Source organism: Erythrobacteraceae bacterium WH01K, from assembly GCA_027941995.1.
GTDB lineage: Bacteria > Pseudomonadota > Alphaproteobacteria > Sphingomonadales > Sphingomonadaceae > CAJXSN01.
In genome coordinates this window covers 2572761-2630431 of record CP115966.1, presented here as the reverse complement: position 1 = coordinate 2630431, position 57671 = coordinate 2572761, and the positions used below count along the sequence as shown (strand labels likewise).

Here is a 57671-nt window from a genome sequence, read left to right as displayed (position 1 = left end):
ACGCTGCAGATGCTGTTCGAGTTCCAGACTCAGGTCGCGCGGCTGTACGGGTGCGCGGTGGCGAATGCATCCATGTATGACGGCTCGACCGCGTGCTGGGAAGCGGTCGCGATGGCAGGCCGCGTGACGAAGCGCAGCCGGGCCGTGCTGTCGGGCGCTCTGCATCCGCATTATGCCGAGGTCGTGAAGACCATGGCGAAGTTCACCGGCGACACCATCGCCGATGCGAAACCGTCCATCCAGGCAGAGCCGGACCTCGACGGCCTGATTGCGCGGATCGACGACGACACGTCCTGCGTGGTGGTCCAATATCCCGACATCCTTGGCCGCATCACCGACCTGACGCCGGTCGCGGAAGCCGCGCATGCGAAGGGCGCGCTGCTGATCGCCGTGAACACCGAACCGGTGGCACTGGGCGCGATAACGCCTCCCGGCGAAATGGGCGCGGATATCGTCGTGGGCGAGGGACAGTCCATCGGCGTCGGCCTGCAATTCGGCGGACCGTATCTCGGCCTGTTCGCGGTGCGCGATCCCAAGCATGTACGTCAGATGCCGGGGCGCCTGTGCGGGGAAACGACCGATGCGGAGGGCAAGCGCGGTTTCGTCCTGACGCTTTCCACCCGCGAGCAGCATATCCGGCGCGAAAAGGCGACGAGCAATATCTGCACCAATAGCGGGCTCTGCGCGCTGGCCTTCACCGTCCACATGACGCTGCTGGGCGAGAAGGGCCTGCGCACGCTGGCGGCGGAAAACCACCGGCTCGCCTGCGTGGCGGCGGAGCGGCTGGCTAAGATTCCCGGCGTTTCCGTTCTCAACACCGCGTTCTTCAACGAATTTACCGTCACGCTGGGCCGCGACGCACGCACGGTGGTGCGCAACCTTGCGAAGCAGGACGTGCTGGCGGGCGTGTCGCTCGGACGCCTGTTCCCCAATGTTTCGGACCTGTCGGAAGGCCTGCTGGTCGCCGTGACCGAAACGACCACGGAGGAGGATATCGACATCCTCTGCTCCGCGCTCACAACCGAACTCACGCAGGGAGAGCCGGCATGAACGCCCCGAACAAGTCCGGCTGGAAGCCTGAAATGACCGTCGGTGCAGCCGAAGGGCCGGAAACGGTCACAGGCAACCGTGCGCTGATGCTGGAAGAGCCGCTGATCTTCGAAATCGGCAGCAGCGAGACGACCGGGGTCGATTTCGCCTTTCCTGCCCCCTTGCCGCTGGCCGGGGTCGAAGCTCCGCCCGAAAGCGCGGCGAAAACGCAGGCCGCCAGCCGTCTCGGCGGGCTGGAGCGTTCCGGCGCGATCGGCCTGCCCGGGCTGACGGAGCCGGAAACGGTGCGCCACTATACTCGCCTCAGCCGCCAGAACTATGCCATCGACCTCGGCCTGTTCCCGCTCGGCAGTTGCACGATGAAGCACAATCCGCGCCTGAACGAGAAGGTCGCGCGGATGCCCGGCTTTGCCGATGTTCACCCGCTGCAACCGGTGGATACCGTGCGCGGCGCGCTGGAAGTGGTCAACGAACTGGCCTTCTGGCTGATCGAGCTGACCGGCATGGCCGGCGTCGCGATGAGCCCCAAGGCCGGTGCGCATGGCGAACTGTGCGGCATATTGTGCATCCGCGCCGCGCTGGAAGCGCGCGGCGATGCGCGCGAGGTCATCCTCGTCCCCGAAAGCGCGCATGGCACCAACCCTGCCACCGCCGCCTTTGCCGGATACCGGGTGGAAGACATTCCCGCGACCGAAGACGGGCGGGTGAACCTGGAAGCGCTCAAGGAACGGCTGGGGCCGGACGTTGCGGGCGTGATGATCACCAATCCCAACACCTGCGGCCTGTTCGAACGCGACATGAAGGCGATTTCCGACGCGGTCCACGAGGCCGGCGGTTTCGTCTATTGCGACGGCGCGAACTTCAACGCCATCGTCGGCAAGGTGCGTCCCGGCGATCTCGGCGTCGATGCCATGCACATCAATCTGCACAAGACCTTCTCCACCCCGCATGGCGGCGGCGGCCCGGGCTCCGGCCCGGTGGTGCTGTCCGATGCGCTCGCGCCTTACGGGCCGCTGCCCTACACGGCGCGCACCGCAGACGGGATGGTACACCTCGTCGAGGAAGAGGACGCGGACGCCTTTTCCGAAGAGCATTTCGGCGGACGGATGGACAGCTTCGGGCGGATGACCGCCTTCCACGGGCAGATGGGCATGTTCACCCGCGCACTCGCTTACATCCTGAGCCACGGGGCCGACGGTCTCAAGCAGGTGGCCGAGGACGCGGTGCTGAACGCGAACTACGTCCTGCGCAGCCTCGAAGACTTGCTGCACGCGCCCTACGCCAAGAGCGGGCCGTGCATGCACGAGGCCCTGTTCGGTGACAGGGATTTCGGCGAAGGGCTGTCGACGCTGGATCTGGCGAAGGGGCTGATCGACGAGGGCTACCACCCGATGACGGTCTATTTCCCGCTGGTGGTGCATGGCGCGATGCTGGTCGAACCGACGGAGACCGAGAGCAAGGCGTCGCTCGACCAGTTCATCACCGCCTTCCGCTCCGTGGCGGAGCGGGCCAAGGCGGGCGACCAGGGCCTGAAGCAGGCCCCCTATTACGCACCGCGTCGTCGCCTGGACGAGACGCAGGCGGCGCGCAAACCGGTGCTGGCCTGGAAAGAGCCGGAGCCGGAGGGCGGTGAGCCTGCCATGCCCGAACAGGGCGGCCGCTAGCCGGCCCCGATCAGGCGGGCCGGACTATTCGACGGGCCGGGGCGGCGCCTTCGCGGCATCCTCCGGCCTGATCCTGATATCGAGGCGGCTGAGGATCGAGACCCAGAACCCGATCACGGCAAGCGCGCTCGCGCCCAGAACGCACAGCGCGGCGCCTTTCAGGCCCTGCCAGCCCATCGCCATTTCCAGCAGCGCGAAGGCGAGGCCCATCGGCAGGGCCCGGCACAGGAAGGCCGTGCCCGCACGCCCGGCGCTGACCAGCAGCGATTCCAGGCTCGCCCCGACCAGTTCCACCGCGCCGCCAATGGCGAGGATGACCATCGCCCAGTAGACGACGCGGAACTCCTCGCCCGCGATCAGGACCAGCGCCTCGCGCCCGAACAGCAGGGCGACGCCAACGGCCAGCACACCGCCGATGAGCGCGGCATTGGCAATCCGGCGGGCGATGGCGACCGCGTCTTCCTTTGCATGGACAAGCTCCGGATAGACGGCCTTTATGATCGTCTGGGCCAGCTGGACCAGCGCCTGTCCGAGCTGGCTTGCAATGCGGAACCCGCCCGCTGCCGCTTCCCCGCCGATCGCCCCGACCAGCAGGATCATGACCTGCTTGCCCGCGACCAGCAGGCTGCCCGACAGGTTGGTGGACAGGACGAACCGCCAGGCGTCGGGATGCGCGGCGGGAATGCGGCGCAGCGATATTTCCGAGGTCTCGATCCGTTCGCTGCGCGCGGCGACAATCCACAGCGCCGCAGCGACCACGATTTCCGATGCGGCGAAGGCGAGAACGAAGCCCGTCACCGTCGGCATGAAGAGGAAGGCGAGCACGGCCCCGATGGCCCGGACAACGGGCTGCGTTGCCTCTGCCGCAGTTGCCCTTCCATACTGGAAGCGCAGGCGCAGCAGCCCTGTCGGCGTGGAGCGCAAGGCGAACAGCGAGACGAGGCAATAGCCGAAAGCCAGCCACAGCAGGTCCGCCGGCAGCGGCAGCCACAGCGGCGCAGACGCGACGAGGATCGCGGCCAGCAGCGCGCCCGTCACCAGCGAAAGCAGGTCCAGCGCGATGGCGAAGCCGGTCGCCTTCGCCGGACCTTCGCCCTCCGCCCCCCAGCGCACGACGAATTGCCATGTCTGGAAATTGGCAATGCCGGTGACGATCTGCCCCAGCGCGATGATGATCGCGAAATAACCGAACCCGTCGAGGCCCAGCGTGCGCGTCGCCAGCGGAATGTAGACGAGGCTGAGCGCGGCATTGACGCCGCGCCCGCCCAGCAGCCAGCCCATGTTCCTGACGATACGTTGCATGAAGTGCGGCCGGTCTCGCGCGGTTTGCGGTGAAGGCGGCACTTAGACGGTAGACGCCGCCTTGGCAAAACTTGTGAGCGCTTGGTCAGTGCGCCAAAGGGATCGACATGAGGATCGTCTTCAGCAGGAAGGGCTTCGACAGCGCGAGCGGCGGGGGGCCATCGCCCATCATCGAGGGACGTCCGGTCAGTCTGCCGATACCAGCCAGCCGGTATTCCCGCACGACCTATGGCGAGCTGGGACTTGGCGATGCCGCCGAAGCCGCCAGTCGCGGCGTGCTGGGCGCGGGCGATCCTTGCCATCACGATCCGATGTTCACGGGCGAGGGGATGTGCCTGTTCGGACAGTGCGGCGCCGCGCAGACGCATCTCGCCAACAGGGGCGTCGGTGTGGGTGATGTGTTCCTGTTCTTCGGACTGTTCCGCGAGGGAAGCGGCAATCCGCATCACCGCATTTTCGGCTATCAGCGGATCGAGGACATCGTCGACCTGAGCACATGCGACGAAGCGAGGCGTGGCGAACTGGCGGCGCTGGGCCATCCGCACGCGCTGGGGATGCATGCGAAGAATGATCGTATCTACGTTGGTGAAGGACGGACGGCCCAAAGGGCGTCGGACGCATTGCGGCTCACCGTTACCGAAGGTCCGCCCAGCCTGTGGAACCGGCCCGGTTGGCTGAAGAAGGGCGGGCTCAGCTATCACGACCGCGCCGACCGCTGGCTACGCGGCGGTCGCCTGCGTTCGGTCGCGCGGGGTCAGGAATTCGTGGCCGATGTCGGTCGTCGCAGGGCGCCGCGCGAGTGGCTGGAAACCGTGATCGACGAGATCAATAGGTCTTGATGATCGCGCTGAAATCCAGTCCGCCGTTACCCGCCCCGGCAAAGTCCTCGTAGAGCGAGGCAGCACGGGCACCGAGCGGCACGGCGGCGTCCGCCTTGTCGGCCGCCTCCATCGCGAGGCGCAAATCCTTGAGCATGAGGCCGGTCGCGAACCCGCCCTTGTAATCGTTGTCCGCCGGGCTTTCGACGCCGACGCCGGGGAGGGGGGTGTAGGCGTTAAGCGACCAGTTGTAGCCGCTCGATTGCGAAGAAATCTCGTAGAATTTCTGCGGATCGAGCCCCAGCTTCTGGGCCATCTTCATCGCTTCGGCCGTGCCGATCATGTGGATGGCGAGCAGCATGTTGTTGCAGATCTTCGCGGTCTGGCCCGCGCCTGCCTCGCCTGCATGGATCACGGCCTTGCCCATGCCTTCCAGAATCGGCTTGGCGCGCTCGAACGCGCTGTCCGTTCCGCCGACCATGAAGGTCAGCGTGCCGCCATTCGCAGCAGCAATACCGCCGGAAACGGGCGCGTCGACCATTTCGAACCCTGCGCCGACGGAAATCGCTTCCACTTCCTTTGCCGTGGTCACGTCGATGGTCGAACAATCGAGGAAGATCGCGCCCTTCGGTGTGGCGGCAATGACCTGGTCCCAATAGACGCTGCGAACGATTTCGCCATTGGGAAGCATGGTGACGACCGCTTCCGCACTGTCGCAGGCGCTTTCCACCGTATCGTGCGCCTCGCAGCCTGCGGCTGCGGCAGCTGCGCGTGCATCCCCGCTGAGGTCGAAGGCGTTTACGTGATGCCCCGCCTTCACGAGGTTCGCGGCCATCCCACCGCCCATGTTGCCGAGGCCGATAAAGGCGATTTTCATTCTACTCTCCGTTCAAATTATGAGTAGCCACAGTCCGAAGAACAAGCAGAGCGGCCCTGTCACAGCGAGGGCCATCAATTCTGACCAAGCACGAAAAGTTACGGCACGACGCGCGATCTTTCCGCGTCCAAACGACACACGACGCCGTTTTGAGAAGTTACCTTCGCCTTCGCGATAGTCTTTTAATTCCAACCAAGCGAGATAGCTTCCAATCGCTCCAACAATAATCAAAAGGAGTGGTTCTATCACCGACCCTTCCACTGCCCTTCACGCTTCTCGATAAACGCCGCCATGCCCTCCTTCTTGTCCTCGCTCGCGGTGAGGATCTGGAACAGGCGGCGTTCCTGTGTCAGGCCCTGATCGAGCGTCATTTCGAAGGCGCTGTTGACCATTTCCTTGTTCGCGATTGCAGCCATCGGCGGCATCGAAGCGATGGTCGCGGCGGTTTTCTTCGCCTCGGCCATCAGGTCTGCGTGGGGCACGACGCGGGCGACGAGGTTGCTGCGCTCGGCTTCTTCGGCATCCATCATCCGGCCGGTGAGGCACATTTCCATCGCCTTCGATTTGCCGACCGCGCGGGTCAGGCGCTGGCTGCCCCCCATGCCCGGTGCGACGCCCAGCTTGATCTCCGGCTGGCCGAACTTGGCATTGTCGCTGGCGATGATGAAATCGGCCATCATGGCGAGCTCGCACCCGCCGCCAAGGGCAAAGCCGTTGACCGCGGCGATCCACGGCTTGCGCGTGGTCTTGACGATTTCGCTCGTCCATTTGGAAAAGAAATCGTCCAGGTAGAAATCGGCTGCCGCCTTGTCCGACATTTCCTTGATGTCGGCGCCCGCGGCAAAGGCCTTGTCCCCGCTGCCGGTCAGGATCGCGCAGAGCTGGCTGTCGTCGGCCTGGTAGGCGGCGAACGCCTGGATCAGCTCGTCCAGCACCACGCTGGACAGCGCGTTCAGCGCCTTCGGCCGGTTCAGCGTGATTATCGTCACCGCGCCGTCGGTTTCGGTCAGGATGGTTTCGTAGTCGCTCATAGCGGTTTCCATTCTTCGTCTGCGGGCAGGGGGGCGAAGATGCTGTCGATCAGTTCCTCGCTCACATCCTGCGGAGTGGGAGGGTCCCATTTCGGGTCGTTCGTCTTGTCCACGATCACGGCGCGCACGCCCTCGGCAAAATCGGGGCGCACCAGCACGCGGCTGGCGATGCGGTATTCCATCGCCATGTTCTCGGCGAAGCTGTCCAGCTTTTCGGATTCAGCGAGTTGGCGCAGCGCGACCTTGCAGGTCTGCGGGCTCTTCGTGCCCAGCGTGTCGCGCTCCTTCGCCGCCCAGGTGTCGCCATCGTCCGCCGCCGCTTCCAGGCTGGCAAGGATGTCCTCGTAGCGGTCGGATGCGAAATGCTTGCGGATGAGGTCGGCATTGGCTTCGATACGGGCCTTAGGCGGGGTGCCGACGGGTTCGGACAAGATGCCGGAAATCCGGTCGGGCTTTTCCACGATGCGGGCCTTCAGTTCCTCCAGCATCTCGCTCGGCACGTAATGCGTCGCGATCCCCGCCCACAGGCACTCGCTCCCGTCGAGCCGCGCGCCCGTCAGCGCGAGGAACTGGCCAAGCCGCCCGCCAAGGCGCGACAAGTGCCAGCCGCCGCCGACATCGGGGAACAGGCCGATGCCCGTTTCCGGCATGGCAAAGCGGGTGTTCTCCGTCGCCACGCGGTATTTCGCAGGCATGGCGATGCCCACGCCGCCGCCCATGGTGATGCCGTCCATGAAAGCGACGATGGGCTTGGGATAGACGAACATCTGGTGGTTCAGTTGGTATTCGTCGTGGAAGAACTGGCGCCCCGCCACGCCGCCATCTTCCAGCGCGCTCTTGCGCAGCAGGTTGATGTCGCCGCCGGCGCAGAAACCGCGCCCCTCCGCATGGTCGAGGATGATGGCCTCTACGCTGTCGTCGTTCTCCCACTCCGTCAGCGCCGCGCTCATCGCGTGGCACATGTCGAGGGTGAGCGCATGGAGCGCACTGGGCCGGTTGAGGCTGATGTGGCCGACGCGGCCGTGTTTGTGGATGTTGATGTCTTGGGTCATGGTTTCGTGCCTTTACTGGCGCAGGAGGTCGCGGCCCACGATCATCCGCATGACCTGGTTCGTGCCTTCCAGGATCGAATGCACACGCAGGTCGCGCCAGAAGCGTTCGATCGGGTAGTCCTTCAGATAGCCGTAGCCGCCGAACAATTGCAGCGCGTCGTTCACGACCTTGCTGCCATTGTCGGTCGCCAGCCGCTTCGCCATGGCGGAGAAGCGCGACTTGTCGGGAGCGCCATCCGTCACCTTCGCCGCCGCGAGATAGAGCAGGGCGCGGGCGCTTTCGAGGTCGGTCGCCATGTCGGCCAGCATGAACTGGGTGTTCTGGAAGTCGGCGATAGGCTGGTCGAACTGCTGGCGATCCTTGGTATAGGCCACCGCCTCGTCGAGACACCGCTGCGCTCCGCCAAGCGAACACGCCCCGATGTTCAGCCGCCCTCCGTCCAGACCCATCATGGCGAAACGAAAACCCTCGCCCTCGTCACCGACGCGGTTGGCGACCGGCACGCGCGCATCCTCGAAGATGACCTGCGCGGTGGGGCTGGCGTTCCAGCCCAGCTTTTTCTCCGGCGCGCCGAAGCTGACGCCGGGCGTATCCTTGTCGATGACGAGGCAGGTAATGCCCTTCGTCTTGTGGTCGGAGGTGCGGACCATGGTTACGTAGACATCGTTGACCCCGCCGCCCGAAATGAACTGCTTCGTGCCGTTGAGGACGTAATGGTCGCCATCCAGCACGGCCTGTGTCTTCAGGCCTGCCGCGTCGGACCCGCTGCCCGGTTCGGTCAGGCAATAGCTGGCGATCTTCTCCATGGAGATCAGGTCCGGCAGATACCGGTCCTTTACGTCCTGCGACCCGAACTGGTCGATCATCCAGCTCGCCATGTTATGGATCGAGATGAAGGCGCTGGTGGTCGGGCAGCCATAGGCCATCGCTTCCATGATCAGCGCCGCTTCCAGCCGGCCGAGGCCGATGCCGCCGCTTTCCTCCGACACGTAGATCGCGCCGAAGCCCAGTTCAGCGGTGGACTGGATCACGTCGCGCGGGAAATGGCTTTTCTCGTCCCATTCCCCGGCATGCGGCGTGATATTGTCGGCGGTGAACCGGCGGGCCATATCCTGGATGGCAAGCTGGTCTTCGGTAAGCTGGAATTGTCCTGTCATGGCATGATCCCTAGCCGTGCTGGCGGCGCGTTTCGATAGTTATCTTGGCCGTCCGCTTCACTCACAACGCTTGCGATAGTCGAAGGGCTCCGGCGCGCCCACCGGATCGCTGACAATCAACCGCATAGCGGTGGAATCCATTTCCAGCTTCAGCGTTGCCTCCCAGGTTTCTCCTTCTCCGGACATGGCGAGGGAAACGATCAGATCGCCATTCGTCCGCCGTTCTATGCCGGTCACCTGGCCCACGGATTCGTAGAACACGATCCGGTCGCCGGAGATTTCCAGGCGAAGGTCGGAGGCTGGATTGCAGGACCCGTGAACGTAATCCCATACTCCGTGATAGTCGGCCGGAATCGTGGTCGGCGTGGCACCTGAGCCAGTGATACCGCGCGCACCGGCATCCGCTTCTGCATCTTCTTCCAGCGCGGCTTCGTCCGGACCGGTTGTTTCGTGCGCATCGCTGTCTTCCAGCAATTCCGGGAGCGGCGTTGCCCCATCCTCGATACCGCCATCCGGTTCCACCGGCATCATCGTTTCCGCCGGTTCCGGCGATTCGGAGGCGGTGCAGGCGGAAAGGGCGAGGGCAAAACCAGCGAGAGGGAGAAATGCGCGCATGGCCGTCACCCCATCGTCGGAATGACGAAGGCGTTTTCGTGGCCGCCATCCGCCGTGCCGTCGGGCCAGCGCTGGGTCACCTTCTTGTTCTTGGTCCAGAACTTCAGGCCTTCCATGCCGTACTGGTCGATATCCCCGAAGCCAGAGCGCTTCCAGCCGCCGAAGCTGTGATAGCTGACCGGGACCGGGATCGGCACGTTGATGCCGACCATGCCGACATTGACCCGGCTCGCAAACTCGCGCGCGGCATGGCCGTTGCGGGTGAAGATGGCGACGCCATTGCCGTATTGATGCTCGCTCGGCAGGCGCAGGGCATCCTCGAAATCCTTTGCGCGCACGATCTGGAGCACGGGGCCGAAGATTTCTTCCCGGTAGCTTTCCATGTCCGGCGTGACGCGGTCGAGCAGGGTCGGGCCGACGAAGAAGCCGTCCTCATGCCCCTGAAGGCTGAAGCCGCGCCCGTCGAGAACGACTTCGGCGCCTTCCTTCTCGGCCGTGTCGATCCAGCTTTCGATGCGCGCCTTGTGCTCCGGCGTGACGACGGGGCCGTAATGCGCGTCCGCATCGGTGGCGACGCCGACCCGCAGGGCGTTGATTGCCGGGATCAGCTTCTCGCGCAGGCGGTCGGCGGTGTCCTCGCCCACCGGCACGACAACCGGCAGCGCCATGCAGCGTTCGCCGGCAGAGCCGAAAGCAGCGCCGGCCAGATCGTTCACAACCTGGTCGAGATCGGCGTCGGGCATCACGATCCCGTGGTTCTTGGCCCCGCCAAAGGCTTGCACACGCTTCGCATTCGCCGCGCCGCGTTCGTAGATATACTGCGCGATGTCCGACGATCCGACGAAGCTGACGGCCGGGATGTCGGGGTGGTCGAGGATGGCATCGACCATCTCCTTGTCCCCATGGACGACCTGCAGCAGGCCTTGCGGCGCCCCCGCTTCCAGGAACAGCTCTGCCAGCCGCACAGGCACGCTGGGGTCGCGCTCCGAAGGCTTCAGAATGAAGGCATTGCCTGCCGCAATCGCCATGCCGAACATCCACATCGGGATCATGGCGGGGAAGTTGAACGGCGTGATGCCTGCGCCGATGCCCAGCGGCTGCCGCATGGAATAGACGTCGATGCCGGGGCCGGCGCCTTGCGTGTATTCGCCCTTCAGCGCCTGCGGGATGCCGCAGGCGAATTCGATGACTTCCAGCCCGCGCTGCACGTCGCCATGCGAATCCTCGACGACCTTGCCGTGCTCGCTGGAAAGCAGTTCGGCGAGTTCCTGCTTGTTCTCCTCGACCAAGCGCTTGAACTCGAACATCACGCGGGCGCGTTTCTGCGGATTGGTCGCGGCCCAGCCGGGCTGCACTTCCTTCGCTTTCGCAACGGCAGCGTCCAGCGTGGAGGCATTGCCGAGCACGACCTCGGCCTGAACTTCGCCAGTGGAGGGGTTCCAGACCTTGTGGGTGCGGCCCGTGGCGGCGGGGGAGCCCCCGGCAATCAGGTGGTCGATCTGGCGCATGATAGTCTCTCCGGTTTTCGATTTGCCGTGTATCTAGACCCCCGCCGCGCTCACACAAGCCGGGCGGCCAAGATAAGTCGGTATGACGAGGGCCGAGGCGCGACCAACCGCGCCCGGTCCCGCCAGCCGCCGCTGAGCGTGCGACCGGTGTTTATATTGACCGGGCCCCGTCCATCGGCCACAGGCATCGCCCGGCGAACGCGCGGGTGTAGCTCAATGGTAGAGCAGCAGCTTCCCAAGCTGACGACGAGGGTTCGATTCCCTTCACCCGCTCCAGCGCTGCCTTCCCAAAACCGCTGCTCGGCAACACTGGAGAGCTTTTGCGCTTCGTTAGGCCTAGAACAGCCAGTCACGCACGAGAGAGGCGAGTTGGGATTGCGAATGCCGGCCGGTAGAGCGCAGGGCGCTCTTGATCTGGTTGCGGACCGTATGGACCGAATGGCCCGTTTCGCTGGCAATTCTTAACGCGCTCTTGTCGGTGGCGAGCGCGCAGGCGACCTCCAATTCCTTGTCCGTCAGCGGCAAAGGGTGGTCCGCCGGCACCGGCAATTCGCGCGCTGCCTTGAGAGGGCCCGTGGTGAGGGCCAGCATACGGCAGGCCCCGGGCGCGTGCGGGAAATGGACGTAACGGACCAGGAAGCTGGAACGTTCTGCCGTCCAGGCGAGCACGTCACGGCACGAAATCTGAGCTTCTGCCCCTGCCGAGCCGAACGACGCATGGGCAGGACAACCGTTTTCGATAACGGTGCCTATGGCCTGCAACGTTCCCGCCTCGAAACGCCCGGCGATTCCTTCCAGTACGCCGTCCGACAGAAGGGCTCTGACCCTGCCGGGGAAGACGATGCCTAAAGCGGAAAACAATTCCTCGCAATTCGTCACGTGGCTGTCCTGTCATCCAAAAAGAAGAAGGCGGGACTCCGAAAGGGAATCCCGCCTTCTCGTCTCGTCGGCCGTGGTCAGAAGCCGATCGTTACGCCCGCATTGACGCTCGTGACATCGACATTGCTGCCGGTCGCATAGCTGGCGCGCAGGAAGGCGCCCGAGTTTACACCGATATCCGCGAACAGTCCGGCGCCGATGGTGAAGTATCCATCCGGATCGACACCCTGAAGGCGGAAGCTGTTGGCCGGAGCCCCGAGATAGGCGACATCGCGGAACGAGGCGTTGTCGTCATCGAAGCTGTAAGCCAGCGTGACTTCGGGACGCAGCGTCGCAAGGCCGGTTTCGAACCTTGTTCCTGCCCGCAGGCCCAGCGTCGGGGTGAAAACCGTCTCATCAGCGTCCTGGACCACCAGGTTGACTGCGCCGGCACCGTCTTCGGTAAATCCGTCGAAATCGAACTGGCGGAATGTCAGCTGGCCAAACGGAGCCACCCAGCCATTGCCGAAGTCGACCATGTATTCGGCCCGCAAATCGCCGCGCAGCTCGGTGCTGTCGAATTCGGAGAATGCGGTCCGGGACAGGGTCGGCATGACCCGCGAGGCGTTCCAGTCACTCCAGCCATAGACCACATCCGCGCTGATGGCGAAGTTGCCGAAGCCCTGGCGCAGATAGGCACCAAGCATCCAGGTATCGGCTTCTGCCATCAGCAGGTTGCTGTCGGCATTGGCGCTGATCCGGCCATAGCCGACACCGGCGCCGATTTCACCGTTGCCGGTGGCGATACCGAAGCCTACGGACCCGCCGTAATTATCGGCTTCGATGTCGCGCGATCCGACAGCGCTGTCGCCTTCCAGGTCGACGAAGTCGCCCGACGGGGCAAGCCACACATTGAAGCCGCTTGCGCCATCCGGCACGCGCCGGCTGCTGATTGCATCGACGAACGGAGCCGTCGTTTCCAGCGTGGCGAGCGAACCGTAGAATTCGCCGGACGCCAGTTCGTTCAGAGCCGTGCCGACCTGGTCCATCGTCAGCAGCGTATCGAAACCGACGAAGATATTGGCGAGATCCTGTGCCAGCACGAACCGGTCTCCGGCAATGCCGATACCGCCCGCAGTTCCGGACTGGATCGTGGTCACCACGTCGTCGAACGACGCGCTGAGGGCCGAGCCTGCAGCGATTGCGTTCTGGTTGTTACCGGCTGTTTCGAACCCGGCACGGTCTGCGCTTGCAAACACGATGGTCCGCCCGTCTTCCGAACGGGTATCGAGATCGAAGCTTACGAAGTTCGAACTGGAGTTGACGTCGACGCCTGCGCTGGTCGTAACCGTACCGGACACGCTTGCGATATCTACCGTCTGGCCATTGGTGAACAGGCCGCCCGTCGGGCTGACCAGTTCCACCGTGCCGGCCAGGTCCATGTCGCCGTCGACCGTCAGGAAGCCCATGCCGAGTTCGGTGAAGGCCTGCCCGAAGGCATTTTCCGGTGTGGTGAACAGTCCGGATGCCAAACCGATGGACTGGACTGCCAGCGGGTTGGTGGAAACGCTGATGCTGGAGAATGCCGGGTCGACGACCCGTACCAGGGTAGGCATCACACCGACCGAGAGCGTACCGCTGCCGGTCTGCACGAAATCGCCGTTCTGGTAGACTTCGACACCGTCGATTGCGTTCACCGAGGCATTCGTGCCGAACAGCGGGGCGGGAAGGTCGATCCTGTTGCCCAGGACCAGCCCGGCAGAATTGACGATATCGCCGCGAATGCCGAACACGGCACCGGTTCCGGCCGTGGCCAGCTGGATTTCCCCGCCGTCGATGGCGAAGGTTCCGAGGTCCAGCGTGTAATCGGCCAGGGTGTTGGTGTTGGTCATCGGCGCAAAGGGTGCACCTGTGATCAGGAACACACCGTCACCGGTCTTGGTCAGGGTGTCGACGCCCAGTACGCGCGCTCCACCTGCATAGGCAGAAAGGTCGCCTGCAGCAGCAATACCCGGATCGGCATCGCCGAACGCCGTTTCAAGCTGGGACAGGGCAACGTTGCCAAGTCCGAGGAAGCCGGCGCCATTCAGGGTCACGTTGGTCGCGGTAAAGCGTTCACCCGTTTCCTCGTCATATTCGGCAAAGACGCCGCCGCCCGTCACCGATCCGCTGTTCAGCGCAATGTCGGCCGTAATGGAGCTCGTCTGTTCCCGGTCGTCGAGCTGTCCGAAAACACCCGTCACCGAAATCGTTCCGCCGACAAGGCCGTTCTGTTCGACGGCATAGCCCTGTTCGATCGCTTCGGCGAGGTCGAGGACTTCCTCTTCGCCGAGCTGGGTCAGCGTGTCGACCGACTGCGTCGTGTAGTTATCGACGCTCCTGCCCAGCTGGATATCTCCGCGGATCACACCGTTATTGACCAGTGTTCCGTCCAGCGCCTCCAGGGAAGCGTTGCCCGTGACGAGGCCATTATTGGCGATCGAGGCCGAACCGCCGGTCGCGGCATATGTCGTCGTGGTCGTATTCACCCGGGTCACATCGCCCCGGTCGGTTTCGGTCGTGATCGAAGAGGTGTTCTCGTACAGCGAGGATGCGTGGAGCGATCCAAAGATCTGTCCGTTGTTGACCGCCGATGCGTCGGTCGCGCTAATGACCGAGACAGAAGCGTTGGCACCGTCGAAATCGGTCCCGCCATCGAAGCCGATGCGCCCGTCATTGACCAGGCTGGCCGGCCCGCCGTTGCCGATTTGCTCGGACGTGCGCGTCACCGTATCTGGCGTTCCGCCGATGAAATCGGTTTCGTCGCTGGTGGACGCGCTATCGTAGAAAACGTCGCCGACCTGCATGAAGGCACCGTTGGTTGCCGCGAGGACCGTGCTGTCTGCACCGATGACGGCGCTGGAGCCATCGCGGCCGATGACCGTGATGTTGCCGAAATTGGCGGGAACATCGCGATTTCCGGCATCGACTGCCAGGCTCGCCGTTCCGCCGGTTGCGGTCGACGTCGACTGCGATGAACGTGCAATCGTCGCGCCGTTCGCCGTCTCTTCCTGGACGGCAAAGGAGGTATCGCTGCCTTGCGCAAATACCGAGACGGAACCGCGGACCTGGCCGGTCAGGACGGCATCCGCATTGCCTGCATTGGTAAAGAGCGAGAGGCTCCCTCCGGCACCACTGGCAACATCGCCGTAACCCAGCGGACCTGCATCGCCGACACCGATCGTGCCGGCAACATCCGCCACAACGTCGCCGCCGGTCGCCATGGACGCCCGCGAATAGTCATTGGTGGTCGACGATCCGGTCGGCGTGCTGCTGCTGGCAAACGTGCTTTCATTCGACAACGACGCCCCCTGGCTGCTTTGCACGACCGATCCGCCGACCGATCCGTCGGCGCCCAGTACGAAGCTGTTGCTACCAGCCGAACCGTTCGTGAAGACCGATCCGCCCACTGCGCCTTCGCCGATGGTGACGGCAACGTCGCCATCGCCGGCGACACTCGAATAGCTGGACGTGGTGACGAAGTCGCTGGTGAGGAAGTTGCCGTCCTCGTCATACGTCGTGAGCTGGCTGCTGGAATCGCTGCTCTCGGACCCGCCAAAGCTCTGCGCGGTAGCGGTCAGGCTGCCTTCCACGATCCCGCCATTGTCGATGACTGCCGTTGCATCGCCCGTTGCGTAAAGGCGTGCGTCCTGCGTTATCCGGCCGCCGTTCACGATAAGCGAACTGTCGTTTTCGGTCTGGTCGTTCGTGTCTGTCGACGATGTATTCGATTCAAACCGGCGAATATCGCCGTCCGCATCGTATTCGAGGGTCGTGTCTTCGGAGAAGGACGATGTGAATTCGGATCCGGTTGCTTCGCCGTAGAAGTTGCCGAAGATCGTGCCTGTCACTGTAGCGGCGCTGTTGCCGCCCCTGGAAACCTGGGTGACCGATCCGTCGCTGGCATCTCCGAACGGTGCGAACTGGACGGCTCCGTTCGTACCGGCGTAAAGCCCGGTTACATCACCGCCGCTCGACGAGTTCGATTGCTCGCCGTCCCGCTCGATGGTCCGGACGAAGCCGCCTTCGGGCCCGGGCGTGTTGACGATCGTATCCGTCCTGGTTTCGGCAGACGTGCTGTCGGTACGAATGCTCTCGACGTTTGTCGTACCGATTACAGCACCTTCGTTCACATAGTCGGCACTGCTGCCGCCCAGCACCGTGACCGATCCCGTAACCAGGCCGCCTTCCGCATTGGCGAAGCTGGCATCGCCGCCAACGCTCGTGCTCGAATCGCGGCTGGTGCTCCGGTCGACGGTCGTCGTGACGCCATCGTCATCGGTGTCGCTGTCGGACGAGCTGGTCTGCTCGCTTGCGAGATTGGTCGCGTTGGACAGGACGCGCACATCGCCATTAATGCGTCCGGCGTTGGTCACGCTGCTGGCGGTATGGCCAAAGGCAGACACCAGGATCGGACTGGTAGCGTCAAGACCGATGAGGGCGCCTTCCGCGTTATCGATCGATGCCGTACCGCCCGTCCGCACCGTGGTTGACGAACTGGTGGAAGCGCCACTGCCCGCTCCGTCGGACGATGACGAAAACTGGCTTAGCGTATCGCTGCCCGATGCGTTGGCGTTGATCGAACCTGTCACGACGCCTTCGTTCGAAACGCTGGCATCGTCGTTGCCGAAAGCACCGACATCGCCCCTTACAGAGCCGGTTTCGCCGATGGCGATGGAGGCATCGCCGCCAGAACTGGTGCTTTGCTGGCTGGACGTGCTGGAAACCGCGGTTCCATCACTTTCGCTGAAAAAGGTGTCGACGCGGTCCGTGCCAGAAGACGTGGCGAATGCAGCGCCGATAAAGGCCTCGTTGCCGACCGAGCCATCGATAATCACGGTGGCGGAGTTCAGGCCGTTCGCCTGCACATCGCCGCTGACAGATCCGGTCTCGCCGACGGCGACCGACGCGTCGCCGCCCAGGGCAGTCTCCGTGGTCGTCTCGTCATAGGTGCTGTTGTTGCCGTCACTGGTACTGACCGAAACCGTCGACCGCGCCGTGACATCGGAATTTGCGCGGGCACTGTCATACTGCGTCAGCGATCCGACCGTTCCGTCGACCGCAACGCTTGCATCTTCCAGTCCGACGGCGCGGACCGATCCGGTATTCGCTTCCTCGCCGATGACAACCGATGCGCTGCCACCTTCGTAGGTGAATCCGGAAGACGTGGTCGTGGTGGTGACGCCGTCTTCGGTTTCGGTGTCACTGGTGAAAGGCTGCGATACGAATACCTGCGACTGGACCACGATATCACGGAGGTCGGAATCGTCCGTGGACGTTGCCGCAGTGCCGACATCGCCTTCGATGACGGCCTCGGCAGAGGTTCGCGAGCCAAGATAGACAGCCTGCGATCCGAAGCCGTCGATTTGTCCGGTGCTGATCAGCGTCGCGGGGCCCGTCACGTTGACGAAGACACCGCCTGCAAGAAGACCGCTATTGGTCAAAGCAACTTCGCCGCCGACATTCTGCACCGAAACATTGCCGGTAATCGAACCGCTATTATCCAGGGAGAACGTGTTGCCGGCATCATCGGCCGTTCCGAAATATCCGATCCCGACCGGCGCATCTTCGGTGCCGATCGCCCCTGCATTATCGATGGCGACCTGTCCCTGCTGCGTCGGGAAGATCTGACTGAATGGCTGGGTGACGAGTGCGTCGTCGACAAATTCCAGCGTGACGTCATTGCCTGCGACGCTGGCTAGGGCGGCGTTGACTTCGGTGGCCGTACTGTCGGCAGTGCAGGTGACGGTCGAACCGTCTACCTTGCAGGCCGCGTTGGCCGGTGTCGCCAGGCCCGTGATGATTGCGGCGGTGGCTACGCCCAGCGCCAGCTGCGTCTTCTTCTGCATTGAATTACCCCTGTGCAGTTTACGATTCCAACTCCGCAGACCTTCCTGGTGCGGATTGCGGCGGGGTATGACCGAAGCTGCGTTCGAAAGGCGCTCGTCTCGCGTGAGCAAAGCGTTCGAATCGCGTGAAAAATAACTTTTCTGGGCTAATCAGGCTTTATAGTTCCCACATTCCTGATTATCGGTACCGGCGAGAACAATGCTCTGAATACAGGGTGAAATTTGGTCGCGTCGAACCAGCTTGAGCTTTCCGCCTTTATTCGGGTCGGCGGGGAGACATTTTCGGGGTACGTAATGAGCGACCAGCCAGATGCATTGATCTACCTTTTCGGCACACCACGCGTGGAATCGTCTGCGGGGCGACGCGTGGAAATCAGCAGCAAGAAAGCCATCGCCCTTCTGGCGACACTGGCCACGGCAGACCGGTTCGAACGGTCGCGCACCTGGCTTCAACGGGTCCTGTGGGGCTCTCGCGCGCAGAAGCAGGCGCAAAGCAGCCTGCGCCGGGAATTGTCGAACCTGCGTGCCGTTTTCGCGCAGGCCGGGCTGGACGTCCTCCGGTCCGATAACCGTATAGTGAGTCTCGACGAAAGCCGCGTGCATGTCGATGTGTCCGACGAGCATGGCCGGGGTGGCAAGCTGCAATTCTGCGAGGGGCTCGATCTCGCCAGCGAGGAGGAATTCGAGGAGTGGCTGCGAGACATGCGGCTGCATTTCGACCGGGAAACATACGACCGCCCGCGCAGCATCCAGCGTGTGGAACCGGTTTCGGACCGATCTGCATTGCCGCCTTACATCGCGGTCGTACCGCCTACGGCCGCAGGGCATGATGCGGCCGCCGCGATGATGGCGCGCTCGATCGGTGACGGCCTGTCTGTTGCTCTCACGCGAATGCGGTGGCTTCCGATCGTATCGGGCGACGGCGAGCACGACCGGCAAACACCTGCTTGCCGGTATCTGCTGGAAACGAATATCATTCCGTCGGAAGGCGAAATGCGGGCGACATTCTCGTTCCTCGAAATGCCCGGGCGGATCATCCGCTGGACGGACACGCGGACCATCAGTCCGCAGGACCCTGCCTCGGCGGCGGACGAGATCGCCCGGATCGCCAATTGCGTGGGGGCGTCTTTCGATGTTTGCGAACAACGCCATTTCGACACCTCTGCCTCCGGCGCGATCGACAGTGTGAACGAGGAACTCTGGCGTATCAGGTTCCACATCAATCAGTTCAATAGGGAATCCTTCGCCAAGGCGCGGATCCTGATCGATCAGGGGATGCGCAAAACGCCGGAAAACGGCGAGTTGCTGATGCTCCAGGCCAATCTGGAACTGTGGCAACACTGGGTCGACCGCGCCACGGCTACTACCTTCAGGGACCTAGCGGTCCTGATCCGCGCCGCAATGCGCGCCGACCCGCTGGATGCGCGCGGCCCGCTATTCAATGGCATACTGGAAACTTGGCAGCGACGACCCGGCTCCGCACGGACCCATCTGGAGCAGGCTTGCGCGCTCGATCCCGGGCTTGGGCAGGCCTATGTCCATTTGGGATCGACCTATTACCTGGCGGGCGATCCCGAACCGGCGATCGACTTGCTGAAGCACGCGCTTTTCCTGACCCCGCTCGATCCGAAACGTTTCCTGGCACTCGGTGCGCTTGGCACGAGTTACTGGATGCTGGGACGCTACGAGGAAAGCCTGGCGACAGCCCAGACGATACAGGCAACCCATCCCGGCTATGTCCTCGCCCACGTTCTGGAAACGGCATCGCTGGCCGCGATGGGCCGAACAGGCGAAGCGCGGGAGGTCAGGGCGGAACTGATCGATCGCAAGCCGAACCTGTATCGCGGAATGCTGCAGTGGATGCCGTTCGTCGACCGCGGCTGGATTGCGAAGCTGCGGCAGGCTGTGGAATTCGACCGTATCGTCCCATCCAGCGAACAGCTGGCGCGGTGTAGCTGAGGTCTGCCGCAGCAGGACCGGCTCAACCTTATCTCGGCGGCATCCGGATTGCGCCGTCGAGGCGGAACTGGTGGCCGTTTATGTAGGTGTTGCGCGCGATCTCCACGATCAGGCTGGCGAATTCCTCCGGTTCGCCGAGCCGCTTGGGGAAGGGGACGCTGGCATTGAGCTGGTCCCACATCTGCGGATTGCGGTCCTTCATCCCCAGCATCAGCGGCGTCGCGAAAATGCCCGGCATGACGCTGTTCACGCGGATGCCCACATCCATCAGGTCGCGCGCCATGGGCAGGACGAGGCCGTTCACCCCGCTCTTGCAGCTGCCATAGATCACCTGGCCGATCTGGCCATCCTGTGCCGCGACGCTGGCGGTCAGGACGATGGCCCCGCGCTCGCCGTCATCGTTAAGCGGATCGCTGTTCGCCATGCCGAGCGCCGAATGGCTGGCGATGCGGTAACTGGAGACGAGGATCCCTTCCGCGCCGTAGGCATAATCCTCGGTAGAGAGCCGCTTGTACCGCCCGCTCTCCTTGTCCCAGCCCAGCGTCTTGCCGCGGCGGCTGGTCATGGCGCAGTGGATCGTGACCCGTTCCTGCCCGTGCGCGCTGCGGGCTGCGGCGAAGCCGTCCTCCACCGATGCCTCGTCCGTGATGTCGACGTGATGGAACGTGCCGCCGATCTCCTCGGCGCAAGTCGGGCCTTTCTCGGTATCGATGTCGAAAATGGCGACCTTCAGACCCTCTGCGGCCAGTGCCCGGGCGCTGGCGAGGCCCAAGCCCGACGCGCCGCCCGTCACTACCGCACCTAGTCCATCTTCAAGTTTCACGAGGCTCTCTCCTTATTGACTGTCATAACGCTGTAGCCGTGATAGGCTGATGTCAAACGACCCATTCGACAGGATCTTCGAGACGATGAACGCTTTCTCCAATACCAGCCGCCGCCGGTTCCTCGCCGCGACGGGCAGCGCGTTCGCTGCCCTTTCCGCCAGCGGGTGCAGCACCGCACCCGCGCCGCAGATCGCGCGCGCCGGCAATCCGGGGCGCGGCGCGACCGGCTACGGTCCGCTGGTGAAGGACCCGGCGGGCATGCTCGACCTGCCGGAAGGCTTCTCCTACCGCGTGCTTTCGCGGCTGGGCAATGCCATGTCGGATGGCGGCGCCGTGCCGGACAAGGCGGACGGCATGGGCTGCCTCGACCTCGGAAATGGCAGGATCGCGCTGGTGCGCAACCACGAACTCGTCCCGACCGACGATGCGGGCGGCACGCTCGCACATGGATACGGCACCCGCGACGGGACCATCGTTCCCGGCGGGACGACGACCATCGTGCTGGATGCGCAAACGCTTGCCGTCGAACAGGAATACCGCAGTCTGGCGGGCACGATCCGGAACTGTTCGGGCGGAGTGACGCCGTGGGGCAGCTGGCTGACCTGCGAGGAAGCGCCGACCGGGCCGGGCCAGCGCTATGGCGAAGGGCTGGCGAAGAACCATGGCTGGGTGTTCGAAGTCCCCGCCGCCGCGGGCCGGCAGGTGGAGGCCGTGCCGCTGACCGCCATGGGCCGCTTCAACCACGAGGCCGCCTGTGTCGATCCGCGGTCGGGCATCGTCTACCTGACGGAGGACAGGGACGACTCGGTGCTTTATCGCTTCCTGCCGAAAGAGCCCGGCAATCTGGCGGCGGGCGGACGCCTGCAATTCATGGTCGCCACCGATGGCACGCGCGACAGCCGCAACTGGGATGGCAGCGCCATGCAGGTCGGCGTCGCGAAGGCTGTGCGCTGGATCGATATCGACAATGTCGAAGCGCCAGAGGACGACCTCCGCTTGCGTGCCGCAGCCGAGGGCGGTGTCCTGATCGCGCGCGGCGAAGGCATCCACATGGGCGAGGACGAATTCTACGTCTGCTCGACCAGCGGCGGCGCGAAGAAGCTGGGGCAGGTGTTCCGCATCCGGCCCGGCTATGACGGCGCGGACGACCGGTTCGAGCTGTTCTTCGAAAGTGAAAGCAAAGAGCAGTTCAATTACGGCGATAACCTGACCGTCGCCCCGTTCGGCGACCTGATCGTGTGCGAGGACCAGTATACCGATCCTGTCGACAATTACCTGCGCGGCATCACGCCCGAAGGTGTCGCCTATCCCTTCGGCCGGCTGAACATGCAGACCGAACTGGCGGGCGGCTGTTTCTCCCGCGATGGCAAGTGGTTCTTCGTCAATGCCTACAGTCCCACGGTGACGGTGGCGATTACCGGCCCCTGGGTCTGACGAGGCAGGGACGGGGGCCGCAAACCGGCTCCCGTTGCCCGGCGCGACGATGTCCGGTTTCCTCTTCGCCTTCGTCGCCGCGCTGCTGATCGGGCAGGGCGCGCGCGACCAGTTGCTGGTGGCGCAGATGGCCGCGCGGACACGGACCACGATACTGGCGGCAGGATGGGCCGCGGTTGTTGTCTCGGCCGTGGTCATGGCCTTTGCCGGGGCCAGTATCGCGGGCCTCCTGCCGACATCGGGCCGCCGGATGCTGGTCGCGTTCTCGTTGATCGCAGCGGCAGTGGAACTGGCGTGGCCCAATCGGGACACCGCTGCGGCGGAGCCGACGCGATCCGTCTTCGCCGCCTTCCTCGTCCTGTGCCTGAGACAGTTCGGCGATGCCTCGCGCTTCATCATTTTCGCCCTCGCTGCCGCTACCGCGATACCTGCTCTTGTGGCGCTGGGCGGCGCGCTGGGCGGCGTGGCGGCCATCACGCTTGGCTGGCTGGCCGGAGAGCGGCTGGAAAAAACCGTGCCTTTACGGGCGCTTCGCCTCGCACTGGCAGCGGCGACGCTGGTGGCCGGGGTTGTAATCGGATTATCCGCACGCGGCCTAATCCTTTGATCGACGATATCGATTGCTCTGAATGCGACTTCGCCGGAAACCCGCGAGGGCTTTCGCGCATTACCAATGCGAAACCCAAAACAATCCGGAGGCAAGACATATGGCAGACGCAGGCGACAATTCGAAACGGGCACTGGTCGACGAACTGAACGGGCTCCTGGCCGATCATTTCGCGCTCTACATCAAGACCAAGAATTTCCACTGGCACGTTGCAGGACCGCGTTTCCGCGACCTGCACCTGTTGTTCGACGAACAGGCCGTGGAAATCCGCGACCAGATCGACGACATTGGCGAGCGCGTGCGCAAGAACGACATGATGACGCTAACTTCTGTCGGCTCCGTCGCAAAGCATACGCAGGTCAAGGACCAGGACGACGTGACCCTGACGCCCGATGCGATGGTCACCGAACTGCGCGACGACAACGCAGCGCTGGTCAAGCGCCTGAAGGGCATGAAGGAACTGGCCGAGAAGGCCGGCGACAATGCGACCGACGGCCTGCTCGACGACTGGACCGACATGGCGGAAGAGCGTGTCTGGTTCCTCAGCCAGACGCTGAAGTAAGGTTCTTCGCGAAATACGAATGCGACAGGCCGCGTCCGGGGATGCCCGGGCGCGGCCTTTGCGTTAGGATGCATCCATGCAGAACCTCACCATCAAGGAAAACGCAAAGCCCGGCGACATTGCAGACTGGTTGGAGGCCCGGCTTACAAAGGCTCTGGCCAATACCGACGGGCCCGTTCCGATCGCCGTGCCCGGCGGGTCGACACCGTTCCCGATCATGGAGGAACTGGTCCGCCGTTCGCTCGATTGGAAGCGCATCGTGGTCTGGCCGGGCGACGACCGGATCGTGCCGGAAGATCACGCTGCCTCCAACACCGGCAAGCTGCGTGTCCTGTTCGAGCCTGCAGGGGCGGAGGTCGCGGCGCTGACCGTGATGGAGAAGATTCCGCATTTCACGCTGTGCTGGCTCGGCATGGGCAGCGACGGGCATATCGCCTCGCTGTTTCCCAACACCGATCCGCAGGTGGATGCCCCGCAAAAGATCGTGCGGCTGACGCCCGACCCGCTGCCGCCCGAGGCTCCTTTCGACCGCATCTCCTTGACGATACCGGCGCTGCTGGAGAGCGAAGACATCCTGTTCACGCTCGGCGGCAATGCCGACAAGGCTCGTATCTTCGACGTCGCAGCAAAGGGAGAGAACGACCTGCCGGTGGCCCGCCTGCTGGGCGCGGCGACGCAGGACGTTACGTGCTTCACCTGATCCAGTCGTTGGTCCCGCGACCCCTGCACCGGGCAGCATTGAAGGGCGCGCACAGGGTCCGCCATCGCTGGCGGCTCTGGCGCAAGGTGCAACTGGAAGGGGTGTCGGTGATCCTGCGCAGCGGTGCGGGAGAGATATTACTGGTCCGGCACGCTTACGGACCGCAGGTCTGGACCTTGCCGGGCGGCGGGATGAAACGCGGGGAAGAGCCGGTCGAGACCGCACGGCGCGAGATGCAGGAAGAACTGGGCGCCGTGCTGGTCGATGCGCGCTATCTGGGCTTCGTGGACGAGACGCTGTCGGGCTCTCCTCACCGTGCCCATGTCGTCACCGCTGGACTGTACGGACCGCCGGCCGCCGACCGGCGCGAGATCGAAAGCGCCGCATTCTTCGCCCTGGACGCCCTCCCGCAGCCGCTCAGCACGCTTGCCGCGACCAGGATCGCCCTGCTGGGGCAAGCTGGGGCTGGAACAGGTTCGCGCTAGAACAGGGCCAGCTGGCCGGTCTTCCCATCGCGGCGGCGCGATTCCTCGTCTCCGTCGCGTTCCAGGTTCGACAGGGTGAGGCCCATCAGCCGGATCGGGCGGGGAAGGGGAATTTCCTCCTCCAGCAATTCGCGCCCCAGCCGCGCGAAAGTGTCCTTGTCCTCCACCAGCTGGCTGACCGACTGGGCACGCGTGTGCAGCGTGAAATCGTTGTATTTCAGCTTCAGCGTCACGGTCTTTCCCTTTGCCTGCGCCCGCTCGATCCTCTCCCACACGATGTCGACGATGCGTTCCAGCGTCTCCCGCAGGGCGTCCGCCTCGTGAATGTCCGCGCTGAAGGTCCGCTCCCCGCCGACGGATTTGCGCAGGCGGTTCGATCGCACGGGGCGCAGGTCCACGCCGCGTGCCGCACGGAACAGGTAATCGCCGAAGCTCCCGAAGTGCTGGCGCAGCCATGCGCGGTCCTTCGCGGCTATGTCAGCGCCTGTCTCCAGGCCCAGCCGCCTGCACTTCTCCTCCGCTTTGGGCCCGATCCCGTGGAAGCGGCGGACGGGCAGCGACTGGACAAAGGCCTCGCCCTCGCCGGGGCGGATGACGCAGATGCCATCGGGCTTGTTCTGGTCGCTCGCCAGCTTGGCCAGGAACTTGTTGTAGCTGACCCCGGCGCTGGCCGTCAGGTCCGTCTCCTCGCGGATGCGCTTGCGGATGGCCTGCGCAGTGGCGGTGGCAGAGCCCATGCCCTGCAGGTCTTCGGTGATGTCTAGATAGGCCTCGTCGAGGCTGAGCGGTTCGACGAGCGGGGTGTAGAAACGGAAGATCTCGCGGATCTGCTGGCTCGCCTCGCGGTAGGCATCGAAGCGCGACTTCACGAATACGAGGTCGGGACAGAGCCGTTTCGCGGTAACGGACGGCATGGCGCTGCGCACGCCGAACTGCCGCGCCTCGTAACTGGCCGCCGCGACCACGCCGCGCCCGCTGGACCCGCCGACGGCCACGGGCTTCCCCCGCAATTCGGGATTGTCGCGCTGTTCGACGCTGGCGAAGAAGGCGTCCATGTCGACATGGATGATCTTGCGCAGGCCTTCGGCTTCGCTGTCGACTTCGCCCCTGGGGTCGCCCTCGCGGTTCTGTTCGCCCGTTTCGTCCACGCCTTCCTATCTAGGGAGCGTGCTGCGGCAGGGGAACCATTTCGCCGATTTGCGAATTCTTCGCACATGCAACAAAACGGGTGGTCAAGGGGCGGTGCGGTCGCCAAGGAAACAGTCATGGCGCGCGACAACACTCCAGCCCCTGCCACGCAGGCAATCCGGAAAGCCATCGGCGAGACCGAGCTCATATGGATGATGGCCATGCTGATGGCGCTGCAGGCCTTCGGTATCGACGCCATCCTGCCCGCGCTCGACGAGATTGCGGCCGATTTCGGCGGCCTTGGCAACGAACGGCAATTCGTCGTCGGCGCCTACCTGCTGGCTGCAGGGGCGGGCGCGCTGGTGCCCGGCGCGCTGGCCGACCGGTTCGGGCGGCGTCCGGTCCTGCTGACCTCCATCGCGATCTATATCGTGCTGTCGCTGGCCAGTGCCTTCGCCAATGTGTTCGAGGTGCTGGTTGGCATTCGCGCAGCGCAGGGCTTTCTCGGCGCAGGGATCGTCGCCCTGCCGCCCGCCATCATCCGCGACCGGGTGGGCGGCGACAAGATGGCCCGCATGATGAGCCTCATCTTCGTCATCTTCCTGCTGACGCCCGCCGTCGCGCCCAGCATCGGGCAGGCGATCCTGCTGCTGGGCGACTGGCACCTGATCTTCCTGGCCATGGCGCTGCAGGGCTGCCTGATCTTCGCCTGGGTCTGGTTCCGCCTGCCGGAATCGCTGGCGGAGGAGAACCGCCAGCCCATCCGCCCCTCCGTCATCGGCGGCAACATGAAGCGCGCGATCGGCCTGCGGCAGGCCATCGGATACATCTTCGGCAGCGCGCTGGTGTTCGGCGCCCTGTTCGGGTTCATCAATTCCAGCCAGCAATTGATCGGAGAGACCTTCGGCGCGAGCGACAGCTTCCCGCTGATCTTCGGGCTGTGCGCCGGGTCCATGGCCGTCACCAACTGGTCGAACTCCCGCATCGTCGAACGCTTCGGTGCGCGCCGGGTCAGCCATACGGCGCTGTTCGCCTTTGTCGGCATTGCCGCGCTGCAGGTATTCTTCGCCTTCCAGCCGGAGCAGTCGCTGTGGCAATTCGTGCCCTTGATGGCTGCGAACATGGCGCTGCTGGGCTTCATCGGGACCAATTTCGGATCGATTGCGATGAACCCGTTCTTCGACATCGCGGGCGCGGCCAGCTCGGTCCATGCCAGCCTGCGCCTGACGACCGGCGCGGTGCTGGGATCGCTGATCGGCTATCTCTACGACGGCACGGCACGGCCTTTGGCGCTGGCGCTACTGGCCGCAGGGCTGACCAGCCTGGCGCTGGTGCTGTTCAGCGAGCGGGGCCGCCTGTTCGGCCCGCCGCAGGATGAAATGCAGCGCCCCGACTAACGCTCGCTGTCCAGCCGCCGCCACGCGAGCTGCGCGAATTCGCACAATAGCGGGCGGGTATCGCGCGGATCGATGATGTCTTCGACATTGAACCGTTCGGCGCTGCGGAACGGGCTGGTGACCTTGCCAAGGCGTTCGCGGATGGCCTCCAGTTCCGCCTCCGGGTCGTCCGATGCTTCCAGTTCCGACTTGTAGGCGACCTCGATCCCGCCCGCGATGGGCAGGCTGCCCCAGTCGCCCGATGGCCAGCAATAGCGGTACTGGTGGCGGTCGGCATTGCTCATCGCGCTACCCGCAATGCCGTAAGCGCGGCGCATGACTACGGTGGCGAGCGGCACGCTGGCGCGGTAGACCGCGTTCATCGCCTGCACCCCGTAACGGATCGTGCCCGCCATTTCCGCCTCGCGCCCGATCATGAAGCCCGGATTGTCGACCATGTGGACGATCGGGAGGCGGAACTGGTCGGCCAGCTTCACGAACCGCTCGACCTTCTCTGACGTCTTGGCGTCCCACGATCCGCCCAGGAAGCTGGGATCGCTGGCCAGCACGGCGACGGGCCAGCCGTCCAGCCGGGCAAGCGCGGTGATGCAGGCCCGGCCCCAGTGGCGCCCGATCTCGAACACGGTGCCGGAATCGAACACCATGTCGAGGCACCGGCGCATGGAATAAACCTGCTTCTCCTCGCGCGGGACGAGGCTCAGCAGCGCTTCCTCGCGCCGGTCCGCCGGGTCGCCCGTGTCGATGCGGCCTGCCGCCTGGCCGACATATTCTGGCATGAAGGACAGGAAGTGCCGCGCCCGGGCGAAGGCTTCGGCTTCGCTTGCCACCTCGTCGTCGACCACGCCGTTGCGGGTATGGATGGCGCTGCCGCCGAGGTCTTCCTTGGCGTCGGCATAGCTGGCGGACTCGCTTTTCCACGCATCGCCCATGCCATCGACCACGGCGGGACCGGCGGCGAAGATCTGGCTCAGCCCCTTGACCATGACAGAGTAATGGCTGGCGACCGTGCGCGCCGCGCCAAGGCCTGCCGTCGGGCCCAGCGCCAGCGCGACCACGGGCACGCTGTCGAGGTTCTGCACCACGTCGCCCCAGCCGGGCACCGCGGGGATGTAGGTCGCGCCGATCTGTTCCAGCGTCTTCACGCTGCCGCCGCCGCCCGTGCCGTCGATCATGCGGATGATGGGCAGTTTCAGCTCGTGCGCCATGCGCTCGGCCTGCACCATCTTGCGGGAAATCCCGGCATCCGCCGCGCCGCCGCGAATGGTGAAATCGTCAGCGGTCGCGACGACGGGGCGGCCGTTCACCAGGGCCTTGCCGAACAGGAAGGGAGCGGGGGTGACGCCCGTCAGGTCGCCATTGTCGTCATACGCGCCCTTGCCCGCAATCTTGCCGATCTCGCGGAAGCTGCCGTCATCGACCAGTGCGGACAGGCGCGCTCGGGCATCCATCTTGCCCCGGCCATGCTGGCGCGCGACCTTTTCCTTGCCGCCCATTTCCTCCGCCAGCGCCTCGCGGCGGCGTAGTTCGCCAAGTTCGCGCGCCCAGCTCATGGAAGCGGAGCGCCGCGTGCGGCGGTGAACACCGCGTACCACTCCTCGCGCGACCACTGGAGGTCCCAGACCTTTGCCGCGGCTTCGATGCGGCCTGCGTTCTGGGAGCCGATGATGGGGACGATGCCGGCGGGATGCGCCATCAGCCAGCTATAGGCGGCGACAGTGCGATCGACGCCGCGTTCGTCGCCCCAGTCGGCCAGCGCGCGGGCGACCGAATGTTCGCGGTCCCCCTCGGGCCGCATAAGCCGCCCTCCGCCCAGCGGGGACCACGCGAGCGGGGTGAGGCCCAGCCGCATGGCCTGGTCCATCTCGCCATTGTCGATGGCATCTATCCGCAGGGGGCTGATTTCCGGCTGGGTCGTGGCGAGCGGGGTGCCGAGCAGGGCGGACAGTGTCTCGATCTGGTGGACGGTGAAGTTCGACACGCCGACCGCGCCGACCTTCCCGCTGGCGAGGGCCGCATCGAGGAAGCCCGCCAGTTCCTGCGGATGGGTCAGGATGTCGGGGCGGTGGATCTGATAAAGCTCGACCCGCTCGACCTGCAGCCGCTTCAGCGAGGCGTCGAGCGCGCTGTCCATGTAGCTGCGCGACTGGTCATAGGGCAGCGGCGGCATGATGCCGCCTTTGGTCGCCAGTACGATGCGGCTGCGAAGGTCAGGCTCGCTGGCGAAAACCTCTCCCAGCATGACCTCCGCATCGCCGAAGCCGTTTTTGCCGTCGAAGCCGTAGATGTCGGCGGTGTCGAACAGGTCGATCCCGGCATCGAGCGCGGCATGGGCGAGCCGTGCGAGGCCCGGTACGCCGTCGTCGATATCGCCATCTATTAGATCAGGCGTGCGCCACATTCCCCACGCGATGGTGGAGGCTTCAATGCCAGAAGCGCCAAGCACGCGGCGGCGGGGCGGAGTGGGGAGGCGGGTCATTCTTCGTCTGGCTCCACGATTGCGAGGACCGCCTCGACTTGCACTTGACCGCCTGTCGCAGCGGAAAGCCCAGTCACGGTCCCGTCGAAGGGCGCGGTGAGCGCGTGTTCCATCTTCATCGCCTCGAGCACCATCAGCCGCTGGCCCGCGGTAACCGCATCGCCCTCCGCCACATCGACCGCGATGACCTTGCCCGGCATCGGCGCGAGGATCGCGCCGTCGGCTGCGGAGGCGGCGGTGCCGGTATCGGGTCGCAAGGACAGGCGGTGGACTGCACCGCCCTCGGTCAGAAGCACTCCGTCGCCGACCATATCCATACTGGCATTGGCGACCATCCAGCCATCGAGCATCGGAGCCTCGATCGCCGCACCATCAAGATAGGCGGTGGTGTGCTCTTTTGGCCGCGCGTTGAGTCGGAAACCCTTGGCGAGGACAGGCATGGCGAACGGCGGTGGCGCGCCGAACCGCGCGTCATTGCGCGACAAAGGCTGTCGCACCGGATTGACCAGCATCGAGACAGCCGAAGCGATATTGGCGTCGGTCGGTCGTCCCGGTTCTACGAGAGCATCGCCGAGCTCGGCGATCGTGCCTGTGGTCATGCGCGCCTCGCGAAAAGCCTCGGCATCGAGCAGGCGGTAGAGAAACGCCGCGTTGGTTTTTACCCCATGGACCCGCAACAGGCTGCCAAGCGCGCTGCGCAGCTTTCCGATCGCACCGTTACGCGAATGGCCATCGGGCAGTGCTTCATGGGCGATGACCTTGGCGATCATCGGGTCGTAAAATGGAGAGATTGCAGCGCTTTCCTCCACGCCGGTATCGAGCCGGATCTCGGCCGATCCCTGCAAGTCATCGAAGCGGAAGACATCGAGCGTACCTGTGCTCGGCAAGAACCCCTTTGCCGGATCCTCGGCATAAAGCCGCGCTTCGATGGCGTGACCGTTGATCGACAACTCTTCTTGCTTCAGAGGAATAGCCTCCCCACTCGCCACGCGCAGCTGCCATTCGACCAAGTCCACGCCAGTGATTTCCTCGGTTACCGGATGCTCGACCTGAAGGCGGGTGTTCATTTCCATGAAGAAGATGCGGTCGGCGCGCAGGCCTTCGCTGGCGTCGGCGATGAACTCGATCGTGCCTGCGCCCTCGTAATCGACTGCCTTGGCGGCGCGCACGGCGGCTGCGCAGATTTCTTCACGCGTGGCCTCATCCATGCCGGGGGCAGGGGCTTCCTCGATCACTTTCTGGTGGCGGCGCTGGAGCGAGCAGTCGCGTTCGAACAGGTGGACGACATTGCCATGGGCATCGCCGAAGACCTGCACCTCGATATGGCGGGGCGAGGTGATCCACTTTTCCAGCAGCACCTCGTCGTTGGAGAAGCTGGCCTTGGCCTCGCGCCGGCAGCTTTCGAGGCTCGCTTCGAAATCCGCCGCGCTATCTACCTTGCGCATCCCCTTGCCGCCGCCGCCCGCGACGGCCTTGATCAGCACTGGATAGCCGATGGCGTCGGCCTCTTTCTTCAGGCGCTCGACGGACTGGTCCTCGCCCTCGTAGCCCGGCGTCACCGGCACGCCCGCCTCGCGCATCAGCTTCTTGGCGGCATCCTTCAGGCCCATCGCCTCGATGCTGGAGGGCTTGGGGCCGACCCAGATCAGCCCTGCATCGATCACGGCCTGCGCGAAGCCCGCATTCTCCGACAGGAAGCCGTAGCCCGGATGGATCGCTTCGGCGCCCGTCTCCTTCGCCGCCGCGATGATCTTCTCTCCGACAAGATAGCTCTCGGCGGCGGGGGAGGGGCCGATATGCACCGCCTCGTCGGCCTGGCGCACGTGCAGCGCCTTGGCGTCGGCATCGGAATAGACAGCGACCGTGGCGATCCCCATGGCGCGCGCGGTGCGGATGATGCGGCAGGCGATCTCGCCGCGGTTGGCGATCAGGAGTTTTGCAATCATGGCGACGGGATTAGTCCGCGTGCCCGCCCTTGACCAGTCCTGTTACCAGCCCCGGATCGGCTGCAGATCGGGCCGCGTATATTCCGGCCAGTCGCGAGGCGGGACGGGGCGGTTGACCACCGCTTCGCCAAAGCCGGCGATGACATGGCCGATCTTCGCCAAGCGCGAGACCCGAACGCGGTTATTCCACGCCAATTGCCCCTGGCGGCGCACCTTGCGACCGATCGCGCCATAGATGCGCGCGGCGGAATAGATCGCCCAGCGGTTGCGGAACCGCAGGCGCTGCGCCCCGCAGCGGGCCGCCTGTTCGTACGTTTCCATCAGCCCGACCAGCCGCGCACTAACCGCGGCAAGGGCGAAGCGGTTCTCCGGCGCGGCGTGGCGGCCCGGCTCCAGGTCCGCCTCCGCCAGCCATTCGGCGGGCAGGTAACAGCGTCCGGCCTCCGCATCCTCCACGATGTCGCGCGCGATATTGGATAGCTGGAAGGCAATCCCAAGGTCGCATGCGCGGTCGTAGACGAAGCTGTCGTCGGGCGCATTCATCACCCGCGCCATCATCACGCCGACCGCGCCTGCGACATGGTAGCAATAGCGCAGCACGTCCTTTTCCGTGCGCGGCTGGAAATCGCCCGCATCCATCGCGAAACCGGCAATCACATCGTCGGTCATGTCCTTGGACAGGCCGGTTTCGGCGGCAACCTGCCCCAACGCGTCGAACGCCGGATCGGCGGTCGGCTGGCCTTCCAGGGCGCGGCGGGTAAGGACGCGCACCGCCTGCACGCGGTCTTCGATCCCGGCCTGGTTGCCCAGCTGGCCGCCCATGTCCTGCCCGTCGGCCAGGTCGTCGCAGCGGCGGCACCATGCGTAGAGCAGCCAGACCCTCTCGCGCGTCGTCTTGTCGAACAGCGAGGACGCCATCGCGAAGCTGTGCGAACCTTCGGAAATGGTCTCATGCGCCTTTTCCACCAGCGCATCGCGGTTCCTGCCGCCGCCTGCGGCAACGGGTGCGACCTTCAGGTCATTGAGGAGGCGGCGGTTCTGGCTCAAAGATCGTCGGCTTTCATGCGGAATATCGGCGTATGTGGCTCATAATCGGCCATTGCGTCCAGTAGCTGTGGCAGGGTTTCCCTAGCAATCAGTATACCCTGGTGCGCGGGCCGCACGAAACCGACCTCCGCCATGCGCCGGTTGAACGCGATCAGGTCGTCGTAGAAGCCGAAGGCATTGAGCAGGCCGACCGGTTTTGTATGATAGCCGAGCTGTGCCCAGCTCATCGCTTCCCACAATTCGTCCATTGTGCCGACGCCGCCGGGAATGGTCACGAACCCGTCGCTCAGATCGGTGAAGCGCTGCTTGCGCTCGTGCATGCCGCCGACCGTATAAAGCTCGGTGCAATCGCGATTGGCGACTTCGCTGCCCGCCAGCGCTTCGGGAATGACGCCGATGACCTCGCCGCCCGCGTCCAGCGCGCCGCCGGCGACCGCGCCCATGAGGCCGAGCCTGCCGCCGCCATAGACGACGCCGATGCCGCGCTCCGCCAGGCCTGCGCCGACATTGCGGGCCAGTTCCATGTAACGCGGGTCGTCCGGCGTGGCGGAACCGCAATAGACGGCGAGGCGCCGCATCGGATTGGCTGGCCGCTCGCTCATGCCGGGACGCTTTCCAGAAGATCTTCGATCATCAGGCCGGCCGTCGCCTTGGCGCTGCCGACGACGCCGGGGATGCCGGCGCCCGGATGCGTGCCCGCGCCGACCAAGTAGAAGTTGCGGATCACGTCGTCGCGGTTGTGGCCGCGGAACCAGGCGCTTTGCGTCAGCAGCGGCTCCAGGCTGAAGGCGCTGCCCAGATGCGCGTTCAGGTCATGCGCGAAATCCTTCGGCGCGTAGCTGAACTTGGTCACGATGCGGTCGTGAATGTCGGGGATCAGGCGGCGACCGATCTCGTCCAGGATGCGCTTTTCCAGCTGCGGGCCGACCGTGTCCCAGTCCACCTTCAGCTTGCCCATGTGGGCCACGGGGACCAGCGCATAGAACGTGCTTTTGCCCGGCGGCGCCATGCCGGGATCGGTCACGGTCGGGTGATGCAGGTAGATGCTGAAGTCCTGCGGCAGCACGCCGTGGTCGTAGATGTCGTCGAGCAGCCCCTTGTAGCGCGGTCCGAACAGGATCTGGTGATGGGCGATGCCGGGCCATGTGCCCTCCAGCCCGAAATGGACGACGAACAGGCCGGGCGAGAATTTCTTGCGTTTCAGCCGCTTGCCCATGCGCCAGCCGCGCTGGCTGCGGCCCAGCAGGTCGCGGTAGGAATGCATGATGTCGGCATTGCTGGCGACCGCGTCGAACCGCTCGCGAAAGCCGCTGGCCGTCTCGACCTCGGTCGCCCGGTTGTTTTCCTCGTGCACCTGCACCACTGCATCGCCCACGATCATGCGCCCGCCGAGGCGTTCGAAATGGCGGACCATGCCGGCAATCAGGCGGTTGGTTCCGCCTCTGGTCCACCACACGCCGCCTTCCATCTCCAGCTTGTGGATCAGCGCGTAGATGCTGCTGGTCTTCATCGGATTGCCACCGACGAGCAGGGTGTGGAAGCTCAGCGCCTCGCGCAGTTTCTCGCTTTCCACGAAGCTGCTGACCATCGAATAGACGCTGCGATAGGCCTGTTTCTGCGCCAGCGCGGGCGCGGCCTTCATCATTGACTTGAAATCGAGGAACGGCACCGTGCCCAGCTTCACATAGCCTTCTTCGTACACGCCCGCGCTGTATTCGAGGAAGCGCTTGTACCCTTCAACGTCGGCCGGGTTCAGCTTGGCGATCTCGGCGAACAGTTCCTCGTGGTCGTTCGAGTAGTTGAAATTCGTGCCGTCGGGCCAGTTGAGACGGTAGAAGGGCGACACCTTCATCAGTTCCACGTCGCGGGCCATGTCGTGGCCGGTCAGTTCCCACAATTGGGTCAAGCAGTCGGGATCGGTGACGACGGTCGGCCCGCCATCGAAGGTGAAGCCGTCTTTCTCCCAGTAATAGGCGCGGCCGCCGGGCTTGTCGCGCGCCTCGATCACGGTCGTCTGGATGCCGGCGCTCTGCAGGCGGATGGCGAGCGCCATGCCGCCGAAACCGGAACCGATGACGCAGGCAGTCTTGCCTTCTGAGCTCATGGAGACGGGTCTTTCTGTTGCTGTGGCGCAGTCAGGGGATCGCGCGAGGAAAGGAGGGCGCCGATGGCGCGTATGACGGGAACGGGCGGACGGCCCGAAAGTATCCGCAGCCGGTCGGCAAAAGTGCTGCGCGCTGCATAGAACCGCTCGATAAGGGGCTCGGGCAGGCGATAGAAGCGCTCGAAGACGCGGTAGCGGTGGGCGGGACGGGCAGCGCCGAACAGCATCTGGCCCAGCAGCCTGTAAAAGCCGGTCCGCTTCCACACCCGCCGGGCCTGCGCGTCGAGCAGGGCGGCCAGCTGGTCGCCCGGCAGGTCGGCATTGTTCGCCACGAGCAGCGCGGTCTCGACCGCGTGGGGCAGGGTATAGCTGGTGAGCGGGTGGACCATCAGCCCCGCCGCGCCCGCTTTGGCGACGCCCGGCGTGCCATGCGCCTGCTGGTATTCTGCAATGCTGCCGCCGGTGATGACCGGCAGGACGCCCGTTTCCCCGCCCAGTATCTCGCCTTGCCAGCCGTTTTCACGGCAATAGGCGTCGATGCGCGAGGACAGGGCGCGCCGGTCCAGCACCGGGCTGTCGTCGTAATAGGTGTCTTCCACGAACAGCTCGTCCACGCCCAGCGGCAGGACGTAGACGAAACGGTATGCGCCGCCATCGGCCCCGCCGCCCGCCCCGCCGGAAGACAGCTGGTCGACCGCGGCATCCATGATGACCGGGCGTTCCAGCCCGTGGGGGGCATCGGTGCGCAAGTGGCGTCCCATGAAGACCTGCCATCCGCCGCGCAGGCTGTCATGCGGCAGGAAGCCCCGGCAATCGATTACCGCGCGCGCATCGACCCGCGATCCGTCCGCCAGGGTAATGCCGCGCGCGTCGAGGTTCGCGATCTCGCGCCCCGGCAGCAGCGTGTCCTGCGCCAGTTCGCGCCGCAGGGCGGCATCGAAATCCTCCGACGAGAGCGAGCGGTAATGCGCGGCCAGCGTCCGCTCATGCGCGGGAAAGCGGACATCGTAGCCCTGCCATGCCGTCTTGCGGAAAGGGGCCAGCAAGGCCTCGCCCCCATCCGGCAGGTCGCTTGCGAACCAGCTCCACCGGTGATTGCCGCCCATGGCGTCGCCGCGTTCGATCAGCGCGACCGATAGTTCGGGCCGGGCACGGCGCAGCGCGAGGGCAATGAGCCCCCCGGCCAATCCGCCGCCTGCGATGGCAATATCGACCCTGCGATCCGTCATTCCTGCCAGCCCTAGGGCGCGCGGGGTGAGCGGGCAATCCGGCTTAAAGGTGGTGAGGCGAGGAACCCGCATGGCGTATCACCGTTCTCGAAGGCATAATCCCGGGAGCATTCCATATCATGACCATCCGTAACGCGGCATTTCTTGCCAGCGCAGCCATCCTTGCAGCCTCCACCCCTGCAGCCGCGCAGGACGCCGGGCCGGAAACGGGACCCGCAGGGCCGCCGCTGCCTTCCGAAACGGTGTTCGACGGCGATTTCCTCAGCATCGGGGTCGGGGCGGGCTTCGGTCCCAGCTATACCGGGTCCGACGATTACGTCGTTTTCCCGCTGCCCATCGTGCAAGCCAGTTACAAGGGGATAGACATCAATCCGCGCCCGGCGGGGCTTGCCATCGACTTCATTCCCGATGCGGATGAAGGCGTCTCGTTCGACCTCGGCGTGGCAGGGCGGCTGCGCAGCGACCGTGCCGACCAGATCGAGGACGAGACGGTGGAACTCTATGGCGAGCTGGACCGCGCGGTCGAGGTCGGCCCCACGGCCGGTATCAGCGTGCCCGGCGTGCTCAACCGGTTCGACAGCGTGACGGTCAGCGTCGATGCGCTGTTCGACGTGGCGGGCGCGCATGGCGGCATGACCGTCAGCCCGTCTGTCACCTATTTCACCCCGCTGAGCCGGGGCGTGGCGGCGTCCATCGGGGCGAGCGCGACTTTCGTCGACGACGATTACGCCGACTATTACTTCTCGGTCCCGCAGGCCGCGACGATCGGGCCCGACCCGCGCCTGCTTCCCGCATTCGATGCCGAGGGCGGCCTGCAGAGCATCGGTGTGAACGCGCTGGTGGCGGTCGACCTCAATGGCGACATCACCGATGGCGGGCTGAGCCTCGTGGCGATCGGCGGTTATTCGCGCCTGATGGGCGATGCGAAGGATACGCCCTTTACCAGCGTGGTCGGCAGTGCGGACCAGTTCCTGGTGGGCGCAGGGATCGGCTACACCTTCTGATGCGCCGTTGAATGCTGCAGGGGGAAGAGCGGCGCTCCTCCCCCCCGCAGGCAATCAGTCCTCGCTGCCCGCCTCGTCCTCGCCGCCGAGGTTCAGGAGCGGGCGACTGGCAGGCATTTCCGCATCGCGGTCGCCGGTCTTCAGATAGGTGTCGAACCAGCGCAGCATCCGCTTGTTGTAGTCATAACGGCTGGATGCCTTGCGATTGCCGTGCCCTTCGCCCGGATACAGCACCATGCGCAGCGGCGTGTCGGGATTGCGGATCTTCACGAAGCGGTAAAGCTCGTAACTCTGGCCCGGATCGACGCGCGTATCCTCCAGCCCGTGCATGATCAGCAGCGGGGTCTTGGCCCGGTCGGTGTAATAGATCGGGCTGACTTCCAGCATCTTCTGCCAGTCGTCCCACGGCCACGCGCGGCTGTGAACATTGTACATCTCGAACGGGATGTCGCCCGTGCCGAACTTGCTGGTCTGGTTGGAAATGCCGACGAACATAACGGCAGCGGCATATTCGTCCGAATAATGCGTCGCGCCCCATGCGCTGGCATAGCCGCCATAGGAGCCCCCGGTGATGCCGGTGCGGTCCGGATCGGTGATGCCTTCGGCGACGAGGTGCTTCTTGGCATCCACGATGTCGCGGAACTCAGGATCGGTGTAGTTGCCCTGGTGCTGCTTGGCATAATCGACGCCGTAGCCGGTCGAACCGCGATAGTTCGGGTGGAACACGGCATAGCCTTCGCCCGCCGCCATCTGGCCCGGCATGGAATAGGCGGTCAGCCAGCCATTGGAATAATGCGCTTCCGGCCCGCCATGGACCATCATGATCGTCGGGCTGCCCCCGCGCGCCGGGCCGCCGACCGGCTCGATCAGGATGCCTTCGACCTGCTGGCCATCGGTCGCGGTGTAGGTCACCGTGCGCTGCGTGCCCATGTCGATGTCCGACAGCCACGCATTGTGGTTGGTCCAGCGGGTGAAGGTCCCGTTCGCGTATTCATACAGTTCCGTCGGGTGGGAAGGGCTGTTGGCCCAGACCATCAGCCGGTTCCCGCCGCGCGCCATGCCGGTCGGGATCAGCTCGCCCGGATCGACCGTTTCCGCGACGCTGCCATCGGCATTGTAGATACGCAGCATGGCATCGGCGCCGACATGGATGATCGCGGCCAGCCGTCCGTCGGCCAGCCACTCGGCATCGACCGCAGCCTCCGCCGCGCCCGCATTGAGCGCGCGGTAGCTGCCGTCGGAGATGGAGCCCAGGTGCAGCGTCGTGGCGGCGGGATCGTTCATGTCGACCCCGGCAATCATCGAGACCTGCGACCCGTCGGGCGAAATCTCGACATCCTCCAGCTTGCCCGGCGTTTCGAACGTGGTCCGGACCGTGCCCGTGGCGAGGTCCAGCACGTGGCTGCGCTTCTGCGTGTAGCTGTCGTCGATCACCGGGGTGGGCGCGCTGTCGATCACGGCCGTCTGTCCGCCCGGTGCGATGCGAACCGCGCTGACATAGCCCGGCACGTCGATCCGGACCGGATCGGCGTCGACATCGCTGCCGACCGATGCGCGGAACAGGCGGTTGAACCTGAATTCTTCCTCGTAGACGATGGAGACGAAGCCGGCATCCGCCTCTTCCTCGCGCTGTTCGTCCTCTGCGGCGCCGGCCAGCATGTAGATCGAACCGCTGTCGGGCGACCATTCGTGGCTCAGCACGTTCGCGCCGTCGACCTCGGCCAGCTTGCGCTGCGCGCCGCCATCGACCGGAATGCCCCAGACGGCGCGGTCTTCTTCATCCTTCGCCCAGACGAAGCTGACCATGCGGCCATCGGGGGAGAACTTCACGTTCGAGGGACTGATGTCGTCCGGCAGGAAACTGCGCGCATTGTCCGGCCCGAAGGCCATCTTGAGTTCCTGCGTCGTGGTGCCGTCCTTTTCCCCGGCTGTCACGTCGGGCAGGCTGGCGGTGGTGTAGGCGACGCGGCTGCCATCGGGCGACACGGCGACGGCGCCGACCGCTTCCAGCTTCGCCACGTCCTCTGCCGTCATCGGGCGGGCGAGGGCGGCGGCCGGGACCAGCAGGCTGGCGGTCAGCAGCGCTGCGCGCACAGTGCGCACGGTGTGCGCGGCGCGGCGCGGCGTCTTGAAGAATGTTTGCATCGGGGAGGGACCTCTCTCGTTTGAAATCTTTCGCCCAGGCCTATAGCGAACGGGAAAACAAGCGCAAACCGGGCCGAAGGAACGGGCTGCGGGCGCATCATCAAGGGGAGGGTATCGATGAATTTCACCGCGATCATGCTGGCAGGGGTGGCCACGCTGGCAATGGCAGCGCCCGCGCTGGCAGATACGACCATCATCCACGCCGGCGCCGTGCTGGACAGCGCGGACGGGGAATTGAGCGGTCCCGCCACGATCACGGTGACGGACGGGCGCATCGTTTCCATTACCGACGGATTTGCGCCGGTGCCGGACGGTGCGGACCGGGTGCACCTGCCGGATCATACCGTGCTGCCCGGCCTCATCGACCTTCATACGCACCTGTCGGGCGATCCCAGCGGCGAGTTCTGGCGCGCCGCCACCACGCCGCCCGAATGGAACGTGCTGGTCGCGGCGAAGAATGCGCGCGTCACGGCGCGCGCCGGCTTCACCACCGTGCGCGACCTCGGCTCGCGCACCGACCAGGTCACCCAGATGCTGCGCCGTGCGACGGAGGAAGGCATGATGCCGGGCCCGCGCGTCGTCACCTCGGCCCGAACCATCGCCATCGTCGGCGGACATGGCGACACCAACGGCTTCCGCCGCGGAGTTGGGGAAATGCTGGCGAGCGATTTCACCTGCACCGGCGCGGTCGAATGCGCCGAAACCGTGCGCACCGCATCGAAATACGGCGCCGACCTCATCAAGATCACCGCGACCGGCGGCGTGCTGAGCCAGCAGGGCCGCGGTCTGGAAGCGCATTTTTCCGACGCCGAGATGAAATCCATCGTCGATACCGCCGAAACGCTGGGCCTGAAGGTCGCCGCCCACGCCCACGGTGCACGCGGGATCGAGGCTGCCGCGAGGGCCGGCGTGCAGACGATCGAGCACGGGACCTATATCGACGAACAGGCCGGGCGCGTCATGCGCGAGCAGGGCACGATCCTGATCCCCACTTTGATGGCACTGAAAGGCGTGTCGGAAAATCTCGGCACGGGCTTCTACACCCCGGTGGTGGAGGAAAAGATCCGGCAGGTATCGAGCTATATGGGCACGCTGGTCAGCCGCGCGCGCGATTACGGCGTGAAGGTCGCTTTCGGGACGGATGCGGGCGTTTTCCCCCACGGACGCAATGCAGAGGAATTCGCCCTGCTGCGCGAACAGGGCCTGACCAACCGCGAGGCTCTGGCCAGCGCGACCACCGCCGCGGCCGAGGTCATCGGGCTGGAAAACGAGATCGGGCGGCTCGCACCCGGCTATTCCGCCGACATCATCGCGGTGGAGGGCAATCCGCTGACAGACGTGACCGTGCTGGAAAATGTCGACTGGACGATGGTGCGCGGGCGCGTGATCGACTGATGACCGCTCGTCGGGACAGCCAAGCACTTGATAGAGTGCATCTTCGCCGCCCGGCCTTTGTGGGATAGACAAGCATGATGTAGCGGAAGCTGTCTTCCGCCATCGGAATGACTTGATTGCACAGGGGACCCAAATGAAACTGATCCGCACCGCCTTGCTGGCGACCGCCGCGCTCGCAATGCCGGCCGCGCCCGCACTGGCCGACGACCATATCGATGCGGCCGAGGCCGAAACAGCCATGACGGAAGGCCAGAAGCTGGAGGCGCTGTTCGCCGAATCCGACGAACGCAGCCTCGCGCTCAACCCCATCAGCGGGCTGTTTCGCGGCGATATGCGGCGGGCGGACCGGCTGGGCGATTTCCTGACCGACAGTTTCTTCCTCGCCCAGCGCACCGACACGCAGCTGAACATGGCGCTGCTCCAGCAGATCGATCGCAGCCAGCTGTCGGAAACGGACAAGCTCGCCTACGACGTGTTCCTCTATAACCAGGAACAGGCGCTGAAAGGCACGACGGACGAGATCCGCGCCCTGACCGAAGTGCGCCCGATCAACCATTTCAGCGGCTTCCACACCTTCTATCCCACCTTTGCCAGCGGGCAGAGCGCAGCGCCGTTCAAGACGGTCGAGGATTACGAGAACAACCTGTCGCGCCATGACGATTACATCGCCATCGGCGAACGCGCGATCGACAAGTTCCGAGAAGGCATGGAAACAGGCGTGCTGGAAACGCGCCTGACGATCGAACGGGTCATCAGCCAGTACGACACGCAGCTCGCCATCCCGCTGGAAGAATCCCAGTACTGGGCGCCGGTGAAGGCGATGCCGGAGGATTTCTCCGACGCGGACAAGGCCCGGCTGACTCAGGCGTACCGGGCCAAGACGCAGGAAATCTACGACATCACGGAAAAGACGCGCGATTTCCTGCGTGACGAGTACCTGCCGGTCGCGCGCACCAGCGTCGGCCTGTCGCAGATGAAGGGCGGGGAAGAGCTCTACGCCCAGCTGATCGAGAGCACCACGACCCTGCCGCTGGAGGCCGATTACCTCCACGAGCTGGGCCTGGCGGAAGTCGCCCGGATCAAGAACGGGCTGGAAGAGATCAAGGACGAGGTCGGCTTTACCGGCACGCTCAACGAATTCTTCGACTATGTGCGTACGGACGAGCGGTTCAAGCCGGAAAGCCGCGAGGCGCTGACCCAGACCTATTACGATATCGGCGAGGAAGTGGACGCCCGCATCGGCGACTATTTCAGCCTGCTTCCCAAGACGCCGCTCGAAATCAAGCCCTACGACCCGGCGATCGAACAGTTCAGCGCGGGCGGTTCGTACCAGTCGGGTGCGCCCGACGGATCGCGCCCGGGCACGTTCTATTTCAACGCCTATGACCTGCCCAGCCGCCTGACGACGGGCAATGTCACGCTGTACCTCCACGAAGGCGCGCCGGGGCATCACTTCCAGATCAGTCTGGCACAGGAAAACGGGGACCTGCCCGCCTTCATGCGGTTCGGCGGCAACACCGCCTATGTCGAGGGCTGGGCGCTGTATTCGGAAACGCTCGGCTACGAGATGGGCTTCTTCGAGGACCCGTGGAACCGGTATGGCACGCTGCAGGACGAACAGCTGCGCGCCATGCGGCTGGTGGTCGATACCGGTCTGCATTCCAAGGGGTGGAGCCGCGAGCAGGCGATCGATTTCATGCTGGAAAACAGCGGCATGACCCGGACCGAAGTCGTCGCCGAGGTCGAGCGTTACATCGCAATTCCCTCGCAGGCCCTCGCCTACAAGGTCGGCGCGCTGAAAATCCAGGAACTGCGCGCCGAGGCGGAAGAAGCGCTGGGCGACGATTTCGACATCAAGGAATTCCACGCACAGGTGCTGGGTACGGGCGCGCTGCCCCTGCCGGTGCTGGAAGCCAAGATCGATCGCTGGGTCGCCAGCCAGTCGTAAATCGCACCAAGCACTAGTGAACCGGGAAGGGGCGGGGCCGCGCAGGCCGCCGCCCCTTTTCCTTGGCATGAGGTCCGAAACTGCTCATATCCCGGTCATGTTCGCGGTGGTAAGGATCATGTCCTTCACGGCAGAAGGCCGCCGGGCGCCAATTTCGACAGGGACCAGATACTCCATGAAACCGCATCTCGCCGCTATTTTCGCAACTGCCGTTCTCGCGTCACCCGTCGCCGCTCAGGATCCGGCAGCGCAGGGCCAGCAGGACAGCCTCGGCAGGGCGCAGTTCGTCGCGCAGATGGATGCGCAATTCACCGCGATCGACGGCGATGGCAGCGGCACGATCACCGCGCAGGAAATCGAGACGCGCAGCCAGCAATTGCGGCAGGCCGCGGCGCTGCAGATCAACCGGGCTGCGTTCCGGCAGCTCGACACGGATGGTAACGGCGCGCTGTCGCCGGGCGAATTTGCCGCCTTGGCCGACCCAGCCGGAATCACCAACGTACCAGTCCCGACGGTGCGCGATTTCGACCGCGACGGCGATGGCATCATCAGCCTGATAGAATACCGGATCCGCACGCAGGACAATTTCGATCGTTACGACCAGGACCGCGACGGAACGATGTCGGCTGCCGAAATGCAGGCGGCGGGCATGGGCGCGCGCTGAGCCGCAGTCTGCTTCGGTTTCCTGCAGCCGGCACCCGCGTGCAGTTTCGTACGAAATCCGGACGCGTCGAAGAGAGATGAAGGGCGGCTGCGGCTAAGAGCCTCCCTTTTTATATCCGGACGGGTTTCGCCGGGTCGTCAGAACCCGACGGCGAAGCCGGCCTGGGCCACGACCTCACCATCGCCGCTATTGCCTGCAATCCCACCGCCGATGGCGAAGGAATCGGACAGGCGACCGGTGACGGAAGCAGCATAGCCCTGTTCGCCGTTATAGGTTGCGATATTGCCTCCGATGGTGACGCGCTTGTCCGGCAATGCAATCGCGCTCCCCAATGCCGCGGCCGCCGCGATCCCGCCGCTCATCCGCTGGTCCAGATCGTCCAGGCGGAAAGACATGGCATCCAGTCCGCTTTCGAGCGACGTGACGCGCCCGGTCAGCGTATCGAACTGCGCCCCTGTCACAGCGGCGATGTGGTCGACCGCCACCTCTACCGTGCGCAGGGCACCCGCTGTCGCAACTTGCTGACGTCCCAGGACGCCATTCGCATCTACGGTCACGACGTCGACCGGCCCTTCCTGCACGGATGTGCCCGCATCGATGCCAGCGACGACGACGGCCGTCCCGCCTGCACCCAGGACCAACTGGTTTGCCGCGGTCGTTACCGCGCCGGCGCCAATTGCGGTCGAATTTACATGGACCGCGCTGGCCCCGCTGCCGATTGCGGTCGCAGAGCCCTGGGTAGCGTTCGCTTCAAATCCAAGGGCGGTGGCACGGGTGCCGCTGGCGTTGGCGCGTGTGCCATAGGCCGAACCACGGTTGCCGGCCGTCGCCTGCTGTCCGGTCGCTGCGCCGAGCGTTCCGGTGGCCGATGCGCTTCGTCCGATAGCGACCGTGCCGCCGGCACTGGCGTTTGACAGGGAGCCGATGGCGACCGAGTTAAGGCCCGGCGCCGAGGAGCGCGCGCCGATGGCCGTTGCAAGGTTCGCCCCGACGGACGAACCATTGCCGATTGCCGTAGACTGTTCGAAAGCCGCGGTTACACCGCTGCCGATGGCGGTCGCCCCCGTTGCGCTCGCCCCGGCGCCGGCCCCGATTGCCGTGGAACTGACCGCTGTCGCCCGGCTGTCGGCGCCGATCGCGGATCCGCCGCGCCCGCTTGCCGAAGCATTCGCGCCGAGGGCAAGGCTGGCTATCGCCAACGCCCTAGAGTCGCCGCCCAGCGCCACCGCGTTCTCACCATTGGCGAGAGCCTTGGCGCCGACCGCGACGCTATTCGTTCCCCCGGCATCTGCCTGGCTCCCAATTGCCGTTGCGGCGACATTGCCGGCATAGGAGTTATAGCCGACCGCTACGGACCGTAGGAACTCGGCACTGGCGACTTCGCCCAATGCGGCAGCCTCGTCTCCGGCGCGCGTGGCAAACCCGACTGCAACTCCGGTGAAATTCGAAATCGATTGCGTTCCGACAGCGATGCCTTGGGCGGAATTTGCCGATGCGCGGTTACCGATAGCGATGGCGCTGTTGCCGAGCGACGAGGAGTCGACGCCGATGGCAATGGCATCCGCTCCGCTCGCATCGGCTGCCGGACCGGTGGAATTGGCGGCGAAGTAATCGGCTGCGGCAAACCCTCCGCCTTCAACTGCGGCGACCGCGGCGTTGAGCTGCGCGACATTGACCGCATCGAAATCGTCGATCCCTTGTGCCACGTTCACGATCCGGCGCTGGAGATCGGCGTTGCCCACGGAGACGGTGCGCTCTTCGGAGGCTACCGATTCAGATCCAAGCGCTACGGACTCAGTTGCTTCTGGGCGCGCCTCTGCCAGCGCTCCTATAGCGACAGAATAAGTGCTGAATGATTTGGCAGCGTTACCGATGGCGATATCTGCGCCGCCAGTCGCGCGGGCTCCGCCTTCGTTTGCTGAATTTCCGCTACCGATAGCAATGGAGCCCCCGCCTCCCGCGTAGGTGTCGACACCGAGTGCCATGTCGTAAAGCTGCACAGCATCGCTGTTTCCGCCAAGGGCAATCGCACCGAATTGCAACGCCTGTGCGCTGGGGCCGATCGCAATGGTGAAAATCTCTGCAGCGTTGGCCCCTGACCCGGTCGGGTGACCGGAGGCCAAACCCCCGATAGCTATCGCGCCGGAGCGAAGTGCAGAAGCACCCCAGCCGATTCCGATGGCATAACCTTGATCAGCAAAAGCTCGATACCCTACAGCGACTCCGTTGCTGTCTGCGATGGATCCCGAACCTACAGCAGTACTATAGGACCCGGCATAGGTGCCGAAACCGATGGCGGTCGAATTGGACCAGGCTGCATTTGCGCCGTTCCCGACTGCGGTAGCATTTTGCGAAGGAGCGGTCGCTCCTACCCCGCATTCCAGCCCGTCATCGTCGGTCCCAAGGGTGGCATCGGGCCCGGCACTGATATTGCAGTCAGCGGTTTCGTCCGCCGAGGCGGGGGTGGCAAATATAGTAAAAGCGGTGGTGGCGAGCAGCAGGGCGCTCGCGCGGCGAGTATTGGTATTCATCGAATAACCCCCAATAGGTGACGCGGGATTTCCTGACCCGCTACGATCGCGGGCTACCTACTCATTTTTTCAACCAGATAGCAAATGGGTATCTAAGCCATGGTTTGCGGTGGGCGGGCGACGGCAAAAACGCCGCGCCCGCCCTGTTATGCGAACCGGCCTCAGAACTCGCCGGCGATACCGACGCGTGCGGCGGTGGAATTGCCGCCGGCGTAGCTGACCCCCGCCGTCACGGCGAAATCCCCTTCGAGGCGGTGCATCACACCGGCGGAGAAGCCGACTTCGCCGCGATAGAGCGCGACGTTGCTGGCGTAGCTGGTCTTGCCTGCTTCACTGGGGAAGTGGGGATGGGCGGCAGCAGCGATCGAGGCGATGCCCCGCTGCGCGTCCTTGTCCACAGTCTCCGTGAGGTCGAACAGGGTCGAAACCTGCCCTTCCAGCGCCGTTGTCCGGGCGCCCAGCGCGCCGACCTGCGTGCCCAGCACGTCGATCCGCTGGTTGGCCGCAGCCAGCCCGCCGACGGAGGCGAAGCTGCCCCGGCCGAGTACCCCGCTGGCATCGATGGTCACGGCATCGACCGGACCCGACTGCGCTGCAGTCGAGCTGGCGATATCGGCCACCACGACCGAACTGCCGGACGCGCCAAGCATGACCTGGTTCTCTGCCGTCGTCACGGAACCGGCACCGACCGCGGTCGAGCCCGCAAAGGCAGCCGTCGCACCGGCACCCAGGGCCACGGCGTTGTCGGCGGAAGCATCGGCCGTGCCCCCCAGCGCGAGTGCTCCGTCACCGCCGGCAGTCGCTCCGCCGCCGATGGCGATGGCTTCCGCCCCGGTGGCAGAGGCTGGCGCCACGTCCGAATTGACGTCGACATAGGGCAGGCTGCCCGCCAGCGACTGGATCGCCGCCTCGTTCGCATCGACGCGGTCGTTCACGTCGTCGATCGCGGCCGTGTTGCCGGCAATGGCCGCCGTATTCGCCGCGATGCCCGCCGCGTTGGTTGCAATGGCTGCCGTATTCGTGGCGATATCCGCGGTGTTCGTAGCGATGTTTGCAGTATTGGCTGCAATATCTGCCGTGTTGCCGGCGATCGCGGCAGTGTTGTCCGCAATGGCCGACTGGTTCGACAGCGCCAGCGCATTGGCATCTTCTGCCAGGGCAAAGGCATCGTCCGCACGGGCCCGCGCAGCAGCGGCCGTACTGGTCGCGCCTTCCACGGCATTGTTGAGCTGGCGCACGGTCACCGCATCGCTGTCGTCCACGCCATCCGCCACGTTGACGAGGCGGCGCTGCGTGTCCGCATTGCCGAAGGATACGGTGTTATCCTGATCCGCCATGGAGCCGTAGCCGATGGCGACCGAGCCGGTGGCCGATGCCAGCGAGTCGGACCCGATCGCGACAGTTTGGGCACCCTCCGCCCTTGCGCCCAACCCATCGTCATCAAGGTCGGCGCCCAAAGCGACCGACCCTGTCTCTAGCGCAAGGCTGCGATGACCGACCGCCGTTGTCGCCACGGCCAATGCATCGGCTGATGTGCCAATAGCACTCGACCCGAAATCGGCAGCGACTGCCACGACTCCGAGCGCTATCGAGCTGCGGCCGTTCGCAAACGCTTCGACGCCCAATGCGCTGCTGAAGAGTCCTGATGCATTCGAGAATGCGCCGATTGAAGTGGATTGCTCGCCGGTTGCCTGCGCACTGTTACCAAAGCCTGAGGCGAAGTCGCCCAAGGCATCGGTGTCGTTGCCTACTGCCGTAGATTGCAGACCTGTAGCCTGGGACGCGGTGCCGATAGCATTCGCGAACCTGGCCGAGGCGAAGGCGCCCGAACCGATGGCGGTCGACCCGATTTCAATCGTCGAAGCGTTTGCTCCCATTGCGGTAGAGAAGGGTCCTTGAACAAAGGCGAAAGAGCCGATCGCGGTTGCATTATCGGCTAGCGCGGCGCTGTTCTGTCCTAAGGCCAAGGAGTTGAATCCAGCGACTACGCTGCCGCCACCTATGGCGATATTGCCATCAAGAAACGCGATCGCATTTCCCCCTATCGCGATGGAATCGAAGCCGCCCGCTTCGGCCGGTGCTCCGGCGCTGTTGACTGCGAAATAAGGACTGCCGGCATCGGCGACCGCGGCGTTGAGCTGCGCGACGTTGACGGCATCGGTATCCGCGGTGCCCGCTGCAAGATTGGTGATCTGACGCTGCCCGTCGAAGTCGGTGTTGCCGACCGACACCGAATTTTCCCTGTCCGTTCGTGAGTTCGCTCCCAGAGCAACGGAATTGGCGAAGTTCGCACCCGCGCTCGACCCGATGGCTGTCGAATTGTCCGCGATGGCGCTGGCATTGCTGCCGATTGTCGTAGAGATGAAGCCCGTGGCCTGTGAGAAGGCTCCGACTGCCACGGCATTTATGCCGGTTGCGGCCGCCCCTTCTCCCAGCGCGCTGGAGAAATCGCCGGTCGCAAAAGCGAACTGCCCGATGGCTATCGTGCCACTATCAATGGCGTTGCTTGCATTGCCGATGGCAATCGCACTGAAGCCCGGTGCAAGCGCGTCGGACCCGATCGCGATCGCTTCGAACCCGTCGGCATTTGCCGGCCCGCCTGTGCCGTTGACGTCGACATACACGCTCCCGCTTGCGCCCATGGCAGCATTGAGCTGGTCGAGGTTGACCGCATCTGTGCCTTGTGTGCCGGCTGCGACATTCGTAATCTGGCGCTCGGCGCCAACCTGACCGATGGATACGGAATTGTCGCGGTCGGCAAAGCTGGAAGCGCCGAGAGCGACGGAATTGATGGCGTTCGCAGTCGCTCCTGCGCCAACCGCCGTGGCAGAGTCGGCGAATGTCCCGGCGTACGATCCGATCGCCGAACTGAGTTCGCCGAATGCGAGACTCTGCGTTCCCAGGGCCACGTTGCTGAAACCGACTGCGGTTGCATTGACGCCGATGGAGGTCGTGCCGAACGCATCCGCAATCGCGCCGGTGCCAAGGGCAACCGCGTCTTCTCCGCGCGCTTCCGCGGCATAACCGACGGCGGTCGAATTGAACGTATTGGCCCGCGACAATGTCCCGATAGCCGTAGCCTGGTCGCCCAGTGCCTGGGATTCGTGGCCAACGGCAGTATTCATGAACCCGCTTTGCGCCGCGAAGCCGATCGCCACGCTCATTTCCGCAGCGCTGGCGTTACCGCCGAACGCGGTGGCGGCGAAACCTAGTGCGCTGGCCCCCGGTCCGCACGCGAGGCTTCCGTCATCGCCGGTCGACGTGGCACCGCCATCGGTATCGGAACCGTCGGCAACGCCGTCGTCATTGGTATCGAGTAGGCATTCGCTTGCCTGCGCAGAAGATGTAGCAAAGGCGAGCGAAGAGGTGGCGAGCAGCAGTGCTGTCGCAACGCGAACAGATTTTTTCATGTGTGACCCCTCAACAATGGGGAACCCCATCGACTCCCCAAGGAAGAAATCGATAAGAAATTCCAAAATTTTGACAATATGAAAAACGCCTCGTCAGCATCCAAGGCCTGAAAAACTCGTATGTTTTAGCGTGGCGACCCGCGACTTCGTCGGGCGGTTGCCTGCCAAGATCTTCCAGACCGGACCCTGATCGCCCGGATTCTCAGGGCTCAACGATTCCCGGCAATCGTCCTTTACGCCGGTGCCCGCAGCATCTACACTGGTGCCATCCCCGGGGAGCGCGCCTTGCGCTGAGAGGGAGGGCTGGCATCCTCCGACCCGTCGAACCTGAACCGGCTAGCACCGGCGGAGGGAAGGGTTGGTGATCGCCAGTGGTGAGCCGCCTCGCTTCCCTTGCCTTGCTGCCATGCGAGAGGAGAGGCTGTCATGGCGAGCACTGCGGATACCCCGGCGTGGATCGCACTCTTCCTCGGCCTCTACATGCTGGCCGCCTGCGTGGCGGAACTGCGCGCGCCCGGCGGCTGGGCGCGGCTGCTGGACGATTTCGAGCGCAGTCCGGCGCTTTCCTTCCTGACCGGCGCCTTCACCTTCACGCTGGGTGCGGCGATCTACCTCGCCTCGCCGTGGAGACCCGGGGACTGGCTCAGCATTTTCATCTCCGTCATCGGCGGGCTGGCGGTGGCGAAGGGGCTGTTCTTCCTTGCCGCACCGGACCGCGTCACAGCGCTCGGCCGCCGGGTGCTGACAGGGGACAAGACCACTTTCATCGCCGGGCTGGACGCCGTGCTGGCCGCCGCCCTCATCTTCGTCGCGCTTTCGCGGCTGCAGACCATCTGATTTTCGCAAACCCAAGGATCCTCCCCATGGCAGACATCAATTCCCCTCTCGAAATCGGCGTTACTACCGGGCCCATTCGCGGCAGCCGCAAGGTCCATGTCGGCGCGCGCACCGGCAGCGGCGTGCGCGTCGCCATGCGCGAGATCGACTTGGAGGGCGGGGAGCCCAGCTTGCGGGTCTACGACACCAGCGGGCCCTATACCGACCCGGCGGCGCATATCGACATCCAGGCGGGCCTGCCGCAGCTACGGCGCGACTGGATCACGGCTCGCGGCGATGTCGAGGAATACGACGCGCGGGAAGTGAAGCCGGAGGATAACGGCCAGCTCGGCCCCGACCGCAGTGGCGGTGTCCCAGCGTTCCCGAATGTCGTGAAGCGTCCGCTGCGAGCGAAAGCAGGGCAGAACGTCACGCAGATGCACTATGCCCGCCGCGGCATCATCACGCCCGAGATGGAATATGTGGCGGAGCGCGAGAATCTGGGCCGCGAAATGGCGCGCGAGACCATTGCCGCCAACCGCGAAGGGACGCAGGATTTCGGCGCTGCTATCCCCGAGATCATCACCCCCGAATTCGTCCGCGACGAGGTTGCGCGGGGCCGCGCGATCATCCCCAACAACATCAACCACCCCGAAAGCGAACCGATGGCGATCGGGCGCAACTTCCTCGTCAAGATCAACGCCAATATCGGCAATTCCGCCGTGGCATCGGACGTGGCGAGCGAGGTCGACAAGATGGTCTGGTCGATCCGCTGGGGCGCGGACACGGTCATGGACCTCTCCACGGGCCGCAACATCCACGACACGCGCGAATGGATCATCCGCAACAGCCCCGTCCCCATCGGCACCGTGCCGATCTACCAGGCTCTGGAGAAGGTCGGCGGCGTGGCCGAGGACCTGACCTGGGACATCTTCCGCGACACGCTAATCGAACAGGCGGAGCAGGGGGTCGACTATTTCACGATCCATGCCGGCGTGCGCCTGCCCTATGTCCCGATGGCGGCGAAGCGGGTGACGGGCATCGTGTCGCGCGGCGGCAGCATCATGGCGAAATGGTGCCTCGCGCATCACAAGGAGAGCTTCCTCTACGAACATTTCGACGAGATCACCGAGATCATGAAGGCGTATGACATCGCCTACTCCCTCGGCGACGGCCTGCGCCCCGGCAGCATCGCGGACGCCAATGACGAGGCGCAGTTCGCCGAGCTCTACACGCTGGGCGAGCTGACCCACCGCGCGTGGAAATCCGACGTGCAGGTGATGATCGAAGGGCCGGGCCACGTGCCCATGCACAAGATCAAGGAGAACATGGACAAGCAACTGGAAGTGTGCGGCGAAGCGCCCTTCTACACGCTCGGGCCCCTCGTGACCGACATTGCGCCCGGCTACGACCACATCACCAGCGGCATCGGCGCGGCGCAGATCGGCTGGTACGGCACCGCGATGCTTTGCTACGTCACGCCGAAGGAGCATCTCGGCCTGCCCGACCGCGACGATGTGAAGGTCGGCGTGGTGACGTACAAACTCGCCGCCCACGCCGCCGACCTCGCGAAGGGGCACCCGGCGGCCAAGGTCCGCGACGACGCGCTGAGCAAGGCCCGCTTCGAATTCCGCTGGCGCGATCAGTTCAACCTCAGCCTCGACCCCGACACGGCCGAGCAGTACCACGACCAGACGTTGCCTGCAGAAGGCGCCAAGACCGCGCATTTCTGCTCGATGTGCGGCCCGAAATTCTGCTCGATGAAGATCAGCCAGGAAGTGCGCGAGTTTGCCGCGAAGCAGAACTCCGACAGCTATCTGGCGAGCGAGAACATCAGGCAGGAGACCTCAGAGGACGAGGCTGAGGAAGCGCGCGAGGGCATGGAGGAGATGTCGCGTAGGTATCACGAGAAGGGTGAGCGGCTCTATCTTCCCGAAAAGGAGACTTAAGACGTTCCCTCGTAAGGATTAATAGGCGAAGTCCGTACGCATGTACGGGCCCCGCCCGGCCTTAGAGTTCTTCGGGCTTCATCACGCACTTGATGCAGCCGTCATGCTTGTCGCGGAAAGTGTTGTACAAATCCGGCCCGTCCTTCAGGTCGCCGCGGTGGGTGATGATTTCCGACAGGTCGATCTCTCCCGCCTCGACCCGCTTCAGCAGCGGCGCAAGGTAGCGCTGCATGTGTGTCTGTCCCGATTTCATGGTGAGCCCTTTGTTCATGAAAGGCCCGATCGGGAACTTTACCGTACTCGCATAGACGCCGGGGACGGACAGCGTCCCGCCCTTGCGCACCGACTTGACCATTTCCTGCAGCGCATACGGCTGGTCGGACATGCCGGTGGTGTGCAGCTCTACTTTGTCCTTGATATCGCCCAGCACGCCGTGCCCGTGGGCCTCCGCGCCGACCGCGTCGATGCCTGCATCCGGTCCCCGGCCACCCGTCATCTCGTCGAGCGCCTCCTTGACGTCGGTCTGGCTGTAATCGATGGTTTCAGCCTTGCCGTAGCTCGCGGCGAGTTCCAGCCGTTCGGGCACCCGGTCAATCACGATGACCCGTTCCGCTCCCATCATCCATGCGCTGCGGACTGCAAACAGGCCCACCGGTCCTGCGCCCCACACCGCAACGGTCTTGCCCTTTTCATCGCCGATGGCGTTTTCCGCCGCCATCCAGCCAGTCGGGAAGATGTCGGACAGGAACAGCACCTTGTCGTCCGGCAGGTCGTTTTCCAGCTTGATCGGGCCGACATCGGCGTGGGGCACCCTGACATATTCTGCCTGACCGCCGGAATAGCCACCGGTCAGATGGGAATAGCCGAAAAGTCCGGCGGGAGCGTGGCCCATGGCTTCGCGGGCGTTTTCCGCCGTGCGATTGGTCGTATCGCACAGGGAATAGAGTTCGCGCTGGCAGAACCAGCATTCGCCGCAGGATATGGTGAAGGGCACCACCACCCGGTCGCCGACCTTCAGGCGTTTCACATCCGCCCCGACTTCGACGACTTCGCCCATGAATTCGTGGCCCAGGATATCGCCCTGTTTCATCTTGGGAACGACACCATCCATCAAATGCAGGTCGGAGCCGCAGATCGCGGTCGAACTGACCTTGAGAATGCAGTCCCGGGGATCCTCGATACGAGGGTCGTCGACCGTTTCGCAGCGGATATCGTTCTTTCCGTTCCAGACAAGTGCGCGCATGGTTTTGACCTTTCTCGTATTTTCAATCGGTGTGGTCACTCAGCAAGCGGTAGGAAGAAAAGTTCCACGGTTCACTCATTTAAGCTGCGATTTGCGCCTCACCTCGCAGGGAGAAGGTAGATCGCCGGAGCATGCTGGCCGCACAAGTGGTGGCATTTCAGTCCGAACTGGCCGCGGCCAAAAGCGGCGAATTACGCCGCATTACCGCCAGGAACCGGTCCAGCGCCTGCAGGAAGTTCAACTTACGGCTTTGCTGAACGGGGGCGAAGCTGAACGGGCGCGGGCCGCCGCCCACTTCGTCCATGAAGGCGCGCGGGTCGTCCATAATCGCGCGAGTGGCGCCGATGTTTTGGGGCGGTGCCGATGCTGGCGGCATCCACGGTCTGTTGTGAAGACGAACAACTAACCTGCCGGAACCAGCTTCTCCACCAGCGCCCTGAGTTCGCTCGGCGTGGTGTGCCCGGCGACGATTTCGTGATAGCCGATGCCCGCCTTGCGCAGTGCTTCTTTCTTGACCGCGTCGCGGGCGGCGGCGCTTTCACCGGCGTGGTGGCCTGATCCTTGGTATTCCAGCGCGTGCACCACGCGGCATTTCTCGTCCATCAGGGCGAAGTCCACCCGCTTGGAATTGACCGCGAAATAGGCGTCCTTGTCCGGGCTGGACAGGAATTCGCCCAGCGACACCTGTGCCATTACCTGCCATGCGGGGTTGCGGGCGATCACCGCCTTGTCGAGCGCGTCGAACACCTTGGCTTCCGACTTGTTGAGCAGGCTGCGCGATGTAAATTTCGACCGGCTGACCGTTTTCAATTGCTCGGCAGCGTAATCGCCTCGGGACTGTCCCGCCTTGCCATTTTTGTAGAAACCCTTCTTGCCGGTGCGGTGCGCGTTGCGGCCACGCCAGTAGGCCTTGCGCTTTTCACGGTCGAACCTGTTCAGCGTGTTTTCCAGCGCAATCCCGATAATCCCGCCAAGGGCGAGAACAATCAGGAGCGCGAACGGGCGGTCGAGCAAGAAATTCACGGTTTCCATCACAATAATGGTGGCCGCAAATGTTTGCGATACCGTGAATAGTCGGGCTGGCCTCTCTTAACCCACCCGCGACCGCTTCTCAGCGCCATGCCGGTGCAGCAGCACGTCCAGCAGGGCGGGGCGGTTCTTTTGTTCCCAGGCGCGTTCGTGGAAGAAGAAGACGACGGCGTTTACCAGCGGCTCGACCAGCGCGATGCCTCCGGCCAGCGCGATCGAGCCGGTGAACAGATAGGCCACGGTGAAGCCCACGATCAGGTGCAGGGCGAGGAAGGTCAGCGTCTTGGCATAATCGCGGGTCATGGAAGGGGTAATGCACTCGTCCACACAAAGGCTCCCGCGATTAATCCGGCGACATTAATCGGTTTTGGCGAAGTATCGGCGGGATGGCGAGCACCGGGCGGCACGGGGCCCGCGCGGTTTTTCCTGTCCTACACGGCCCCGCCTGTGCCTTAGACTGTTCGATGAGCAAACCATCCCCCCTGTCCGCCTTCGACCCCTCCAGCCCCGCCGGCGACCTCGGTCCAAGTGGCCTCGGCCCTCAATGCGAGCCCGAACACGGAACCGGCCCTCACCCGAACCACGCGGCCACAGGGGCGGCGCTGGTCCGTGTGCCGCCGGGCGATCCCGGCGCGCCGGCCGTCCGCCATGACGGGTGGACGCCGGAAAGGCAGGCGATCTTCCTCGAAGCGCTGGCGACGAAGCACAATGTCTCGAAAGCGGCGAAGGCTGCCGGGATGAGCCGCGCCTCCGCCTACAAGCTGCGCGCGCGGCTGAAGGGGGAGCCGTTCGACCTCGCCTGGGATGCGGCCTTCCAGTGCTCTTTCGATGCGCTGGGCGCGGCTGCGATGGACCGCGCGCTGAACGGCGTGGAGCGGCATCATTACTACAGGGGCGAGCTGGTCGGCACATCGCGAAAGTTCGACGAGCGCCTGACCATCGCCCTGCTGTCCATGCGTCACGGCTTCCTGCGCGACGAACCGCCCCGCACCGACCCGTCCGCCGCATACGACGCGGAAGATTTTCGCGGCCTGCTGGCGCGCGTGAAGCAGGGGCCGGAAACATGGGACGGCCATGACGATGACGAGGACCTGTGGGAGGATGAGGAAGAGGGCGATTACGTCTACGAAGACGGGGCCGGGTAGGGCGGTTTTCGCGTGTTCCCGCGGGATGTGTCAACTTCGCGGGGGCGCAAAAACCGAGTTCGGTCAGGGGCTTGCGCCGATACGTATTGGAAAGGCGGTGTTTTCTTTGTCAACTTCGCAATCGGCACCCAAAGGGCCGATTTCCGGGCACTTCGCCGGGGCATGGGCGTTTCCTTTTCACACAATGAAAAAGGAGACGATGTCATGCAGGTACAGTTCAATTCCGACAGCAGCGTGATGGGCACGGAAAACGTGGCGGAGCGGATCGAGGCGCGGCTTCGCGAGAAGCTCGGCCGGTTCGAGGACCGCCTGACGCGGCTCGAGATCCATGTGCGCGACGAAAACGGCGCGAAGGGCGGCGGCGACGACAAGGCCTGCGTCCTGGAAGCGCGCATTCGCGGCTGGGCGCCCGTCACCGTGGTCGCGAAATCGGGCGACGTCGATGCCGCCGCGCGCGAGGCAGGCACGAAGCTCGCCAAGCTGCTGCGCCGTAAGTTCGAGAAGGATGGCCGCCACGCGCCGATCCCCGAGCAGGTGGACTGATCGCGGAAGGCGAGAACGCTACGGAAAGCGAACAAGGCGGGACTACCTCTTTTAGGCCACATTGTCGCCTTTTTTGGAACATCCCGCCGATGTGCCCGTTCATGGGGGTAACAGGCCAGCCGGTCGGGCGGGCCGCATACCGATGTATTCCACAGTACACATACCAAGGAAAACACCATGAAAAAGCTTCCCATCGCACTCGCCACCGCAGCCTCGCTCGCGCTGGCCGCCTGCGGCGCACCGGCAGAAGATGCCGACACCGTCGAAATGGACGACGCCACCGCAGCAGACACGATGGCCAATGACAACATGGCCGCCGGCAACCTGGTCGAAGTGGCACAGGGTAACGAAGATTTCTCGACGCTTGTCTCTGCCGTGACCGCTGCCGGTCTAGGCGATGCACTGTCGGGTGACGGCCCGCTGACGGTCTTTGCACCGAACAACGCCGCCTTCGACAAGCTGCCCGACGGCACGCTGGAATCGCTGACAACGGACCAGACCGACCAGCTCGGTACGATCTTGCAGTACCACGTCGTCGAAGGCTCGGTCGATGCAGCCACGTTGACGCAGGCGATCGCCGATGCGGGCGAGGAAGGCTACACGATCAAAACGCTGGGCGGCGGCACGCTGACCGCGATGCTCGACGGCGAAAACGTCGTGCTGACCGACGCCGCAGGTGGCACGGCGACCGTGACCGCGACCGACGTGCAGGCCTCGAACGGCATCATCCACGTGATCGATACGGTGCTGATGCCCGAGTAATCGGCTTCATATCTGATCAGGTAAGGGCGGGTCTTCCAGAAGGAGGGCCCGCCTTTCCTGTCTTGCCGGAAATAATCGGCGCTAGGTAATCGAGGCGAAGAGTGCTAACCCTCCTGCTGCTGACGTCGAAATTTGCGACGGACTTCGGATTTTGACGACCGCCCGGTGCCAGTTGACCGGCAGGGCGCACTTGGACGACGACTTCCTTTCATCGGACGAACTGACGCGAATACCGCCCGGCAATCTCGCCGCGCGGCACACGTTTCCTTGAAAGGAACACCTCATGTCGAAGACCGGCACAGTAAAATTCTTCAACACCGACAAGGGCTATGGCTTCATCCAGCCCGACGACGGTTCGCCCGACAGCTTCGTGCACATCACCGCGGTGCAGGCAGCGGGCATGACCACGCTCGATAAGGAGCAGCGGCTGAACTACGAAGTCGAGACCGGTCGCAACGGCAAGGAAAGCGCCGTGAACCTGTCGGCCGCCGACTGATCCGATTTCTGCATCCGGGCGGTCGGCATCGGCCGGGCCGCCCGGAGGCGTTTTGACGGTGCAACCCGTGGGAGGTGCGTTATGAGCCAAGGCTACGATTTCTACATTACCCGTGCCGACGAAGCAGCGGCGGAGGCAGAGAACGCCGCACTAGCCAATGTCCGCGACCGCGCGCTGAGAGCCGAGGCGACATGGCGCGGCCTCGCGAACCAGGCCCGCGCGGTGGCGGTCGAGCGCGCGAAGGTAGAGCAGGAAAAAGCTGCCCAGCGCGAGGCGGAGGCTACCCCCACCGCCTAGGCGTCCGGGCAGTGGTCCTCCTTCGCAGACGGATTGCCTAGGTCGAAACCGGCGGCCTTGGCCTCCGCGATGATCTGTGCGCCAGTCTTCATCGGGCTGGATTGGGCAAAGTCGAACCATCCCGGCTTCTCGTCGACGAATATCTGCTGCTTGATTTGAAGCGGCGTATCGGTCGGCAGTTCAAACAGGCCGGCCAGTAAACTGTAGTGGTCGGCAGGGATGAAGCGGAACCACAAATGACTGCCGCAGGATTTGCAGAACGCTCTCTCGGCCCATTCGCTCGACCTGTAGGATATGACCGAAGCGCGTCCCGACAGGTCGAACGCGGCGCCTTGCACCCCGCCGAAAAAAGAACCGCCCCAGCGTTGGCACATCGTGCAGTGGCACACATCGACTTCGCCGTTTGCGCCATGCAGTGCGATACTTACCGCGCCGCACAGGCAATGCCCTTCCAGCGGGCGTGGTACCGCACCCGATGAAGGGTCGATAGTGGTATTGCTTATGACCTGCTCCTGAAAATGGACGCGGTCCAGGGTGCACGAAGACCCCGGCTGATCAAGCATAAGATGGGAGCG

At 64.5% G+C, this 57671-nt stretch carries 47 protein-coding genes, 1 tRNA gene and 1 riboswitch (2 of these 49 cut by a window edge); of the genes, 22 read left to right on the top strand and 26 right to left on the bottom strand.

The genetic code is table 11. From position 1 onward, the window contains the following. A protein-coding gene (gene gcvPA, locus PF049_12970) for an aminomethyl-transferring glycine dehydrogenase subunit GcvPA (protein WBY16484.1) crosses the window boundary here: on the top strand, nt 1–1050 show its 3' portion. The gene continues 327 nt to the left of window position 1, outside the view; 1050 of the gene's 1377 nt are visible here — the last part of the coding sequence; the start codon falls outside the window, past its left edge; it ends in the stop codon at nt 1048–1050. Next, the gene (gene gcvPB / locus PF049_12965) at nt 1047–2714 is read left to right on the top strand and encodes an aminomethyl-transferring glycine dehydrogenase subunit GcvPB (protein WBY16483.1); all 1668 of its coding nucleotides are present in this window, start codon (nt 1047–1049) and stop codon (nt 2712–2714) included. The genes gcvPA and gcvPB overlap by 4 nt, the downstream gene beginning before the upstream one ends. Nucleotides 2715–2738: 24 nt before the next feature. Here the strand turns inward: gcvPB and PF049_12960 are convergent, their stop codons facing one another. Next, nucleotides 2739–4016 carry a lipopolysaccharide biosynthesis protein gene (locus tag PF049_12960; protein ID WBY16482.1) on the bottom strand — a complete coding sequence of 426 codons (1278 nt, stop codon included), beginning with the start codon at nt 4014–4016 and terminating at the stop codon, nt 2739–2741. A gap of 107 nt (nt 4017–4123) precedes the next feature. On the opposite strand from PF049_12960, the gene PF049_12955 reads away from it, so the two are divergent. Continuing rightward, the gene (locus PF049_12955) at nt 4124–4855 is read left to right on the top strand and encodes a hypothetical protein (protein ID WBY16481.1); all 732 of its coding nucleotides are present in this window, start codon (nt 4124–4126) and stop codon (nt 4853–4855) included. Here PF049_12955 and mmsB read toward each other — a convergent pair. The 6 genes from mmsB to PF049_12925 form a co-directional block, all read right to left on the bottom strand. Then, nucleotides 4842–5711, bottom strand: coding sequence for a 3-hydroxyisobutyrate dehydrogenase (gene mmsB / locus PF049_12950; GenBank protein WBY16480.1), 870 nt, complete (start codon nt 5709–5711; stop codon nt 4842–4844). The two genes, PF049_12955 and mmsB, sit on opposite strands and share 14 nt — an antisense overlap. A 245-nt stretch (nt 5712–5956) precedes the next feature. Continuing rightward, nucleotides 5957–6742, bottom strand: coding sequence for an enoyl-CoA hydratase-related protein (locus tag PF049_12945; protein ID WBY16479.1), 786 nt, complete (start codon nt 6740–6742; stop codon nt 5957–5959). Next, nucleotides 6739–7794: an enoyl-CoA hydratase/isomerase family protein gene (locus PF049_12940; GenBank protein ID WBY16478.1), complete on the bottom strand. Its 1056-nt coding sequence runs from the start codon at nt 7792–7794 to the stop codon at nt 6739–6741. Before PF049_12940 ends, PF049_12945 begins: the two co-directional genes overlap by 4 nt. Nucleotides 7795–7806: 12 nt before the next feature. Next, on the bottom strand, nt 7807–8952 hold the full coding sequence (locus PF049_12935; GenBank protein WBY16477.1) for an acyl-CoA dehydrogenase family protein: 1146 nt from the start codon (nt 8950–8952) through the stop codon (nt 7807–7809). A 57-nt stretch (nt 8953–9009) separates the two neighbouring features. Further along, nucleotides 9010–9567 (bottom strand): hypothetical protein, encoded by a 558-nt coding sequence (locus PF049_12930; protein ID WBY16476.1) that lies wholly within the window; start codon nt 9565–9567, stop codon nt 9010–9012. A gap of 5 nt (nt 9568–9572) precedes the next feature. Next, a complete protein-coding gene (locus tag PF049_12925; protein WBY16475.1) occupies nt 9573–11075 on the bottom strand; it encodes a CoA-acylating methylmalonate-semialdehyde dehydrogenase in 1503 nt (500 codons plus the stop codon). 202 nt (nt 11076–11277) lie between these two features. On the opposite strand from PF049_12925, the gene PF049_12920 reads away from it, so the two are divergent. Beyond that, a tRNA-Gly gene (locus tag PF049_12920) sits at nt 11278–11351 on the top strand. A gap of 60 nt (nt 11352–11411) precedes the next feature. On the opposite strand, the gene PF049_12915 is transcribed toward PF049_12920, so the two are convergent. Both PF049_12915 and PF049_12910 read right to left on the bottom strand, forming a co-directional pair. Next, nucleotides 11412–11954 carry a hypothetical protein gene (locus PF049_12915; GenBank protein WBY16474.1) on the bottom strand — a complete coding sequence of 181 codons (543 nt, stop codon included), beginning with the start codon at nt 11952–11954 and terminating at the stop codon, nt 11412–11414. A 77-nt stretch (nt 11955–12031) separates the two neighbouring features. Beyond that, nucleotides 12032–17821: an autotransporter outer membrane beta-barrel domain-containing protein gene (locus PF049_12910; protein WBY16473.1), complete on the bottom strand. Its 5790-nt coding sequence runs from the start codon at nt 17819–17821 to the stop codon at nt 12032–12034. A 294-nt stretch (nt 17822–18115) separates the two neighbouring features. Between PF049_12910 and PF049_12905 the strand changes: the two genes are divergently transcribed. Then, nucleotides 18116–19780, top strand: a complete 1665-nt coding sequence (locus tag PF049_12905) for a tetratricopeptide repeat protein (protein WBY16472.1) — start codon at nt 18116–18118, stop codon at nt 19778–19780. Between the two features lie 28 nt (nt 19781–19808). Here PF049_12905 and PF049_12900 read toward each other — a convergent pair whose 3' ends face one another. Next, nucleotides 19809–20603: an SDR family oxidoreductase gene (locus tag PF049_12900; protein ID WBY16471.1), complete on the bottom strand. Its 795-nt coding sequence runs from the start codon at nt 20601–20603 to the stop codon at nt 19809–19811. A gap of 49 nt (nt 20604–20652) precedes the next feature. Between PF049_12900 and PF049_12895 the strand changes: the two genes are divergently transcribed. The 5 genes from PF049_12895 (at nt 20653) to PF049_12875 (ending at nt 24392) form a co-directional block, all read left to right on the top strand. Then, complete coding sequence (locus PF049_12895) at nt 20653–22038, top strand: DUF839 domain-containing protein (GenBank protein WBY16470.1); 1386 nt, start codon at nt 20653–20655, stop codon at nt 22036–22038. Between the two features lie 49 nt (nt 22039–22087). Continuing rightward, nucleotides 22088–22645 carry a TMEM165/GDT1 family protein gene (locus PF049_12890; protein WBY16469.1) on the top strand — a complete coding sequence of 186 codons (558 nt, stop codon included), beginning with the start codon at nt 22088–22090 and terminating at the stop codon, nt 22643–22645. A 100-nt stretch (nt 22646–22745) separates the two neighbouring features. Continuing rightward, nucleotides 22746–23207 carry a DNA starvation/stationary phase protection protein gene (locus tag PF049_12885; GenBank protein ID WBY16468.1) on the top strand — a complete coding sequence of 154 codons (462 nt, stop codon included), beginning with the start codon at nt 22746–22748 and terminating at the stop codon, nt 23205–23207. 76 nt (nt 23208–23283) lie between these two features. Then, the gene (locus PF049_12880; protein ID WBY16467.1) at nt 23284–23907 is read left to right on the top strand and encodes a 6-phosphogluconolactonase; all 624 of its coding nucleotides are present in this window, start codon (nt 23284–23286) and stop codon (nt 23905–23907) included. Continuing rightward, nucleotides 23895–24392: an NUDIX domain-containing protein gene (locus PF049_12875; GenBank protein ID WBY16466.1), complete on the top strand. Its 498-nt coding sequence runs from the start codon at nt 23895–23897 to the stop codon at nt 24390–24392. The genes PF049_12880 and PF049_12875 overlap by 13 nt, the downstream gene beginning before the upstream one ends. Here PF049_12875 and dinB read toward each other — a convergent pair. Next, the gene (gene dinB, locus PF049_12870; protein ID WBY16465.1) at nt 24389–25540 is read right to left on the bottom strand and encodes a DNA polymerase IV; all 1152 of its coding nucleotides are present in this window, start codon (nt 25538–25540) and stop codon (nt 24389–24391) included. The genes PF049_12875 and dinB overlap by 4 nt on opposite strands. 117 nt (nt 25541–25657) lie before the next feature. On the opposite strand from dinB, the gene PF049_12865 reads away from it, so the two are divergent. Next, nucleotides 25658–26917 (top strand): multidrug effflux MFS transporter, encoded by a 1260-nt coding sequence (locus PF049_12865; protein WBY16464.1) that lies wholly within the window; start codon nt 25658–25660, stop codon nt 26915–26917. Here PF049_12865 and PF049_12860 read toward each other — a convergent pair. Genes PF049_12860 through crtY form a run of 7 tightly spaced genes read right to left on the bottom strand, consistent with a single transcriptional unit; the run spans nt 26914 to nt 35719 of the window. Next, nucleotides 26914–28467 carry a carboxyl transferase domain-containing protein gene (locus PF049_12860; GenBank protein WBY16463.1) on the bottom strand — a complete coding sequence of 518 codons (1554 nt, stop codon included), beginning with the start codon at nt 28465–28467 and terminating at the stop codon, nt 26914–26916. The two genes, PF049_12865 and PF049_12860, sit on opposite strands and share 4 nt — an antisense overlap. Continuing rightward, the gene (locus tag PF049_12855; protein ID WBY16462.1) at nt 28464–29393 is read right to left on the bottom strand and encodes an aldo/keto reductase; all 930 of its coding nucleotides are present in this window, start codon (nt 29391–29393) and stop codon (nt 28464–28466) included. The genes PF049_12860 and PF049_12855 overlap by 4 nt, the downstream gene beginning before the upstream one ends. Continuing rightward, nucleotides 29390–31339: an acetyl/propionyl/methylcrotonyl-CoA carboxylase subunit alpha gene (locus PF049_12850; GenBank protein WBY16461.1), complete on the bottom strand. Its 1950-nt coding sequence runs from the start codon at nt 31337–31339 to the stop codon at nt 29390–29392. The genes PF049_12855 and PF049_12850 overlap by 4 nt, the downstream gene beginning before the upstream one ends. Before the next feature lie 42 nt (nt 31340–31381). Continuing rightward, nucleotides 31382–32386 (bottom strand): phytoene/squalene synthase family protein, encoded by a 1005-nt coding sequence (locus tag PF049_12845; protein WBY16460.1) that lies wholly within the window; start codon nt 32384–32386, stop codon nt 31382–31384. Next, a complete protein-coding gene (locus tag PF049_12840) occupies nt 32383–32964 on the bottom strand; it encodes a TIGR00730 family Rossman fold protein (protein WBY17928.1) in 582 nt (193 codons plus the stop codon). Before PF049_12840 ends, PF049_12845 begins: the two co-directional genes overlap by 4 nt. A gap of 20 nt (nt 32965–32984) precedes the next feature. Beyond that, on the bottom strand, nt 32985–34490 hold the full coding sequence (locus PF049_12835) for a phytoene desaturase (GenBank protein WBY16459.1): 1506 nt from the start codon (nt 34488–34490) through the stop codon (nt 32985–32987). Continuing rightward, complete coding sequence (gene crtY, locus PF049_12830; GenBank protein WBY16458.1) at nt 34487–35719, bottom strand: lycopene beta-cyclase CrtY; 1233 nt, start codon at nt 35717–35719, stop codon at nt 34487–34489. The genes PF049_12835 and crtY overlap by 4 nt, the downstream gene beginning before the upstream one ends. A 119-nt stretch (nt 35720–35838) precedes the next feature. Between crtY and PF049_12825 the strand changes: the two genes are divergently transcribed. Next, nucleotides 35839–36723 (top strand): MipA/OmpV family protein, encoded by an 885-nt coding sequence (locus tag PF049_12825; protein ID WBY16457.1) that lies wholly within the window; start codon nt 35839–35841, stop codon nt 36721–36723. A 54-nt stretch (nt 36724–36777) separates the two neighbouring features. Here PF049_12825 and PF049_12820 read toward each other — a convergent pair whose 3' ends face one another. After that, nucleotides 36778–38868 carry a S9 family peptidase gene (locus PF049_12820; GenBank protein WBY16456.1) on the bottom strand — a complete coding sequence of 697 codons (2091 nt, stop codon included), beginning with the start codon at nt 38866–38868 and terminating at the stop codon, nt 36778–36780. A 117-nt stretch (nt 38869–38985) separates the two neighbouring features. On the opposite strand from PF049_12820, the gene PF049_12815 reads away from it, so the two are divergent. From PF049_12815 to PF049_12805, 3 genes are all read left to right on the top strand, one after another. Beyond that, the gene (locus PF049_12815) at nt 38986–40263 is read left to right on the top strand and encodes an amidohydrolase family protein (GenBank protein WBY16455.1); all 1278 of its coding nucleotides are present in this window, start codon (nt 38986–38988) and stop codon (nt 40261–40263) included. A 133-nt stretch (nt 40264–40396) separates the two neighbouring features. After that, nucleotides 40397–42211, top strand: a complete 1815-nt coding sequence (locus tag PF049_12810) for a DUF885 domain-containing protein (GenBank protein ID WBY16454.1) — start codon at nt 40397–40399, stop codon at nt 42209–42211. Between the two features lie 175 nt (nt 42212–42386). Next, nucleotides 42387–42875, top strand: coding sequence for a hypothetical protein (locus PF049_12805; protein WBY16453.1), 489 nt, complete (start codon nt 42387–42389; stop codon nt 42873–42875). 137 nt (nt 42876–43012) lie between these two features. Here PF049_12805 and PF049_12800 read toward each other — a convergent pair whose 3' ends face one another. Next, a complete protein-coding gene (locus PF049_12800; GenBank protein ID WBY16452.1) occupies nt 43013–45406 on the bottom strand; it encodes a hypothetical protein in 2394 nt (797 codons plus the stop codon). 161 nt (nt 45407–45567) lie between these two features. Next, nucleotides 45568–48816, bottom strand: coding sequence for a hypothetical protein (locus PF049_12795; protein ID WBY16451.1), 3249 nt, complete (start codon nt 48814–48816; stop codon nt 45568–45570). Between the two features lie 262 nt (nt 48817–49078). Further along, a riboswitch (TPP riboswitch) is annotated at nt 49079–49187 on the top strand. A 55-nt stretch (nt 49188–49242) separates the two neighbouring features. On the opposite strand from PF049_12795, the gene PF049_12790 reads away from it, so the two are divergent. Further along, a complete protein-coding gene (locus tag PF049_12790) occupies nt 49243–49653 on the top strand; it encodes a hypothetical protein (GenBank protein ID WBY16450.1) in 411 nt (136 codons plus the stop codon). Nucleotides 49654–49679: 26 nt separating this feature from the next. Next, nucleotides 49680–51581 (top strand): phosphomethylpyrimidine synthase ThiC, encoded by a 1902-nt coding sequence (gene thiC, locus PF049_12785; protein ID WBY16449.1) that lies wholly within the window; start codon nt 49680–49682, stop codon nt 51579–51581. A gap of 61 nt (nt 51582–51642) precedes the next feature. Here the strand turns inward: thiC and PF049_12780 are convergent, their stop codons facing one another. The 4 genes from PF049_12780 to PF049_12765 form a co-directional block, all read right to left on the bottom strand. After that, a complete protein-coding gene (locus PF049_12780; GenBank protein ID WBY16448.1) occupies nt 51643–52824 on the bottom strand; it encodes a glutathione-dependent formaldehyde dehydrogenase in 1182 nt (393 codons plus the stop codon). Nucleotides 52825–52981: 157 nt separating this feature from the next. Then, nucleotides 52982–53149, bottom strand: a complete 168-nt coding sequence (locus PF049_12775; protein ID WBY16447.1) for a hypothetical protein — start codon at nt 53147–53149, stop codon at nt 52982–52984. A gap of 77 nt (nt 53150–53226) precedes the next feature. Further along, a complete protein-coding gene (locus tag PF049_12770; GenBank protein ID WBY16446.1) occupies nt 53227–53856 on the bottom strand; it encodes a DUF2726 domain-containing protein in 630 nt (209 codons plus the stop codon). A gap of 57 nt (nt 53857–53913) precedes the next feature. Further along, entirely contained in the window at nt 53914–54156 is a 243-nt protein-coding gene (locus PF049_12765; protein WBY16445.1) for a DUF2061 domain-containing protein, read from the bottom strand. Nucleotides 54157–54317: 161 nt separating this feature from the next. Between PF049_12765 and PF049_12760 the strand changes: the two genes are divergently transcribed. From PF049_12760 to PF049_12740, 5 genes are all read left to right on the top strand, one after another. Beyond that, on the top strand, nt 54318–54998 hold the full coding sequence (locus tag PF049_12760) for a hypothetical protein (GenBank protein ID WBY16444.1): 681 nt from the start codon (nt 54318–54320) through the stop codon (nt 54996–54998). Nucleotides 54999–55202: 204 nt separating this feature from the next. Then, nucleotides 55203–55541 (top strand): HPF/RaiA family ribosome-associated protein, encoded by a 339-nt coding sequence (locus PF049_12755; protein WBY16443.1) that lies wholly within the window; start codon nt 55203–55205, stop codon nt 55539–55541. 177 nt (nt 55542–55718) lie between these two features. Continuing rightward, nucleotides 55719–56303, top strand: a complete 585-nt coding sequence (locus tag PF049_12750) for a fasciclin domain-containing protein (GenBank protein WBY16442.1) — start codon at nt 55719–55721, stop codon at nt 56301–56303. 283 nt (nt 56304–56586) lie between these two features. Beyond that, nucleotides 56587–56799 carry a cold-shock protein gene (locus PF049_12745; GenBank protein ID WBY16441.1) on the top strand — a complete coding sequence of 71 codons (213 nt, stop codon included), beginning with the start codon at nt 56587–56589 and terminating at the stop codon, nt 56797–56799. 81 nt (nt 56800–56880) lie between these two features. Then, the gene (locus PF049_12740; GenBank protein ID WBY16440.1) at nt 56881–57096 is read left to right on the top strand and encodes a hypothetical protein; all 216 of its coding nucleotides are present in this window, start codon (nt 56881–56883) and stop codon (nt 57094–57096) included. On the opposite strand, the gene PF049_12735 is transcribed toward PF049_12740, so the two are convergent. Further along, nucleotides 57093–57671, bottom strand: partial view of a GFA family protein gene (locus tag PF049_12735; GenBank protein WBY16439.1) — the 3' portion only. Its footprint extends 45 nt past the window's final position; only the last 579 of its 624 coding nucleotides appear in the window; the start codon falls outside the window, past its right edge; the stop codon is at nt 57093–57095. The two genes, PF049_12740 and PF049_12735, sit on opposite strands and share 4 nt — an antisense overlap.

Bases quoted from the DNA above. Each gene is read 5' to 3' on its own strand.
- PF049_12860 (WBY16463.1), bottom strand. From the start codon at position 28,467: ATGAGCTGGGCGCGCGAACTTGGCGAACTACGCCGCCGCGAGGCGCTG.
- PF049_12855 (WBY16462.1), bottom strand. From the start codon at position 29,393: ATGACCCGCCTCCCCACTCCGCCCCGCCGCCGCGTGCTTGGCGCTTCT.
- PF049_12960 (WBY16482.1), bottom strand. From the start codon at position 4,016: ATGCAACGTATCGTCAGGAACATGGGCTGGCTGCTGGGCGGGCGCGGC.
- PF049_12850 (WBY16461.1), bottom strand. From the start codon at position 31,339: ATGATTGCAAAACTCCTGATCGCCAACCGCGGCGAGATCGCCTGCCGC.
- PF049_12925 (WBY16475.1), bottom strand. From the start codon at position 11,075: ATGCGCCAGATCGACCACCTGATTGCCGGGGGCTCCCCCGCCGCCACG.
- PF049_12810 (WBY16454.1), top strand. From the start codon at position 40,397: ATGAAACTGATCCGCACCGCCTTGCTGGCGACCGCCGCGCTCGCAATG.
- PF049_12765 (WBY16445.1), bottom strand. From the start codon at position 54,156: ATGACCCGCGATTATGCCAAGACGCTGACCTTCCTCGCCCTGCACCTG.
- PF049_12940 (WBY16478.1), bottom strand. From the start codon at position 7,794: ATGACCCAAGACATCAACATCCACAAACACGGCCGCGTCGGCCACATC.
- PF049_12775 (WBY16447.1), bottom strand. From the start codon at position 53,149: ATGGACGACCCGCGCGCCTTCATGGACGAAGTGGGCGGCGGCCCGCGC.
- PF049_12795 (WBY16451.1), bottom strand. From the start codon at position 48,816: ATGAAAAAATCTGTTCGCGTTGCGACAGCACTGCTGCTCGCCACCTCT.
- PF049_12800 (WBY16452.1), bottom strand. From the start codon at position 45,406: ATGAATACCAATACTCGCCGCGCGAGCGCCCTGCTGCTCGCCACCACC.
- PF049_12745 (WBY16441.1), top strand. From the start codon at position 56,587: ATGTCGAAGACCGGCACAGTAAAATTCTTCAACACCGACAAGGGCTAT.
- PF049_12865 (WBY16464.1), top strand. From the start codon at position 25,658: ATGGCGCGCGACAACACTCCAGCCCCTGCCACGCAGGCAATCCGGAAA.
- PF049_12740 (WBY16440.1), top strand. From the start codon at position 56,881: ATGAGCCAAGGCTACGATTTCTACATTACCCGTGCCGACGAAGCAGCG.
- PF049_12815 (WBY16455.1), top strand. From the start codon at position 38,986: ATGAATTTCACCGCGATCATGCTGGCAGGGGTGGCCACGCTGGCAATG.
- PF049_12770 (WBY16446.1), bottom strand. From the start codon at position 53,856: ATGGAAACCGTGAATTTCTTGCTCGACCGCCCGTTCGCGCTCCTGATT.
- PF049_12825 (WBY16457.1), top strand. From the start codon at position 35,839: ATGACCATCCGTAACGCGGCATTTCTTGCCAGCGCAGCCATCCTTGCA.
- crtY (WBY16458.1), bottom strand. From the start codon at position 35,719: ATGACGGATCGCAGGGTCGATATTGCCATCGCAGGCGGCGGATTGGCC.
- PF049_12930 (WBY16476.1), bottom strand. From the start codon at position 9,567: ATGCGCGCATTTCTCCCTCTCGCTGGTTTTGCCCTCGCCCTTTCCGCC.
- thiC (WBY16449.1), top strand. From the start codon at position 49,680: ATGGCAGACATCAATTCCCCTCTCGAAATCGGCGTTACTACCGGGCCC.
- PF049_12755 (WBY16443.1), top strand. From the start codon at position 55,203: ATGCAGGTACAGTTCAATTCCGACAGCAGCGTGATGGGCACGGAAAAC.
- PF049_12820 (WBY16456.1), bottom strand. From the start codon at position 38,868: ATGCAAACATTCTTCAAGACGCCGCGCCGCGCCGCGCACACCGTGCGC.
- PF049_12750 (WBY16442.1), top strand. From the start codon at position 55,719: ATGAAAAAGCTTCCCATCGCACTCGCCACCGCAGCCTCGCTCGCGCTG.
- PF049_12910 (WBY16473.1), bottom strand. From the start codon at position 17,821: ATGCAGAAGAAGACGCAGCTGGCGCTGGGCGTAGCCACCGCCGCAATC.
- PF049_12905 (WBY16472.1), top strand. From the start codon at position 18,116: ATGAGCGACCAGCCAGATGCATTGATCTACCTTTTCGGCACACCACGC.
- mmsB (WBY16480.1), bottom strand. From the start codon at position 5,711: ATGAAAATCGCCTTTATCGGCCTCGGCAACATGGGCGGTGGGATGGCC.
- PF049_12945 (WBY16479.1), bottom strand. From the start codon at position 6,742: ATGAGCGACTACGAAACCATCCTGACCGAAACCGACGGCGCGGTGACG.
- PF049_12885 (WBY16468.1), top strand. From the start codon at position 22,746: ATGGCAGACGCAGGCGACAATTCGAAACGGGCACTGGTCGACGAACTG.
- PF049_12890 (WBY16469.1), top strand. From the start codon at position 22,088: ATGTCCGGTTTCCTCTTCGCCTTCGTCGCCGCGCTGCTGATCGGGCAG.
- PF049_12955 (WBY16481.1), top strand. From the start codon at position 4,124: ATGAGGATCGTCTTCAGCAGGAAGGGCTTCGACAGCGCGAGCGGCGGG.
- PF049_12835 (WBY16459.1), bottom strand. From the start codon at position 34,490: ATGAGCTCAGAAGGCAAGACTGCCTGCGTCATCGGTTCCGGTTTCGGC.
- PF049_12805 (WBY16453.1), top strand. From the start codon at position 42,387: ATGAAACCGCATCTCGCCGCTATTTTCGCAACTGCCGTTCTCGCGTCA.
- PF049_12895 (WBY16470.1), top strand. From the start codon at position 20,653: ATGTCAAACGACCCATTCGACAGGATCTTCGAGACGATGAACGCTTTC.
- PF049_12880 (WBY16467.1), top strand. From the start codon at position 23,284: ATGCAGAACCTCACCATCAAGGAAAACGCAAAGCCCGGCGACATTGCA.
- PF049_12760 (WBY16444.1), top strand. From the start codon at position 54,318: ATGAGCAAACCATCCCCCCTGTCCGCCTTCGACCCCTCCAGCCCCGCC.
- PF049_12935 (WBY16477.1), bottom strand. From the start codon at position 8,952: ATGACAGGACAATTCCAGCTTACCGAAGACCAGCTTGCCATCCAGGAT.
- PF049_12780 (WBY16448.1), bottom strand. From the start codon at position 52,824: ATGCGCGCACTTGTCTGGAACGGAAAGAACGATATCCGCTGCGAAACG.
- PF049_12790 (WBY16450.1), top strand. From the start codon at position 49,243: ATGGCGAGCACTGCGGATACCCCGGCGTGGATCGCACTCTTCCTCGGC.
- PF049_12840 (WBY17928.1), bottom strand. From the start codon at position 32,964: ATGCGGCGCCTCGCCGTCTATTGCGGTTCCGCCACGCCGGACGACCCG.
- gcvPB (WBY16483.1), top strand. From the start codon at position 1,047: ATGAACGCCCCGAACAAGTCCGGCTGGAAGCCTGAAATGACCGTCGGT.